The sequence below is a fragment of the Camelimonas fluminis genome (assembly GCF_014656355.1).
GTDB classification, from domain to species: Bacteria; Pseudomonadota; Alphaproteobacteria; order Rhizobiales; family Beijerinckiaceae; genus Camelimonas; species Camelimonas fluminis.
Window position 1 is genome coordinate 1 of the sequence record NZ_BNCG01000003.1, and the last position, 57,671, is coordinate 57,671.

Consider the following 57,671-nt stretch of genomic DNA (forward strand, 5'->3'; position numbering starts at 1 on the left):
GAAATCTCGCGAAGGGGGAACCTCTTATGATTCTAGACGTTCGAAAACCGCTCTAGCGTTACGTAATCGGAATATATCCGGTTCTGTTTTACGTCATGCTCGCCATCCCTGACGACGTAATACTCAGCGTAGAAGGCGCCCTGGTTCTGGGGCGAGCGCGGATCCGGCCCATAGCCGTACAGGGTGGCCCTGGCGTAGGTCATCACCGTTTGGGCGGCGTCCAGATCCGCCTCGACAAGCAACTTCTTCTGGCTCAGCACATTGCCCGCGAACATCTCGGTCCAGAGACTCCAGCCCGACAGATAGATCGTCGAGACGAGCGTATCGCCGACCTGCGGCGTCCAGCCCCCGGCCTTTCCGACGGGAATCTGGAGATGCAAGTCATTCTGGATGGTGTTGGCGTTCACCACCGGGCCTGCATCCTCAACCACCGGTCGCGGCAGGTCGCGCGGCTCGATCGTCTTGTCCGGCTTGAATTCACCAGGCTCGCCCACGCACTGCAACGCCGCCGTGTGCAGTGACGTCACGCACCCTGCCTGCTGGGAGTTGACGACATAATACACGGTGTTCTGGCGCTCCTTGCCACCCTCATCTGTCGAATCCGACCGGAACAGGGCCTTGGCGAGCAACGCCTGCAAATCGACTGGCTCAACCTCATCCTGCGGGAACAGCAATGTCTGATACTGTACGTTGCGGCCATTCATAAAAACGAACAGATCGTAAGCCTGACCTTTCTCAAACACGTCTGCGGCAATGGAAAGGGGCACGAAACTTGCCTGAATGGAATCAAGATCATACTTGCCATCCTTGTCGGCAAGATCAATCCGTGGCTCCTTGTAGCGGAAGTCGGGACTCGTGGCGTCGTAAACCGCCACCAGATCCATCGCGACTGGCGATGTGGCCTGAGCGAAGCACCGTATGCCAAGACAAAGCGCCTTCTTCTTGGGCGCCAACGTCAGCCTCGCGACGCCATGGCTGTCCGTAACGCCACGAATGACGGGGCTGCCTGGCGCAACGTCCGAGGTCACCGGGACAGCTGTATGCTGCCGCGCCTCATCGACAAATGCATTGACCCGCTGGAAGGTATCGGGGTCCATGTCGCTTGACCAGAACACCACATAGTCAGGCACAGGGGCGCCCGCGGCGTCTGTCACAGCCGCCTTCATCACCACCTTGCTGACCACGGGCTCGTCCGCTTTCGCGTCGTCCGTCAGATTGACCGGGATGGCGGCCGCGTCGAGCGAACAGCTCACGTTGGCGGCGCTTCTCTGGAGGTCCCATTGCGCCCTGTCATCGCCGGTATAGCCGTTCAGGACGATGTCGAAACCGCATTCGCCGCCACGCCCGGTAGTCGGCGCAAAGGCATAGAAATCGCCCTGATACTGCGCCGGCTCCGAGCCACTGACTTTCTGCAACGCAAGCGCCCAGTCGCCGCCCTTTTTCGGCAGGGTGTCGCTGTCGGGAGCGACGCCGCCGGACATGTTGATCTGGACGTCAATGGCGTTTGGCGGAAGGTTTTCATCGTCCACGGACGCCGTATAGGTCACGACGCAATGCACGATCTGGTTGCGAAAGATTTTCGCGCCAGAAGCAGGCAACAACGTCATGGTCCCATTGTAAACCGGGCTGGTTGGCATGATGCACTCCATAAGCAGGCGTTAGCTCAATGAGAGTACACGCGACATCAATGAACACACACAAAAGGAAAGTACATACGATTTATCGATAGATCGCATGCTCTCAAACTAAAATGTATTTAATATCCTGCAATGACATCATGGGTTGATCCGCAACGATACGCAGGACGCCCGCCAATGGCCGCATATTTTTCCCATTCCGACAACTTCGTGAACAGCGTCTCGAGCAATGTCGACCCCCGCACCGGCATGTTCACCTGCACGGCCACGCTCGGACACAGCTCCGAGAATATCTTTCGCGGCCCGAAGCTTCCGCTGATGATCGGTTATGCACCGTTCCAGTCCGAGAATTTCGGACTTGGAACAGGCTGGACCTTTAACTTCAGCTCCTATGATTCAGCATCGGGCGTGCTCAACTGCATGAATGGCGAAAACTACACCGTTCAGCAAAACGGGCAACAATACAGCCTTAACCAGGCCAAGCTGACGTCACTGAAACTGTCGTCAGACGCCAGCTGGTACAGGGTTGATCACGGCGATGGAACCATCGAGATCCTGAAAGGCCCGGGCGACGCCCATACTGTCAAGGTTCCCGTCACGATTTACGCCCCAGGCGGCGCTGCCTTCAACCTCGACTGGCAGGAGGACCGCAACAATCCGGACAGGTTGCTGATCAGCGCCATCCGGGACAACAACAACGTGAAAGTCCTGTCCGCGACCTACTCCCCGACCGGCTTCACCCTGACCCTGTGGCCTGGCTCGGCCAGCCAGGTGGTCTATGCCGGCGCCATCGCCATGGACCAGTTGCGCTCGCTCACCGCGACCGGCAAGGACGCTGGCGGAAAGCCGCAAAGCTGGGCGTGGACCTTCGGCTATGACACGTCGCCGTCGCAGGGACCGGTGCTCAATCAGGTCGCCTATCCTCTCGGAATGGTGGAACAGGTGGTCTACAGGATCTCCGGCCACGATTTTCCAAATGGCGGGCCGGGCACGCCACTGCCCTACGTGAGCAGCTTCACCCGCACCGCCCATGGGGGAGGGCCAGTGGAGACATTTGACTACGCATTCAGCACAAAGAATTTTCTTGGCGGTGGAGACGGACATTTCGGCTCAGCTTCACCGCTGTATAATCCCGCCATGGACAATTTGTACGCACATACTGGCGAAAGCCCGCCATATGCGTACACCTCCACCGTCACGCACAAGAATGGCGCCGCCACCCCTGTCGTCACCACACGCACTTATGATGTCTTTCACCGGCTGGTTTCCGAGATCGAGGCTTATGAAAAGAATACATCGCGCCAGCGCGTGACGGACTATTACGGCAATTCACTGAATGATTTCACGAGCCAGCCGAACAACTACCAGCTTCCGCGAAGCGTGACGACGACCTATGCGGCTCCGCGCGGGCCGGACGGGACCGGCGGCAAGCGGGCGGAGACCACCACCTTCGCCTATGACGCCCAGGACGGCGTCCGCACCATGATGCAGACCCCCGACGGCGTCATCACGGACTACGTCTATTACGACGCCCGCAACAACCAGACCACAACCACCGACGGCTTCACCTACGCCTGCCCCGACAGCCTCTCGGGACGCAAACGCCACGTCAAAACCATCACCATCACCTATCCCGCGACAAGGGACAGCGCCGGAAACCCCCTCGACGCGCGCACCGAACTGCACGAATTCGCATGGGACAAGATCCCCATTCCCGGCGGGGGACAGACCAGCGGACCCGCCCCCTACGCCGTCGTTCCCACAAACGTCCGCTCGTCAACACTCGACCACGGCAAGACCATCGCAGACGGCGTCAAGACAAAGCTCCGCCTCCTCACCATCGCCTATGTCACAACCGGCGCCGACCTCGGACGCATCAGCAACGTCACCGAGCAACTGCCCGACGAACACGGGGCATTCCGCGACGTCGCGGCGCTCGCCATGACCTACGACACAACCGCCGACACTTTCACCGAGACCATGGCCTTCACCGGCCACGCCGGCACAACCGCAACCGCGACCGCCAGCCGCTCGTTCTGCGTCCGCACCGGACAGGTCACCCGAAGCGTCAGCGAACTCGGCGTCGCCACAACACGCGTCTACGACTGGCTCGGCCGCATCCAGACCCTCACCGCTGCCGAAGGTTCGCCCTACGCCCACATCACCAGTTGCGCCTACACCCTCGCAAAACGCGGCGCCGACGCCGTCGCAACCCTCTCCGCAACCCTCGACGACAACGCCGGACGCAAGGCCCGCCTCGCCCTCGACGGAGCCGGACGCCTCATCGCCATCGACAGGGGCAACGGAGCCCCGGGCGGAGCCGACCAGTGGCTCAACGTCGCAAACGCCTCCTATGACGCACTCGGAAGGCCCGACACCGCCACCATCCTCGATTACGTCGCCGGAACCACCGCCCCGACAAGCGCCAGCAGCGGATCCTTCGGCTATGACAGCTGGACGCTCAACAACCTGCGACAGGTCACCGCGGGGCCATGGAGCCGCGACGACTTCGACCCCGTAGCCCTTAAGGGCGTCGCCTCCTGGACACGCAACGTCGACCCCGGCAACGCCGGCAGGGCCGTCACCGCATACGACACCCTCCAGACGCCCTTCTCGGTCACCCGCATCACCGCAAGCGGCCGCACCGACGGCGCATCCGCCATGAGCCATGACGGACGCAAGCGCCTGCGCCTCCACGCCGACGAGGCCGGCAACATCACCCGCGCCAGCCATGACGACTGGAACCGCCCCACAACCCTCAACCTCGCCGACAGCACCCGCGTCGACGTCGCCTACGACACCGCCTTCACCAAAGCCCTGCCAACCGCCATCAGCATCAACAGCGCCACCGTCGCCACGCGCACCCATGACGGCCTCGGCCGCGTCACCAGCCAGACATGGGGAAACCAGGCCGCCACATGGTCCTATGACGGGGCCGCAACACGCCCCGCATCCCACGCCATCGCCGGCGGCAACACCGTCGACTGCACCTATGTCAGCGAACTGGGAGAGGCCGTCAGATCCCGGACCGTCAGGAAAGGAAGCCTTTCCCACGCCTTCACCTATTACGACAACGACGACCCGGCGAAAAACCCGGCGGGACGTCTCAGGACAGCAACCCAGACCGACAAAAACGACCCCGGAAACTGCTCGACCATCACCCGCACCTATGACGCATGGGGCCTGCTCAGCTCCGAGCAGATCACCATGGCCGGCAAGGATCTCGGCACCGCCTCATGGACATACACCGCCATCGGCAGGCCCCGCACCTACACCGACCCGACAGGGCGCACATACACCTTCGCCTATGACGCCAATGGCCGCCTCAAGACCGCCAGCAATGGCTCCCTCCGCAGCGGCGGCTCCACCATCGCCTACGTCCATGACGACGCCAGCGGACGCATCACCGGGTGGAGCGTCTCGAAAGGCGGAGCCGCCCTCGCCACCGCCACCATCGCCTATGACGACTTCGGCCGCGAGACATACCGCACCATCGCCATCGCCGGCGGCGATGCGCTCACCATCACCGGCGGCGACTCCATCGCAAACGCCAGCCAGAAATACGGCCCCAACAGCCTCGTCGCCAAAACCAGCGTCCTGCTCAACAAAAGCGTCGTCCAGCAGAACACCTACGCCTACGACAAGCGCCTGCGCCTCAGCCGCGTCGTCTGCGCCGGCGCACATCCGCCCGCCACACGCGACGGAACCCCCATCGCCGCCATCGCTTACGCCTACGACGCCTGCAACAACATCACCGCCATCACCCGCAGCCCGGCACTCGGAGACGCCGAAATCACCAGCTGCGGCTACGACGCCGCCAACCCCTTCGTGCTCAATACGCTCGACGGCCAGACCGTGACATCCGACGCCGCCGGAGCCATCACCGCAATGGGCCGGCGCGTCTTCACCCATGACGGCTTCGGACGCCTCGCCAGCGTCGCCGAAAACGGCGTCGCCATCGCCACCTACCGTTACGACGCCCTCAACCGGCTCATCTGCCAGATCCCCGCAGAAGGCGACCCGAGGTACTTCTTCTACGCGGGCGACGCCCTCGCAGCCATCGTCGACGCCGCCGATGGCGACATCGCTGGCGGCGAGGCAACCTCATGGCTCCACGCCGCAGGCGGAGCAGCCATCGAGGAGGGGCCACTGGGAACCACCATCATCGCCGCCGACGCCGCAGGAACCGTCACCGGATGGGCCCCACCAGCCACAAGGACCTTCACAACAATCCCCTACGAACCCTACGGAGCCGCTCCCCCAAACCTCCCCGCCAGCGCTCCCCTGCTCGGCTACAACGGCCAATACCGCGACGCCGCAACCGGACTCCAGCACCTCGGCAACGGATACAGGCCATATGACCCCGCCATCGGCAGGTTCATCGCGCCAGACAGCGAAAGCCCCTTCGGAAAAGGCGGACACAACCCCTTCGCATACTGCGACAACGATCCGGTAAACTTCAATGATCCAACGGGGCAGGCGAAATGGTGGAAAGTGCTGCTGTGGAGCGTGGTGACCGTCGCCGCCGCTGTCGCCACTGTCGCCGCCGTCGCGGCGATCGCCACCACCGGAATTGGCCTGGGCCTTGTCGCGGGCGTTGTGGCCGCGACTTCATTCACCATCTGGGGCGCGACCGGGATCGCCGACCAGTTCCTCGACGACGGCGCCGCCAGCTACGATACGCCCTCTTCCGGCAGCGCGGCGAACGGCGACGCCAAAGCCGCCAACACCGTGCATGAGATCCATAAATGGAGTTTCCTGGTGGGGCTTGGCGGCCTGTTTGGAAGCAGGGGCGGCAGCGCCGCCGACACCGGAAGCGCCGCCAGCACGGCCGGGAGCGCGGCGACAGCTCCACACGCATTGATGGCCGCCGCACCGACGACCCCGGCGTCACCGCAAGACCAGACGCTGGCGTCGCCGCGCCCCGCCAGCCGCGCCCCCCCGACAACGCTCGCCGACGCCCACCAACCAGGGCCTGTCAGGGCATGACAACCACACGCCCGTTCATGGGCCCGGCCTGCTCCCGACCGACCTCACCTCACCTCACCTGGCGATCACAATGACGCATTCACCAGCGACATCTTTCCCGACGGCAGCCCGGCCCGGCAACGCCACTGGCGACGCCCGGCGCATGTGGCCCACGTCTGGCCGCCAGGGCATGACGGAAACGTCTTCCAGGCTCTCCATGGCGCGAAAACCACGCGAACGCACAAAATTCAATAAAACCGGAAATAATATGCACGAAACATGAAATAAGACGCCTTAAATCCAAATAAATATTTCAATTTATTCTTCTACAAGGAATTGATCATGAGCGGCAGCGACGACACCCAGTCACATGGCGACTACGCCCTGAATCTGAAGGGTGGAGCCATGGACGTGCCCATCCTCAATGACAGCGGCGCCCCGAACGGCGTCATGCTCACCGCCACACTGACGCGCGCCAGTCAACCCTGCCCCGGCGCCCTGGTCGTATTTGAAATTTTCATGCCAGACCACAAGTCAGGCGTTCCTGACGATCAGCAAGCGCGCCTCTATCCCTCCGACTCCGGCACGGACTCCCAGACATACTCGGCATTAACCGACCGGGGCGGCAAAGCCACCGTCACGGTGTATGACGGCAGCGCTGGGGAAGTTGAGGTCATTGCATCCTACACCACCCCCACCGACGACAGCCTTGGCCCGACCAACACCATCGGCTTTATCGCACCCAAAGCCGACAAGCTCGCCGTAAAGCTTGATCCCGAAACGACAACGATGGCCAGCGTCATTACGGTCGCCGCGACTGCGACCACCAAGACTGACGTTCCCGTGCCTGGAACGCTCATCGACATGACCCTGCCCCTCAAGGGCCAGGCGGCGTTCTGCGACAGCATGGGAACGATGCTGACAGACGAATTCGGTAAGCCGCTGTATAAATGCAGCGTTACAGCCAATAGAGATGGCGTCGCCACAGCGCATTTCACCTCAGCGCTGTGGAGCAGCGGAAATATCACTGCTGGGATCGAGGATCCGGACCAATCCATTGACAAACAGGAGCGACAATACACCTTTGGATACAGCAATGACGTCGAAGCCATTTTCGACGACACCGTGGTTGTCGACAGCACTGGCGCCACGCGACTGACCGAGAACAGCGGCAGCAGCAGCGGCTCCCAGGTCGCCCCCGTGGCGCCGGCTGACGGCCACAGCCGGCTGCGCATCAGCGGCTGGGTCCAGTTCAGGACCGGGCCAAGGCCGCTCGGGGGAAACCCTTCCGTTATTCTCAAGGCCAGTGGGGAGCGGGCTTCATTCAGCAACCATGATCTGGACACGCCGGATCAGATTACCCTGGCCTGTCAGGATCACGTCAGGGACGGACAATCATATCCCGGCTATTTCACAGCCGAACTGACCAGCGATCTTCCGGAAACCGGCCATGTCAAGGTAACGGTGGACCGCGATGTCGATGCTGACGGGAACCCACTCACCGACCCGCCGCCGGCCGAACCGGCGACCATTGCCTATGAATTCAGGGACGCATGGTCAAGCGTCATCAACATCGCGATTACGTCCGCCAACACGGAAACCAGCTACGCTATCTACGCCAACGGCCTGCATCAGGCCGAGATCATCCTGTCGTTCGACCTCGTCTCCGCGGCTGGAGACGACCTCATCCCCCAGGCGGCCTGTCCGACCGTGGCTGAGCTGGCCGCGCGGGTGCTGTTTCTCGACTATGCCAGCGGCGACGCCATTGCCCGACTGACGCCCGGCGCGCCGTGGCCAGAGAATACGGCCTGGGGGTTTGACGACGTCGCCAATCCATACAGCAAGAAAAGCCTTGGCGACGCCACGCCGATGGCGGTTCTTGACGCCGCCGCCTCGACGATCAGCAATGGCAGGGCCCGGCTTTATTTCTATATCCGGCACGGCGTCGCCACCAATCTTGATCGCATGACGCTGGGCGTCGAGATCAGTCCGACAGGTTGCTATCTGGACGACACGGTAACCTTGCAGAACGCTCCCGCCATAAGCTACTCACAAGCGGGCAGGACGCTGAAGGCGCCGCTCCTCATCATCACTCCGGTAGCGCCGCCAAAACTGGGCCTCGGCAGCCTCTCCTGCACCGGCGCGCCGACAAGCAGCGACAGGCAAAACGAAGACGGACCGGCCAATGATGCAGCGAGATCTGAATACAAGGAAAACTACTATCGGCAAATAGATTATGTAATTTCCCCATCGGCAGAATTTACGGATACGCACTATATTACAGAAGTCACCTTCGCGCTTCAAAACGCCAATGCGCTGGGAAATGACAACTGCTATTCATCCATCACAAACGGGCTTTATGATTACCGCCTGTATCTGTGGCCGTCGGACGCACTGAAATTCACTGGCAAAACCAGGCCCGGACGGGACGGCTCCTACGGCATGAAGAGCAACATCGACTACGGCGCAACGTTCGACCCTGCGGATGTTGATATAGAGAACGCCATCACCGTCACCCGTTATATCGGGTTCGGCGCCACGCTCCACGGTCGCTACGTCCGGACCGACATCAATCTGGTGATGACGGATGAGTATGGCAATGCGTATCCAATCTGCCTGCCCGCCGACACGACGCCGCCGCAGTACAACCTGACGACCATGAGCGACTGGAACCCCGCCCGTCCAGGAACAGGCGGAACCAACGCATCCGATACGACCGACAGTGCGCAGAGTTATCCGGTTGGCGGGGCCGAGATTTCATACAACATCAGCAGCCGGCGCCCCGCGCCGAGCAGCGCTTTGGCGTCGGCGACCGTCGCGGATCTGACCTTCCAGAACGTCATGGCCGACACGGCGACAACGTCCATGACCATAAATCTGGTCGGCGTCTACAACATCAGCGGCTCCGCGACGACGATCTCTCCGGTATTCAGCATGTCATTCGACAATGACACCGCCTGCAAGCGCGCCATCGTTTATGACAGCGCCTTTTCCGGCGCCCTCATCTGCGCGCCGGCCTCCTGGAACAGCAGCAGCACCACCCGAAACGTGACGCTTCGCCCGGTCTGGTCGAAGGAAGCCGTGCTTGTCGGCGTCAATCCCGGCCAGTCCAGCGATTCCAGCATGCCCGCGACCGACAATGGCGCCGTCACATACGCCGCGCTGCCCGACAGCCCGGGAAACGCCGTTCTCCTGAAGGCCTGGGCCAAAGGCGATGCGTCGCTGCTCTGGAAAATGGGGACCTGAGGCCTGGGGCGACGTCGGCGCATCCGCGACCTGCAAAGCGCGAGCGCCGCCGGGGCGAAGCCCACTTCGCGTGCGGACCATACGTCAACTCAAGCAGATGGACAGAATCCGGTTCAGCATGAACGGAATTTACTCCAATACATATGACGAGGAAATCATGCCAGTTATTACATCAAATGCTAATGACGAAAATGAATTTCTACTGAATTTACCTCAAGGATCGACACTTGAATACATCAGTGGAAGTTTCTACGACGGCAGCGGGGATAGCCCGGATGTGCCGATTTCTGCGCAAGACGGCAGCGGAACCTTCACAATCGTTGTCGACGTCGACCGGAGTGGGTCCTCCGACGCGGCCAATTCCTTCGTCGACACGTGCGGGGGAGAAGACCATGTCTTCTCCCCCTTCGCCGATAAAAACACACCGCGCCCCGACAAACTCAATTTCTACTTCGGGCTGACCGTGACATTTGGTGGAGACGTCGCCAAAACCGGAGTTGTCACATCAAAGATCAATATTTATGTTGGCGAGGGAAAGCAGGGAGGCGGCCACAACAACTGGTGGATGGGCTACACGAACCTCAATCAGGATGGCCTGTCCTACAATCAGGCCAATCTGCCAGTTCCCAACAGCGTAACCTGCACGAATGTGTCAGAAACCTTGTATCTGGCCGAACAACTGGCGGGCTCTGGCGACGTTAACCAGTACAAGATCCGTCTCAACGGATATAGAACGTCCTGAACCTGGCAAACGCGACCAGGATGGATGGCGAAGCGCACGGCGTCAGATTCTGGCGGCGCAGCGCATGTCCGCGAGGACCAGCGTCAGATTGATATGAGAACTGCAGATCGCGGACGCCTCGGCATCTCCGCGATCCGCCATGAGAATGCAGCGGCGACCTGAAGCATCCGGCGCATTTTACTCACGCGAAATGGGCTCAACTTTTCTCGAAGTTGCTAACCTGAGCGAAACCGGTCGTGAGCGCTCAGAACCTGGCGATACGGCGAGGCCTCCGGCCACTGGTAAATCTCGTCCCGCAGGAAGCGCAACTCCTCCTCGCTGGCCTCTTCCGGCACTTCGGTCCACCACGCCTTGGGACGGCCGTCGGAGCCATCGGACCAGCGGTAGCCGCGCGCTTTCAGCTGGTCCTTCATGTCGAAGGGGCTGCGCTCCGCCCAGATGCGCACGGTGATGCGCTGGCTGGCGGCGAGCAGCGCGGCGAAAGGCGTCTGCACGGCTGGCGTTGCTGTCCCGTCGGGAGCATTTTCCTCCCCATCCTCACGGGAGCGGACGGGCCTGGCCAGCACTTCCAGCAGGGCGTGACAGTCATCGACGGCCCGATGGCCCTCATGAAACAGGCCCGCCTGGCCGACCAGATAACCCAGCTTGTTGCCTTCGAAGCCATAAGCCCGCCAGGGGATCTCCTTCACCGAACAGGCCCATGCCCTGGCCGCGAACACGGGCGACAAGCCTTCGCAGAACGGCCGGTCGAATGCAGCGTTATGGGCGATGACCAGATCCGCAGGCTCCAGCAGCGCCGCCAGCGCGGCTTCGTCGATGCGCTGGCCGGCGACCATGGCGTCGGTGATGCCGGTGAGGCGGGTGATCTCCGACGGGATCGGTCGCGACGGCTCCTGAAGCGCGCCATAGACGCCGACCACGTCGCCAATGGCGCCGTCGTTGCCATAGGTGAAGGCCACGGCGCCGATCTCGATCACCTCATCTGCTTCATGACGCAGACCGGTCGTCTCGGTGTCGACGATCACCGCGAGGCGCGGCAGGGGGCTGAGAGCCCGGTCGATCACCGGGCGCGGCTGCAGGCGGCGCAGAATGCGATAGTCGCCGGTCTGCTCCAGCGCCTGCGCCATGGCTTCGGAGGACACGCCGCCGGCAGGCGCGGCGGCTGCGTCTGCCGGCGCGGCGATCGGGGGCGCAACGGCGCGACGGCGGGATTTGGGCGCGGCGCGCGGCGTTTCCCGAAAGCCGGGATCATCATCGAACAGGTCGAACTGGCGCGCGGCGTTGCTCATTCGATTCTCCACCTGGGTGTTTTGCCAGGTATTTCTGCAAAGCAGACGCCCCCTCACGCAAGGGAAAACGCATCCGGCGGATTGATGGCGCAAGACCCGGATTCAAGGGCCTGGGTTCAGGGCCCGAATTCAGGGCCCCGGGTTCAGGGGCTCCGGTTCAATGCCGCCGGATAGCCCGCGCTCCCCCCTCGCGAACAGTAGCGTCCGGTTCCCCTCAACATGCTTCCAACCCTTCTCAGTCAGGCAACAACAGGGAGGCGTGGGCGGCAAACACCCGCTGCTCACCCAGAATACGCACGGCGAGCCCGTTCGGGAACAGCGGCGCAAAGGCAACGTCGCGCACATTGAGGCCGCCGGCATAGGCGCCGAAGGCCGGCAGGATGCAGCGGCGCCCGCCAAGCGCGAAGCAGCGCCGGCGCAGCGACCGGCCGCGCACCCGCAGGCGGGCAACCGGATGCAGGTGGCCGCACAGTTCAACGCCGTCCGCCTCGGCCAGCGCAACTTCCGGCGCATGGCGGAAGGTGACGCCGCCATGGCGAAACACATCGGCCGAGGCGCCGCCCAGCTCCGGTGGAATATCCGGATCGTGATTGCCGGTCACCCATAGCCAGTCGCGGCCCTGTCGCAGACCGGCGAGCAGCGCCCGGTCCTGCGGATCAAGCCGTGAGGGGCCGCCGACATCGTGAAAACTGTCGCCGAGCGCGATCACCGTCCGGGGTTGTAGCCGGTCGATCACCGCGGCCAGCCGGCGCAGGGTGGCGCGCGTATCCCAGGGCGGCAGCAGCACGCCGCGCGCCGCAAAGGCCGAGCCCTTCTCCAGATGCAGATCGGCGACGACCAGCAGCCGCGCCTGCGGCTCAAACAGCACGCCGGAGGGATCGGCGAGGAACAGCGTCGCGCCGAGGCGCACGAAGGCGGCGCCAACATCGCCCGCCGGGGCGGCGATGACCGGCGCATCTGCGGTGGGGGGCTCCTTTTCAGACACGAGTTTCTCAGGCAAGAGCTTCGTCAACCAGCGCGCCTTCCGCTTCGGCCAGCAGGGCGTCAGCGTCGCCCGGCGTCGATTCGCGGCCAATTTCCAGCACAAGCGCGATGGACAGGGGCGAAATCCGCTCGAGCGGCTGCCAGACCACGCGTCCGCGAATACGCGCCAGCATATCGGCGAGGCGCTTCAGATCAAGCAGGCCGGAAGCGGCGTCGCGCCGCGCCGCGCGCAGCAGCACATGGTCGGGCTCGTGGCGGCGCAGCACGTCGTAGATGAGGTCGGTGGAGATGGTGACCTGGCGGCCGGTTTTGGCGGCCATGCCGGGATGTCGACGTTCGATGAGTCCGGCGATGATGGCGCAGTGGCGGAAGGTGCGCTTCATCAGCGCCGATTCATCCAGCCATTCCTCAAGGTCATCGCCCAGCATGTCCTCGCTGAACAGGTCGTCCAGCGCCAGGCGCGGCGCGCCGGACGCGCCGGTGGCGAAGGCCGCGCCCAGATCCCCCGCCGCCCAGACGGCGACGCCATAATCGTTGGCGACGAAGCCGAGCGGGCGCAGGCGGGCGCGCTCCAGCCGTCGGGTGAGCAGCATGCCGAGGGTCTGGTGGGCGAGCCGCCCCTCAAACGGCCAGACCGCCAGATAGTGACGTCCGGCGTGAGGAAAGGTTTCCGCCAGCAGTTCGTCCGGCTGCGGCAGGCGCGAGTGCTGCCGCTGCCAGGTCAGCCAGGTTCGCACTTCCGCCGGCAGAGCCCCCCAGCTGTCAGGATCAGCCAGCAATTGCCGCACCCGGGCGGCGAGAAAAGTGGACAGCGGGAACTTGCCCCCGGCCCAGGCGGGGATTTTCGGGTCACGCCCGGTCGCCCGCGTCACCAGCGCCTCATTGGCGGCAAGGCCTTCAAAACGTAAAATTTCGCCGGCAAATATAAAAGTGTCGCCCGGGATCAACTGCTCGACGAAATCCTCCTCCACCTCGCCCAGCATGCGGCCGCCCATCGCCGGGCGCGGCGACAGGCCGGGCTTGCCGTCCGGGCGGCGGGCCCGCGTCGGGCGCGACAGCCGCACCTTGATCTTCGCCGCCTCGACGATGGTCCCCACGTTCAGCCGGTAGCGCTGGGCGGCGGCGGCGGTGGCGATGCGCCACTGGCCAAGGCTGTCGCGGCGGATGCGGGCGAACTGCTCATAGCTGCGCAAGGCGTAGCCGCCGGTGGCGGCGAAGGCCAGAACGTCGTCGAAATCGGCCCGCGACAGCCCGGCGTAAGGCGCGGCGGAGCTGACTTCGGCGAACAGGCCGTCTTCGGTGAACGGCCCGGCCACGGCCATGCCGAGCACATGCTGGGCCAGCACGTCGAGCGCGCCAGTGCGCGGGTCCGGCGTATCCTGCGCCGCCTCCTCCACCAGTTCCAGCGCCGCCTCGCATTCCAGCGCCTCGAACCGGTTGGAGGGAACCAGCCAGGCCCGCGACGGCTCGTCCAGCCGGTGGTTGGCGCGGCCAATCCGCTGCATCAGCCGGCTGGCGCCCTTCGGCGCGCCGAGGTTGACGACCAGATCGACATCGCCCCAGTCGACGCCCAGATCGAGCGTCGCGGTGCACACCACCGCGCGCAGGCGGCCGTCGACCATCGCCGCCTCCACCCGGCGACGCTGGGTGGCGTCGAGCGAACCGTGATGCAGGGCAATGGGCAGCGTATCCTCGTTCAGCCGCCACAGCTCCTGAAAGGTGAACTCGGCCTGCAGGCGCGTATTGACGAACACCAGCGTCAGGCGATGGCCGCGGATCGCCTCGTAGACCTCCGGCATCGCCCAGGCGGTGGTGTGGCCAGCGATCGGCAGTTCACGTTTCCCGCCCAGAATGGCGATCTGCGGGCGGGCGCCGCCCTCCATGCGCACGATATCGACCGGGGGCGCCGCCGGGCCGACGCCGGACAGGTAGGTGGCCAGCGCCTGCGGTTCGCGCACCGTCGCCGAAAGGCCGGTGATGGAGAGGCCGGGCGCCAGCCGGCGCAGGCGCGCCAGGTCCAGCGCCAGCAAATCTCCGCGTTTCGAGGTCACCAGCGCATGCAGTTCATCCAGCACGACGCGGCGCAGGGAGCCAAACAGCTTTTCCGAATCCGGATGGGCCAGCATCAGCGCCAGTTGCTCGGGCGTGGTCATCAGGATGTGCGGCGGCCGGCGCATCTGGCGGGCGCGTTTGTGCGGCGGCGTATCGCCAGTGCGGGTCTCGACGCGGACGTCGAGGTTCATCCCCGCCACCGGCGTTTCCAGATTGCGGGCGACGTCGACCGCCAGCGCCTTCAGCGGCGAAATGTACAGGGTGTGCAGGGCGTCGGCGCCCTGATCGGGACGCCCGGCCAGTTCAACCAGCGAAGGCAGAAAGCCGGCGAGGGTTTTGCCGGCTCCGGTGGGCGCGACCAGCAGGGTGGAGCGGCCAGCCAGCGCCAGATCAAGCAACAGCAACTGGTGGGGCCGGGGCCGCCAGCCCCGGGCCGCGAACCAACCGGCGAAGGCGTCCGGCAACAGGTCGGGACGCGATGCCGGCGTTGTGGCGTCGACGTCGAGCGCGAACAGCCGGCCCTCGCCGTCCGCGGCCAGGCGGTGCGCGCCATCACGCCTGTTCGCCGGTCGCTTTGGCATGTGCGCTCCCTGCTCGCGCATTTCCGGTGGAATCCGGTTCACGGGAAATGCTCCATCGCCTTGATCAGACGCATTTTTGCGCGTTGGTCGCGCGCTTCTCCGCATGTAATGCGTATTCCACCTGCCTCGAAAATGTGCGCGCGGGACGGCCTGCCGCGCACCACCGCCTCACAGGTGAAACGCAGCGGGAGCGGCGACGGTTCACCGCCGCCAGTCAGCTTACGCCGGGCCGCCGCTCCGGCGCAGGCGAATTTTTCTGAAAAATTTTCACGTCCGGCGTGAACCGTCGCGGGCCTCGCAGCGACCCATGAGCATCAGGGCGCCAGAAACAGCAACCAGCGGCGCCGCAGCAGATGGAGGATGTCATGAACGTCGCCGCCACCACCCGCAAGGCCGTCATCGCCGTTGTCGCCGCCGCCATTGGCGGCTTCGCCCTCGCCGCCGCCACGCCAGCCAGCGCCGGCCCGGGCCACGGACATGGACATGGACATGGTCACGGTTATGGACACCATCATCGCCACGGGCATGTCTATCGCCCCGGCTATGTCTACGGCGGCGCCGGCCTGATCGGCGGCCTCGCCCTGGGCGCCATTGCCGCCAGCGCCATGACGGCGGCGCCCGCCTGCTACGTCTCGCGGGAGCCGGTGGTTGATCCGTGGGGCAATGTCATCCGCTACCGCGCCGTGCGGATATGTGAATAAGCGGCGGCTGAACCAGCCGTCGGTGGCGGGAGGCCATTGGCTTCCCGCCTTTTTGCGTCAGCCGCCCTGTCCAGCGGCGAGTGCAGCCGGCGCCACGCCGTCATGCGTGGCGACTCCAACGCCCGCCAGGTCGTCCTGCGGCTTGCCCGCCCCAAGATGCGAGCGGCGCATGCCGTAGCGAACGTAAACCGCGCCCGCCGCAACCAGCCACAGACCAAACAGGCCGAGGGTCAATGGCGCGAGGCCCGACAGCAGGTAGAGGCACAATCCGATGCTGGCCAGCGGCGTGAACGGATAGAGCGGCAGGCGGAAGCTGCGCGGCAGATCCGGCTGGCGCACCCGCAGGGCAATGACGCTGAGCGCGGCCATGACAAAGGCGCCGAGGGTGCCCACCGACACCATTTCCGCCAGAATGCCAAGCGGGAAGAAGCCGGACAGCACGGCGCTCAACGCCGCCACCGTCACCGTGTTCAGGGCCGGAACGCCCGTGCGGGCGTCGACCCGGCAGAACAGCGGCGGCAGCAAGCCGTCGCGGCTCACCGCGTACAGCACCCGCGTCTGGCTGAACAGCAGCACCAGGGCGATGCTGAAAATGGAGACGATGGCGCCGGCGGTCAGCACGATCGACGGCCACCGCGCCTGGGTCACGTTCTGCAGGATCACGGCGAGCCCCGCCGCCTGGCCGGCGAATTCAGACGCCGGTTGCGCGCCGACCGCGACAATGGCCACCGCCACATACAGGCCGGTGACGACGAAAAAAGCGATCATGGTCGCCAGCGGCAAGGTGCGTCGGGGGTTGATCGCCTCCTCGCCGGCCGTGGCGATGCTGTCGATGCCGACATAGGCGAAGAAAATCACCGAGGCCGCCGCGCCGACGCCGGCGACGCCATGCGGCATGAACGGCTGCAGATTTTCGACGTTGAACGCGGTGGCGCCCACCGTGATGAACATCACCAGCACGCCGACCTTGACCAGCACCATGATGGCGTTGACCGTCGCCGACTCCCGCGCGCCCCGCAACAGCAGCAGGCAGGCCATTCCGATCAGGGTGACCGCTGGCAAATTGACCAGACCGCCCTGGGCCGGCGGCGCCGAGAGGATATGCGGCAGGCTCCAGCCGAACAGATATTCGCCCATCTGGTTCAGATACTGCCCCCAGGTCACGGCGATGGCCGATGTGGCGACGCCATATTCAAGCAGCAGGCAACTGGCCACCAGAAACGCCGCGGCCTCGCCGAGCGCCGCATAAGCGGCGGAATAGGCCGAGCCGGCGGTCGGCAGCGCCGACACCAGTTCGGCGTAACACAACGCGCTGAGCGCCGCCGCGAGACCGGCGAGAATGAACGCCAGCACCACCGCAGGCCCGGCCAGCGGCGTCGCCACCCCAAAGATAAAGAAAATTCCGGTGCCAATCGTGCTGCTGACCCCGATCAGCGCCAGACGCGTCACGCCTAGCGACCGTTTCAGCCCCGCCCCCTCTCCGGACTCAGCCACCGCCCGGAGTGCGTCAATACTTTTGCGGCGCAGCATCTGCTGGGCGTATTCCGACAATGCCATGCATACCCTCCTGTTGAAGGCGTGTTGCTCCCCCTCCCCCATGGGATCGCCTCCGGAAGCCGGCCTCAGGCCCGGCTCCGAAAGTCACCCGATCCGTCACGCCCGCAGGGCGTCGGCGAATATCCAGGCCGCCTCAGGCGGCCCACATTCCGGAAACCTCCACGGCGGCGCTGGAGGCGTTCACAACCAAACTCCGGGCAATGGTCCGATCCCGCTGTCCCGCCGCCAGCGCAGGCTCCGGTCAACAGGGATCGGAAAGCCGTTCCATCTCCCTGAATTGACGCGCAGGCGACGCGGCGGCCGTCCCGCTGAAAAACGCTCTGACGCCCTCAACTTCCGCTCGCCGGGCGGTCGGAATGGCCAAGCGGCCGGTCCGGATCAATCAGATCCCGCACCCGCTGTTTCAGGGTCTTCGCGTCCGGGAACCCGCCGTCCACCGTACGGTCCCAGATCAGACTGTCGTTGACCTGGATGCGAAACACGCCGCCGGTCCTGGGCAGCAGCGCCACTTCGCCCAGATCCTGACCAAAGGTGGACAGCAGCTCCTGGGCCATCCAGGCCGAGCGCAGCAGCCACTGGCACTGCGTGCAAAATTCAATCGAGACGCGGGGGCCGGCCATCGGAACATCCTCCTGTTGCAATGGCCGGGACCCTTGCACGACCGTATGATCCGGGCCAGATCCGCCGCGTCCGTTGTCTCACGCCCCCTGCCGCCCGCGCGCAACGTCGAGGTCGCCCAGCGGCGTCGCCACGCTCGCCGCCTGTGGGCCGGCGGCCGCAACGGGACCGGGGCGCCCGGCGACGGACGACGGCGCGTCCCAGACGCCCGGCTCGATGACATCCGCCAGTTCCGGCAACAGCTGCGGATCGAAATCCGGCTCGCGGCCGGCGTCGCGCTGGGCGAGGTAGTCGCGCGCCAGCCGGACCACCACGCCGGACAGCAGCACGATGGCGACGAGGTTGATGGCGGCCATGAAGCCCATCGACACATCGGCCAGATCGAACACCGTCGTCACCTGCACAACGGCGCCCCACAGGGTCATGCCCAGCAGGCCAAGACGCAGCAGCAGCCGGCCGACGCGCCCGTCGCAGCGCAGATAAACGAGCGCGCCTTCGGCGCAGGCGTAGTTGCCGGCGATGGACGTGAAGGCAAAACAGGTGATGGCGATGCTGACGAACGGCGCCCCCCAGACGCCCAGATGCACGCCCATGGCCTGCTGGGTCAGCTGGACGCCGGTGACGCCAGAGCCGGGCTGCAGCTTTCCGGAAAGCAAAATCAGCAGGGCCGTGGCGGTGCAAATCACCAGCGTGTCGATGAACACGCCGAACGCCTGAACGAAACCCTGACTGCACGGATGGTGTGGACTGGGCGTCGCCACGGCGGCGATATTGGGCGCGGAGCCCATGCCGGCCTCATTGGAGAACAGCCCGCGACGGACGCCGTTCATCATCGCCGCCGTCATGCCGCCGGCGACGCCGCCGGCCGCCTGATCCAGACCGAAGGCGCTGGAAATGATCAGCTTCAGCAGGTCCAGGGTCTGGTCCGCGTTGAGCGCCAGCACGACCAGCGCCACGGCGATATAGGCGCCAGCCATCAACGGCACCACGACGCCGGAAAAGCGCGCCACCCCGGCGACGCCGCCGGCAATGACCAGAGCCGCCGCGAGCGTTGTGGCGACGCCCGACCAGAGCGGCGCGACGCCGAACGCCTCCTGCGCGGCGCCCGCAATGGAATTGGCCTGCACCGCGTTGAAAACCAGGCCAAAAACGATGATCAGACAGATGGCGAACGCCGTGGCGGCGCGCGGCGCCTTCAGACCACGCGCGATGTAGAAGGCCGGCCCGCCGCGATAGGCTCCGGCGCCGTCGCGAACCTTGAACAGTTGCGCCAGGGAGCTTTCGGCGAAGGCCGTCGCCATGCCGAGCCCGGCCACCAGCCACATCCAGAACGTGGCGCCTGGACCGCCGAGATAGAGCGCCACCGCCACGCCGGCTACATTGCCGGTGCCAACCCGCGCGGCCAGCGAGGCGCACAACGCCTGAAAAGGCGAAATGCCGGCCGGATCGCTGACCGCCGGGCGCGCCAGGGCGCGAAACATCTCGGGAAAGCGGCGGAGCTGCACCAGCCGCAGGCGCAACGTAAACAATCCTCCCGCGCCGAGGAGCATATATGTCAGCACGTCGCCCCAAAGAATATTATTAACAAAACTGATGTCGCTCTTCAGCATGAAGCTCCAGACATGAATAAAACTGTCAATTATTGATATATGAAACAAACATTATTTGGAATGTTTCCAATTCATATTGCGAAATCTGGGCGCCGTAAAGACATATCGCAGCTTTCCCGCAAAATGCCGGCGTCGCTGGCCTGCCCCGCGCTGATGGCGCTTGGCGAGCGGGCCATCCATGCCAATAATGCCGCCACAAAACAGGAGGACGCCCGATGGCGCACACCACACCGCGCACCTGGCTGATTACAGGCTGCTCCACAGGCTTTGGCAAAATTCTCGCCCAGGCGGCGCTCGACCGCGGCGACAATGTGGTCGCCACGGCGCGCAGGCCGGAGACGCTGGCGGACCTGAAACCAGCGGCGGACGGCAAGCTGGAGATCGCCAGACTTGACGTCACCCAACCGGGAGAAGCGGCGGCCGCTGCGGCGCTGGCGGAACAGCGCTTCGGGCGCCTCGACATCCTGGTGAACAACGCCGGCTATGGTTTTGTCGGCGCGGTGGAGGAAGGCGAGCCGGAAGAATACCGGCCGATGTTTGAAACCAACGTTTTCGGCCTTATCGAGACCACCCGGGCCGCCCTGCCGGCGCTGCGCCGCTCGCGCGGCGGCCGCATCATCAACCTGTCCTCCATCGCCGGCATCGCCGGCCGGGCCGGGTTTGGCTACTACAACGCCAGCAAATTCGCGGTGGAGGGACTTTCCGAAGCCCTGGCGCAGGAGGTGGCGCCGTTCGGGATCAGGGTGATCATCGTCGAGCCAGGTCCGTTCCGCACGGAGTTTCTGGGCCGCTCGATCAACGCCGCCAGCAACGAAATGCCGGCCTACGCCGAAACCTCCGGCGTCACCCGCCGCTATGCTGCGGAGAACGACGGCTTGCAGGGCGGCGACCCACACAAGGCCATCGCCGTCATCCTCAAGGCGACCGACTCCGATACCCCGCCCCTGCACCTGGTGCTGGGCGACGAGGCCTATCCCCGCGTCCGCGCCAAACTCAAGGCCTTCGAGGCAGATCTGGCGGCCTGGGAGCCGCTGGGCGGCGCAGCCACGCGCTTCGACTGAGCCGCGCGTCAAGGCCGGACGGGCAGAGACAGCCGGCGCCGTGAGGGCCGGCCGGTTGGCCGCCCTGGCGGCGGCCTTCCGGACGCCCGGTCAGCAATGCTTAACCTGAACCGTTATTTACCATGCCGCGTTAACCTGCTGGCGAGAACGCCGCGCGATGCTTCCGCAGGAAAGACAGGGGGCCTTTCCGCTGTAACCTGAAGCCGGGACATGCTCCCGGCGCGCGGGTGGCGGCGGTTCCATACGCAAGGGTGGAGCCACTTTTGCCGGAATGCAGGAATGACGGGCATGATCAGGCAGGAACTGCGGGATTTCGTTGACGACGTGCTGGACGCCGGCCGGGTGAGCGAACAGGACGTCCTGCGACTTGCCGGGGAAATCCTGGCTGGCGATGTGGCGCGCCGCGCCGAGGTCGACGCCCTGGCGGCGCTCGACCGGCTGATCGGCGACCGGCACCCGGCCTGGGACGACACATTCGTCGATCTGGCCGTGGCCCATGTCGTGGCGGGGGCTGCGGCATCCGGCCAGGTGGAGCGCGACGTGGTCAACTGGCTGATCACCACCCTCGACGCCGCCGGCGCCATGACCGACAACGGCCTGCGCATCGCCATCGAGGTGACCCGCGCCGCCAATCACGTCGACCAGACGTTGATGACTTTCGTGCTGCAAACCATGCAGGCGCGACGGCCGTCCGTGGGTTTCGATGCAGGCGTCGTCGCCTCCGCTCCCCCGGCGCATGCGTCCGGCCGCGAGACAGGCCGGGAGATGGGCGGCGCGGCGCTGGGGCGGCGCGCGCCAGACAGCGGCCAGGCTCTCGAGGCTGCCGCCTGAGCGCAGGCAGCCGCGCAGCGGCTGGCTCACGCCCGTCCCTGCCATGACATTTGGGAATCCGGAAGCCTTTGGGGATCCTGAAAACCGGGGCGAAACGGCGGCCGCTTCGCCCCGGTTTCGATATTACTTCTTCAACGGTCCAACCATGTCCCCGGCGCGGACCCAGCGGTTGAACTCCTCATCGGTCACATAACCCAGTTGCAGGGCGGCGGCGCGCAGGGAGAGGCCTTCGCGATGCGCGGCAAGCGCAATTTCCGCTGATTTTTCATAGCCAATATGCGGGTTGAGCGCCGTCACCAGCATCAGCGAATTGTCGAGGTTCTCGTTGATGCGGTCGATATTGGGCTCGATGCCGACGGCGCAGTGATCTGTGAAGGCGTTGCAGGCGTCGGCGAGCAGCAGCGCCGACTCCAGCAGGTTGTGCAGCATCACCGGCTTGTAGACGTTGAGCTGGAAATTGCCCTGGGAGCCGGCGAAGGCGACGGCGTGATCGTTGCCGAACACCTGCACGCACACCATGGTGAGCGCCTCGCACTGGGTCGGATTGATCTTGCCCGGCATGATCGACGAACCAGGCTCGTTCTCCGGAATGCGCAGTTCGGCGAAGCCGGCGCGCGGGCCGCAGGCGTAGAAGCGCACGTCGTTGGCGATCTTCAACAACGCCCCCGCGAGGGCGCGCACGGCGCCGCTGGCCACCACCATCTCGTCATGCGCCGACAAAGCGGCGAATTTGTTGACCGCGGAGACAAAGGGGAAGCCGGTTTCGCGGGCAATGTTGGTCGCGGTCAGATCGCCGAAGCGCGGATCGGCGTTGAGGCCGGTGCCGACCGCCGTGCCGCCAATCGCCAGATTGAACAGGCCCTCCATGCCGGCGCGCACGGCGGCGAGGCCGTGGTCGAGCTGGGCGACCCAGCCGGAGATCAACTGCCCCAGGGTCAACGGCGTGGCGTCCTGAAGATGGGTGCGGCCGATCATGACAATGTCGGCGTATTGCGCCTGCTTGTCGGCCAGCACATCGCGCAGACGCCGGGCCGCCGGCAGCAGGGCGTGGGCGATCCCCTCGACCGCCGCCACATACATCACCGTGGGGAACGTGTCGTTGGACGACTGGGAATGATTGACGTCATCGTTGGGATTGACCGGCTTCTTTGAGCCAACGACGCCGCCGGCCAGCTGGATGGCGCGGTTGGCGATCACCTCATTGGCGTTCATGTTGGTCTGGGTGCCGGAGCCGGTCTGCCAGACGACGAGCGGAAATTCATCGTCCAGCTTGCCGTCGATGACCTCCTGGGCGGCCTGGACGATCAGCTTCACCTTGTCGGCGGGCAGTTCGCCCAGTTCGCCGTTGGCCTCGGCGGCGGCCTTCTTGAGAATGCCCAGCGCCCGGATTACCGGCCGGCCCCAGCGGAACCGGTCGACGCCGATGGGGAAATTGCCGATGGAGCGCTGGGTCTGCGCCCCCCAGAGCCGGTCAGCCGGCACATCGACCGGACCCATGGCGTCTTTTTCCCTCCGGGTGTTCATGTGTTCACCGCTCATGACACTCTCCATTCACTTCAGCGCCATGTATCCACGACGCGCACCCTGCCGGAGCAATACAAATTCTGGCGCATATAGTTCACGATGACGCCAGAACACAACCTGTAAATCCATCAAACAACATAATAATTTGCCTATAATTTTCATTTTATTTTTAATAATTCAAATCAATACCGGAACGTCCATGACGCCCTGACGCCATTCGTTCTTCCAGACGCCAGAGCCGCTCATACATCCAGCGACATGCCGCATCCTGCCGGCCGTTCGCGTCCATTTCCTGACGCCAGCGCGTCGCCTGCGCCGGAAAATGCTCTATGATGTCCGCAACGAAAACATATCCCGGAGCAAACGCCTTGCAATCCAGCGCAACCAATCGCGAAGTCCGCCTGGCCTCCCGCCCGGTCGGCATGCCGACCCCGGATGATTTCACTCTGGCTGAAACGCCGCTGCGCCAGCCGGCGGACGGCGAACTGCTGGTGCGCAATTTGTGGATGTCGGTCGACCCTTACATGCGCGGCCAGATGGTCGACCAGAAGAGCTATGTGACGCCGTTCCAGGTGGGCGAGGCGCTGTATGGGCGGGCCGTCGGCGTGGTGGTGGAATCGCGTCACAGCGATTTCGCGCCCGGCGATCATGTGTTCCACATGCTGGGATGGCGCGAATACGCCACGGGCTCCTGGGAAGGCTTCGAGAAGGTCGACGTCGACCAGGCGCCGGCGCAGGCCTATCTCGGCGTGCTCGGCGCGCCGGGGCTCACCGCCTACACCGGGCTGTTTCGCATCGCCGAACTGAAGGATGGCGACAGCGTCTTCGTGTCCGCCGCCGCCGGAGCGGTCGGCTCGGTGGCCTGCCAGCTGGCCAGGGCGCATGGCTGTCGCGTGGTCGCCTCGGCCGGGACCGATGAAAAATGCGCATGGCTGCGCGATGTGGCTGGCGTTGACGCGACGATCAACTACCGCACCTGTGGCGATCTCAATGCGGCGCTGGCCGCTGCGGCGCCGGAGGGCGTCGACGTCTATTTCGACAATGTCGGTGGCGGTCATCTCGAAGCCGCCCTCAACCAGATGAAGGTTTTTGGCCGCATCGCCCTGTGCGGCATGATTGGCGGTTACAATGATCTGGCGCCGGCGCCCGGCCCCAACAATCTGATGCTCGCGATCAGCCGCAGCCTGAAGCTGCAGGGCTTCGTGGTGCGTCATCACATGGACCTGCGCCCCCGCTTCCGCGAGGAAACCAGCGCGTTGATCCGCGCCGGGAAAATGCACGTGCAGGAAACTGTCGAACACGGCATCGAAAACGCCGCCGCCGCCTTCATGAAACTGTTTACCGGCGACAACACCGGCAAGATGCTGGTGAAGCTCGCCTGACAGCGGCGACAGGCGCGCGCAGGGGCCGTGCCGGACACGCGCCAGGACAGACGCGAGCGGACCGTGGCGCCGCGACCGCGTCCTGGCGAAACCTCAACACAAGGTCGCAGGCCATCCACCGCCAGCGCCGCGTCTTTCCCCGTTCTTTATAATCATTACAAAAGATAAGATTTTACAACAGGTTGACGCCCCTCGCCTGAGGGGCCACAACGCGATCATGTGAAAGATCGCCAGCGCGCTCCGCCAGAGCATTTTCGGTGAACGCCGGTTCACGCAAAATGCTCCTCTTCTTCAATGTGGCGCATTTTCTTCACGAAAAGTGGGGCCCACTTTTCTCGAAAATGCGCCAGCGCCGCCTGAACCAGCCGAAGCCTGATTTGCCCATTCCACCCGACATCGTTTGCCTGGATGATTATGAGCGCCACGCCCGCGCGCTGTTGCCGGCGGACATTCAGGCCTACATCGGCGGCGGCGCGGCGGATATGACGACCCTGCGCGATAACCGGGACGCCTTCGCCCGACTGCGCCTGCTGCCGCGCGTCCTGGGGAATCTGCGCGACGCCAGCGCCGCGGCCAGCCTGTTCGGCCTGACGCTGGAGACGCCAGTGATCGCCGCGCCGATGGCCTGGCAGAAGCTGGTTCATCCGGAAGGCGAATTCGCCATGGCCACCGGCGCCGCCGCGGCGGGCGCTGGCTGCATCGCCAGTTGCCAGGCCAGCGTCGACATGACGGAGCTGGCCCGCAACTCCCCGGCTCCCCTGTGGTTTCAGCTTTACCTCCAGCCCCGGCGCGACGACACGCTTGCCCTTGTCCAGCGGGCTGGGGACGCAGGCTACCGCGCCCTTGTCGTGACGGTGGACGCCCCGGTGAACGGCGTGCGCAACGCCGAACAGCGCGCCGGCTTCCACCTGCCGGCGCATGTCCGGTCGGTCAACCTCGCCGGCTTCGCCCAGGCCGCGGCGACGCGGGCCGGGCCGGCGCGCAGCCCGGTGTTTCGGGGCCTGGTCGACGCCGCCCCCAGCTGGGACGACATCGTCTGGCTGCGGGAGCAGACGCGGCTGCCGCTGCTGCTCAAGGGCGTCACGCATCCCGACGACGCCGGGCGGGCGCTCGACCTCGGCGTCGACGGCCTCATCGTGTCCAACCATGGCGGGCGCGTGCTCGATGGCGTCCCGGCGGCCATCGACCTGCTGCCGGCCGTGGCGCGCCGCGTCGATGGCCGGATTCCGGTGCTGATGGATGGCGGCGTGCGGCGTGGAACCGACGTGCTGAAGGCCCTGGCGCTCGGGGCCCGCGCCGTGCTGGTCGGCCGGCCGCTGTACTGGGCGCTGGCCACGGCCGGCGCCGCCGGCGTCGCCCATGCGCTGGCGATCCTGGCGACCGAGCTGGAGGCGGCGATGGCGCTGACCGGCCGGCCGGCGCTCGCAGCGATCGACGCATCCGTTCTGGCGCGCCCGCATGGGCAAGGCGCCGCGACTTTTCTTCCGGAGACGGGCTCGCCCGGCGCCGGGAGCAGACTGGACCTTGAACCCAGGGAGCACTGACGTGAACACGTCCCGTAACATCTCGCGCAAGGCCTTTTGCGGCCTGCTGTTCGGCCTCGCCGCTTTTGCCGCCGCCCCGCTCGCCGCCGCGCCGGTGACGGTAAAGCATGCCTCCGGCGAAACCACGCTGAAGGATACGCCGAAGAAGATCGTCGTGTTCGATCTGGCCTCGCTCGACAATCTCGACGCCCTCGGCGTCCCGGTGGCCGGCGTTCCGTCCGGCGTCAAGCCGGCCTGGCTACAGAAATACAACGACGACAAGGTGACGAAGGTCGGCACGCTGTTCGAGCCCAACCTCGAAGCGCTGGGCGCGCTGCAACCGGACCTGATCATCGTGGGCGGCCGTTCGCAGGCCAAATACGCCGAATTGTCGAAGCTGGCCCCGACCATCGACATGACCATCGACGCAAAGGCGCCGTTCGCCAGCGCCCGCGCGCATATCGAACTGCTTGGCAAGACCTTCGGCAAGGAAGACCCGGCGAAGAAGCTCGTCGCCGATCTCGACGCCGGCGTGGCGCAACTGAAGGAAAAGGCGCAGGCGGCTGGCAAGGGCCTGCTGATCCTCACCGTGGCCAACCGCATGAGCGCCTATGGCCCGGGCTCGCGTTTCGGCGTCATTCACGAGGCCTTCGGCGTCACCCCCGCCGTGCCGGACCTGAAGATCGGCACGCACGGCCAGCCGGTGACCTTCGAGTTCATCCAGAAAACCAACCCTGACTGGCTGTTCGTCATCGACCGCGACGCCGCTCTCGGCAAGACGGGGGCCGCCCGCAAGATGCTGGAGAACGACCTGGTCGGCCAGACCACCGCCTGGAAGAAGAACCAGGTGGTCTACCTCGATCCGGCCAACTGGTATCTGGTCGGCGGCGGCGCGACGGCGCTGAAGCAGGACATCGACCAGCTGAACAAGGCGTTCGGCGGCAAATAAGCGGCCTCAGGCCAGCGGCGGCGAGGACCGGCGGCGTGAAGGCGTTTCAGGCGCCGAAAAGGTTCTGACGCGGGGCGGCCGCCGGAGCAAAACGCCCCAAACCAGTATGGTCGGGCTTGTCCCGGCCATCCACGCAGCCCACCCATCCGGAAGGACCCGGGCCAGGTCTCACGTCAGAAGACGTGGATGGGCATGACGCCGGTGAAGGCGGCGCGGAGGCGGGAATGAACCAGACCAACAACATGTCATCCGCGCCGGGCAGGCGACCCGTCCCGATGTCTCACCCTTCATTCCGCGTGGCGCCAGGCCACAAACCGCGTTGCCCGCAGTCATGACCAGGACCGCGGCGGCCCTGGCCGTTTTCATTCTTCTGGCTGTTGCGAGCCTGTTCGCCGGCGTCAGCGACCTGACGCCCGGCGCCGTGCTGGCGGGCGATCCGGCGGCGATCAACCTGCTGCTGACCAGCCGGGCGCCGCGCACCATCGCCGTGGTGCTGGCCGGCGGTTCGGTGGCCATCGCCGGGCTGATCATGCAGATGCTGGCGCGCAACCGTTTCGCCGAACCCTCCACCTCCGGCACGGTGGACGCCGCCAGTCTCGGCATGCTGTGCGCCACGCTGCTGCTGCCGGACATGCCGGTGATCGTGAAGATGATGGTGGCGGCGGCGTTCGCCCTGGCCGGCGCCGGGCTGTTCATGGGCGTGCTGGCGCGGATTCCCCTGTCGTCGCCGCTGGTGACGCCGCTGGTCGGCCTGATGCTTGGCAATGTCATTGGCGCTGCGACCAGCTTCATCGCCTACCGTTACGACCTGCTGCAATCGCTCGCCGCCTGGTCGAACGGCGATTTCTCCACCATCCTGCGCGGCCGCTACGAACTGCTGTGGGTCGCCTTCGCCCTGGCGGCGCTGGCGTGGTTCACCGCCGACCGGCTGACCGTGGCCGGGCTTGGACGCGACTTCAGCGTCAATCTGGGGCTGAACTACCGCCGCGTGCTGCTGTTTGGCCTCAGCATTGTCGCCATGGTCACCGCCATGGTGGTGACCACCGTCGGCATGATCCCGTTCCTTGGCCTGGTGGCGCCCAATCTCGCCAGCCTGGCCCTCGGCGACAACATGCGGCGCGCCATTCCGCTCACCGCCCTGCTCGGCGCCGGGCTGGCGCTGGCCTGCGACCTGCTCGGGCGGCTGGTCAACTATCCGTTCGAGATCCCGATCGGCACGATGATGGGCGTCATCGGCAGCATGCTGTTCCTGTATCTCCTGCTGGGGAAGCGCTTCCGTGCCGGCTGATCTCACCGCCTCCCCAGGCTCCGGTCGCAGCGGCGGCCTGATTCTGCTGACCCTGCTGGCGATTGCATTGTTCGCCTGCGCGGCCTTCATGACCGTGGGCGTCACGGGCGGCTGGGCCTTCGTGCTGCAACTGCGGGCGGTCAAGCTGGCGGCGCTGTTGCTGGTCGGCTGCGCCATCGCCCTGGCCACCGTGTTGTTCCAGACCGTGTCCGCCAACCGCATCCTGACGCCGTCGATCATGGGCTTCGACGCGCTCTATATCCTCATCCAGACGGCGGCGGTGTTCGCCATCGGCGCCAGCGGCCTCAATCTCGTCGACAAGCGTCTGCTGTTTCTTGGCCAGGCGGCGCTGATGACCGCCTTCGCCGCCCTGCTCTATCGCTGGCTGTTCACCGGGGCCGTGCGCAGCCTGCACCTGCTGCTGCTCGCCGGCGTGGTGCTGGGCATGCTGTTCCGCAGCGTCGCCAACGTCCTGCAACGGATGATCGACCCGAACGAGTTCGTGGTGCTGCAGGATCGCTTCTTCGCCAGCTTCAACACGGTCGACACGACGCTGCTTGGGGTGGCGACGGTGATCATCGCCATCGCCGCCATCGCCATCTGGCGCATGCGGGCGACGCTGGACGTGCTGGGGCTCGGCCGCGACGCCGCCATTGCGCTTGGCGTGGCCTACAAACGCACGACCATGACCGCGCTGTTGCTGGTGGCCGTGCTGACCAGCACGTCGACGGCGCTGGTCGGGCCGGTCGCCTTCTTCGGCCTGCTGGTGGCCAACATGGCCTACGCCCTGATCCCGTCGCACCGGCACGCGCTGACGCTGCCGGCGGCGGCGCTGATCGCCGTCATCTGCCTGGTGGGCGGCCAGACGGTGCTGGAGCGGGTTTTCGCCTTCAACACCGCCCTGGCGATCATCGTCGAGTTTCTGGGCGGCATCGTATTCCTGTTCATGCTGGTGCGGGGAGCCGTCAGGTGATCGAGATCCGCGACGTCCGGAAATCCTACGGAGACACCGCCGTGGTGCAGGGGGTCAACCTGACCCTGCCGCGCGGCGGCGTCACCGCCATCATCGGCCCCAACGGCGCCGGCAAATCCACCCTGCTGACCATGATCGGCCGGCTGCTGCCGATGAGCGGCGGCCAGATTCTCGTCGACGGCATCGACGTGGCCCACGCCGCCAGCCATGCGCTGGCCCGACGCCTGTCCATCCTGCGCCAGGACAATCACATCGCCGCCAGGCTGACGGTGCGCGACCTGGTGGCCTTTGGCCGTTATCCCCATTCGCACGGACGGCTGACCCGGGAGGATGGCGTTCACGTCGCCCGCGCGCTGGATTTCCTCGGCCTGACCCATCTGGCCGACCGCTTTCTCGACGAGTTATCCGGCGGCCAGCGCCAGCGCGCCCATGTGGCGATGGTGGTCTGCCAGGACACCGACTACATCCTGCTCGACGAGCCGCTGAACAATCTCGACATGAAACACGCCGTCGGCATGATGCAGTTGATGCGGCGCATGGCCGACGATCTCGGCAAGACCATCGTCGTGGTGCTGCACGACATCAATTTCGCCTCGTGCTACGCCGACCATATCGTCGCCATGCGCGATGGCCGGGTGATCCGCGAAGGCGCGCCGGCGGCGATCATGACCGCCGACGCCATGCGGGCGATCTATGACATCGACATGCACATCGAAAAGATCGGCGGCGACCGTATCGGCGTGTTCTACCGGCAGCCCGCGAGGGACTGAGCGGCGCTACGCCCCCACCCGCGCCAGCGCCGCGCGGCCCAAAGCGTCGAGGCGCGGATCGGCGTGGCCGGCCAACGCCTCGCCAAACATCCGCCAGAAGCCCGGAAAGCCAGCCGCCATCGCCCGGTCAAACCAGGGCAGCGCCGCCGCCGTATCGCCGGCGTCGGCCAGCAGCCGCCCGAGATTGAAGGCGCCCCAGCAATCGCCGCCTTTCGCCGCCGCCTGGTAGAGCGCGCGGGCGGCGGCCGGGTCCGGCGGGGCGAAGCGGCCGTCTTCCTGAAACAGCCCCAGCATGTTCAGCGCCTTGGCGTTGCCGCGTCGCGCCGATTCCGCATAGAGGTCGAACGCCGCCGCGTCGTCGCGGGCGACGCCGGCGCCGCGCATGTACAGGTCGCCAAGATTGAACATCGCCCAGGCGTCGCCCATGGCCGCGGCGCGGCGGTACCACTCCGCCGCCTGCGCCGGGCTGGCGGCGACGCCCCAGCCGTGTTCGAGACAGCGGCCGACCATGTTGAGGGCGCGGGCGTCGCCGCCGCGCGCTGCGGCGCGGAACCATTCCAGCGCCGCCGCGAACTCGCCGCGATCCAGCGCCGTCTGGCCCAGCGCCAGTTGCACGTCAACGGTCTTCTCCACCCGTCCGGCGCGCCGTCGCGCATCGTCTGGCGGCGCGCCTTTCTGGATCGGCGCACTGTCTTCACGCAAAGCGGGGGCCGCCTGATGTGAAGACAGTGCTTTCGGGTCGTCGGTCACAGGTCGGCCCAGCGCCGCAGCAGATTGTGGTAATGGTTGACGAGGCCAAGCACGACCTGGCTGTCGTCGCCCAGCTGCTGGCGCGCGCCCATCACCGCCAGGTCCAGATCATAGAGCATGGCCCGCTCCGTATCGTCGCGCACCATGGACTGGGCCCAGAAGAACGAGGCCCAGCGGCTGCCGCGCGTCACCGGCATCACCCGATGCAGGCTGGAGGCGGGATAAACCACCATGTGCCCGGCCGGCAGCTTCACCGAATGGGTTCCGAACGTGTCCTCGACCACCAGTTCGCCGCCGTCATAGTCGTCAGGATCGGACAGGAAGATGGTGGTGGAGACATCGGCGCGCAGGCGCGACCCATCCGGCAGCATGCGGATGGAATTGTCGACATGGGCGCCAAAGGTCATGCCGACGTCGTAGCGGTTGAACATCGGCGGCAGCACCCGCAGCGGCAAAGCGGCGGCGGTATAGACGGCGTTGCGGGCCAGCGCCCGCAGCACCAGATCGCCAAGCTGGCGCGCCTCCGGGCTGTCGACCGGGATCTGCAGATTGTTCTTGGCGCGGGCCGCCTGGTCGCCCGCCGTGACGCGGCCATCCACCCATTGGGACTGCTCCAGCGTCTGGCGACAGCGCTGCACCTCTTCCGGAGTCAGCACATCGGGAACCTGAACCAGCATGTCGAACCCTCCCGGCGCGCTGATCCTGCGCCCCGTTGCAAAGGAAACGCCCGGGCCTTGCGGCCCGGGCGCGGGCGTATCGGGCCGGCGCGCTGGCGCGTTTTCCGGCGGAGCGGATGCCGCTTCGCATGGGGAAAACGCGTCCATCCAGACCTTTGGAGCAAAATCCGCTTCAGTATGAACGGATTTTGCTCTGGTCCCGCCATGATCAGAACGAGTTGAACGTCGCGGCCACGTTGAGCAGCACCGTGCGGCCGGAAGCCGGAACAGCGCGGGAGGCGTTGAAGGCCGAAACGTAATTGCGATGGTCGGTCAGGTTATAAAGGTTCACCGAGACGCGGAAGTTCTCGTACTTCCAGGCCACCATGGCGTCGAGCGAGAAGGTCTCCGGCATGCGGCCGACGTTGAGCGTGTCCGCCCAGTAGGCCGAGGCGTACTGCATGCCGCCGCCCAGGGTGATGACGCCCGGAAGCTTCGTCACGTCCGTGGTCAGGTCATAGCTGGTCCACAGGGTGAAGTTGTTGTGGGGAACGGACGGAGCAAGATTGCCCACGGTGCCGGTCTTCGTGCGGGTCACCTTGCCGTCGAGATAGGCGTAGGACGCGGTCAGGCTCCAGTTGTCGGTCAGCTTGCCGCTGGCGCCCAGCTCGAAGCCGCGGATGCGACGGCCCTCGCCGTTGTCGCTGAACCCGGTGATAACCTCGCCGGTCGTCGGGTCGACGGAGTAGGAGTTCTTCTTGTCGATGTTGAAGGCGGCGGCGGTCAGGCCCAGCTTGCCGTCGAGCAGGTCGACCTTGGCGCCGACCTCAAAGGTGTCCGAACGCTCCGGCTGCAGGTTATTGGCTCCCGGGACCTCCGTCGCCACGCCGCCGACGGCCACGGCGATGTCGGCGCCCACCGGACGGTAGGAGCGCGAGAACGAAGCGTAGAACGTGGTGTTCTTGAAGGGTTCCCAGATGGCCGCGATCGACGGGCTGGTCTTGTAGGAATCCTGGGCGCCGCCGAAGGTGAAGGGCACGTTGCGGAATTCGGAGCGGAAGTAGTCCCAGCGCACGGCGCCCTGCAGCGAGAACTGCTCGGTCAGCCAGATGCGATCGCTGGCGAACAGCCCGATGTCGCTCGAATTGGCGAAGCGACGGGTCGCGCCATACGTGGCGTAGGCCGCCGGATAGGCGAAGCGCGGGCTGATGATGGTCTGGTCGTTGATGCGACCGGTCCACACGCCGTTGTTGCGTTCGTCGTCCTGATAATTGGCGTCGACGCCGACGATCAGCTTGTGGCGGAAGCCAAGCAGATTGACGTCTGCCTTCGCGGTCAGCACGTCCTGAATGGCCCAGCCGTTCTGAAGGTAAGTCATGCCGCCGCCGGCGCCATACGGCAGAAGATAGTTCTTGCCGGAGAAAATGGCCTTGGCGCAGGCGCCGGAACATGCCGCGGGGTTGGTGCCGGAGAAGTCGCGGTCAAAGAACGTGGCGCGCGCATCATTGCTGATGGTCAGCCAGTCATTGACCTTGTGCGAGAAGCTCGCGGTGACGGCATGGATGTTGCCCTGGTCACGATCCGTGCTGCGCACATAGGACTGGCCGCGGCCGATGCCCGGAATGTTGTATTCGGTGATGGGACGGAACAGGCCGTCCGCGCCCTGCAACATGCCAACGCCATAATCCGGCACATTGTCATTGTGCTGGTAGCGGTAGTTCAGGCGGAACTGGGTGTCGGTGCCGAGCCCGGTGGCGAAATCAAGCGCGAAGCCGGTGCGGCGCTGCTTGACCTGATCGCGGTCAGCCACGTCCTGATGGTGATAGACGCCGTTCAGCCGGATGGCGGTGGTGTCGTTGATCTTGTAGTTGCCGTCGACCTGGGTGCGCGACACCAGGCCGGAGCCGACGCCCTGCTCGACCGTGAAGAAGTTGCTGAGCTTCGCCTTCTTGCTGGTCTGGTTGATGACGCCGCCCTGGCTGCCGATGCCGAAAGCCTCGCCGGACGGCCCCTTGATGACCTGCACGCTTTCGGTGTCGAAGGCGTCGCGGACATAGGCGCCGAAGTCGCGCAGACCATCCACATAGATGTCGCCCTTGGCGGAAAGGCCGCGAATGCGGAACTGGTCGCCGCTCTGGCCGCCGTTGCCCTCGCCGCTCGACAGGGTGATGCCCGGGACGTTCTTCAGCGCCTGCTCCAGGGTGGTGACCTGCTGCTGCTGCATCAGCTGCTGCGTCACCACGTTCACCGTCTTGGGCGTCTCACGCACGGTCGCCGGCAGGCGGGCGATGCCGGTGGTGGCCTCGTTGGTGTTGCCGCTGCCCTGGCCAGCGCCAGTCACGGTGATGGTGTCGAGCGCGATATTGCCAGCGGCGTCGCCAGCCGGGGCGTTGCTGGCGGCGGATTGCGCGGCGGCGCCGGTCGACAGGCCGGAAACCGAGGCGACAAAACCCGTCGTCAGCGCCAGGCCAGACATCAATGGCCGCAGTGATGTGGAGGCGCGCTCCGGCGTCATGTCCATGCTCCCAGAATTAAATAAGGTGCAAATGCGAATACTTGTGAGGAACGGCGGGGCGTTCGCTTCGCATGGCTCTTAGTCAAAGGTCGCAAAGGCTGGCAAACGCTATCTTTAAGAACAATTCCAGACAGAGCCTGCCGATCTGCCGCATATGGGAGGCCTTGCCGGAAACGGCGCGCGGATCCGCCGTGCGAACCCAGTGCATAATCACTCCAGACTACCCGGTAAGCTTCGCCCCTTCAGGGCGTTATCCTGACCAGGGGCGAGGCGTTCGACCGGACATGCGGGCATGCGCCGGCAAATTTGTGCCAAAATCGCAACAATGGTCGGATTTTGAAGATTTTGCGACGCTCCTGCGTTCCTTCCCGCCGGCCGGAGCCACCTGGTCGCCGCCTCCAGGTTCCCTTGGGGAAGGAAACGCATTTCCTGGCCCGCCCCATGTTCATGGCTGTCGCCGGCGCAACTCGCATGGCTATTGTCGCTGGACGTCCGCGGGACGGCCGGGCCGTCCCTGCGGAACCCGGTTGAGGCAGATCCAGAGGCAGGCCAGGATCGCATGGCATGACAGCAGCAGCAGCGGACATGGATTCTTCCGTCGGCCCATCCGGCGCCATCATGGTGCTTCTTGTGGAAGACGACGCCCCGACGCGCGAGCGGCTGCGCGACGTGCTGGCTGGCGAACCCGGCTTCACCGTCCGCGAAGCGGGGACCCTGGCGGAGGCCCGCGCGGTGCTTGGCCAGACCGCGCCCGACGTCCTGCTCACCGACCTGCAACTGCCGGACGGTCATGGCGTCGACCTGATCCGCGAAACGCGCGCGCGCCTTCCTGGAACGGAAATCATGGTGATTTCGATACTGGGCGATGAGGAAAGCGTCATCGCCGCCATCAGCGTCGGCGCCACGGGCTATCTGTTGAAAGACGCGTTTCCAACCGACATCGCGGCCACCGTTCGCGACCTGGTGGCGGGGCATTCGCCGATATCCGCCTCCATCGCCCGCTTCATCGTCCGCCGGGCGCAGCGGGAGCCGGACGCGGCCGTGCGACCGCAACTGAACACGGCGCGGCTGACCCCGCGCGAGATTGACATCCTGTGGGGCATCGCCAAAGGCTTCAGCTATGCTGATATCGCCGCGCATCTGGGCCTGTCGCGCCAGACCGTGCCGGGGCATATCAAGAGCATTTACCGCAAGCTTGAGGTCAACACCCGGGGCGAAGCCGTGTTCGAAGCCGTGCAACAGGGACTGATCAAACTTTGAGCGCAGGGGCGCAGCCCACCGGCGCTGGCGCGACGTCGCTTTCCGCCCGTTGGCCGCGCAGCCGTTTCGCGCTCCTGCATCTGTCGCTCCAGGCGACGTTTGTCGTTCTGTGCCTGTTCGCCATCAATGTCTCGCTCCCGACCCCGGACCGCAGCCATGCCGTGCAGGAGGCGACGGTGGCCGGCCCCAACGGCGCCGCGCCGGTCAGGCTGCCCACGACATTCCCCGGTCCCACGCCGCGTCTCATCAATCTGGCGCTCAGCTTCACCGCCCCGGAAAAGCTGACGGAAGAGTGGTCCGTCATGACGCCGCGCTTCACCAATGCGGCGCAAATCCTCGTCAATGGCGTGGTGGTGCTCGACACCCGGCGCAAGGCGAGCAACAACCGGCCCGATCGCAACGCCGCCGACATCGCCGTCATTCCCGCGCAACTGTTGCGCCCGGGCGTCAACGAACTCGGCGTGCGCCTGCATGTCTGGGGACCGCTGAGCGGCTTTCTCGACACGTTGTACGTGGGTCCCGACAGCGCCCTGCGCGACGCCTACGACTGGCGCGTCCTGTTGTTCAGCACCCTGCCCGTGGTTTTCTCGTCCTGGCAGGTCATCCTCGCCATGGTGCTCGGCATCATGTGGTTCAAACGCCGGCAGGAGACCGCTTATGGCGTGCTGGCGGCGGCCATGGCGCTGGGTGCGCTGCACACCTTCCTCATTCCGCCGGAACAACCGTCGTGGCTTGCCGGGGTCCGCGCCGCCGCCATCGGCTCCGCGCCGCTGGAAAGCAGCCTGGTGCTGGTCTTCTGCATGCTGTTCCTGGGGCGGCGGCTGACGCCGCTGTTCACGGTTCTGGCGCTGGCGCCGGGCGCCATCATCGTCATCACCGGGCTGGCGGGCGGACCGGAGATGGTGCGCCTGGCGTTCGTCTGGCTTGGCCTGCCCGCCATCGCCCTCAGCCTGGGCGGCGTCGTGTGGCTGACCCATGCGGCGGCGCTGTCACGACGCGACCTGATCAGCGTATTGCTCGCCAGCGCCGCCACGGTGCTGATGACCTGCCTGATCCGCGACGTGCTGACCATCGTCGGCGCCTTGCCGGACCAGCGTATTTTTGTCACCCGCATGGCCTACGCCGCGATGATGACGATGATCGGCGCATGCCTGACGTGGCGATTCGCCAGCGCCCTGAATGAGGTCGACAGTTTCGCCGGGCGGCTGGTGACCCAGGTGCGGGAAGCCGAAGACAAGCTGCGCGCCAGTTTCGCGCGGGAAGAACAGCGCAAGCACGCCGCCGCCCTCGCCAGCGAGCGGACGCGGCTCACCCGCGATCTGCATGACGGGCTGGGCGGACAACTGGTCAGCATCGTCGCGCTCGCCGAGCGCAACGGCGCCCACGGCGCACAGATTGGCGAGGCCGCCCGCAGCGCCCTGCGCGATCTTCGCCTGGTGATAGACGCCATGGACGACATCGATGGCGACCTGATGCTGGCGCTCGGCGCATGGCGCGAACGCACGGCGGCCCGCCTGCGGCCACATGACATCCGCCTTGACTGGCGACCGCTGTCGCCTGGCGGGCTGCCGGTGCATCAGGAGTTGCGGCCCTGGCATGTCATCCAGTTGCTCCGGCTGCTCGATGAGGCGGTGACCAACACGGTGAAGCACGCCAACGCCAGCAGCATCACGGTGAGCTTCGGATCATTCCGCGACCAGGGCGGCGCGGCGCGCGGCCGCATCATCATCGCCGATGATGGTCATGGCTTTTCTGGCCAGGCAACGCCGCAGGGGCGCGGGCTCGACAACATGCGGCGACGGGCGGCGCGCTGTGGCGTCGCCTACAGTCTCGACAGCGAACCCGACGGGGTCCGCATTACCCTGGATCTGCCGGAGCGTTTTCCGGAAACGGACAACGCCGCCTGAGACCGGACAGGCGTCAACGCCTGCCCGGATGCTTCAGACCGGCTTTCAGAACTGGCCGACGCGATCAACGGGGCCGCCGCGATTGGTCGGCGTTCCCATCGGCGCGCGGCGGGCGGGGCCAACCGGCCGGGGCGCGACAACGCGGGCGGGCGGAGCGACGACAACCGGACGTGGGGCCACGACTACCGGACGCGGCGCGACCACCACCGGCGCCGGGCGCGCGACGCAGCCCCTGGGCACGCCCACGGTCTTGCAATAGACAACGGCGGCGGCCGGCGTGGCGGCAAAAACGCTGGCGCCCAGCAGCGCCGCGCCCACCACCTGCAGATAATGCTTCGAGTTCATGCTTCCATCTCCGGAATTCGTGCGGCCCCGGATCGCCGCGCCAGAGCGCGGGCGGCCGTGAGACCCGGCAACCTGCCCGTGCATCGACACGGCGCTTCTCCTGACAGGAGCATCTGGCGGCGGGCCGGGGTATCCCATGAAGATGGGCGCCATCCCGGCCCGGTCCCATGAACATGGCATAGGCCGGTCCGCTGCGTTCCCGCAGTTTCCCCGCGTTGGGAGGCCCGGCGTGGGCGCGGTCAGGCCATCGCGCCGCTCGACCGTTCCGCGCCACGAACATCCGGCGACGCGGCCACGCGCGCCGGCAACCCGCCGCCCGGCGGCGCATGGCGCCAGCGTCCGCAATGGCGCGCCAGAGATCGGGAACGCTCAAAATGAAAAAGGCTCTTTTCCTCGCCGTCGTGCTCGCCGCCGCCAGCAATGGCGCCGTCATGGCGGAAGACGCCCGCACCGCCTGCCGCGCCGATGCGCAGAAGCTGTGCGCCTCAGCCATTGGCAACCGCGACCAGGTCGCCTCCTGCCTGAAGACCAACAAGGACAAGCTCAGCGATGGCTGCAAGCAGGCGCTCGCCGCGCGCTGACCGGAGCCAGACAAGCCGGCAAGGCTCCGCCGGAGCGCTGCGCCAGAAACCTCGCGGGCCAAATCCCGTTCGGCGGGAGCACTCCGCCGCCTGGCCCGACGCGGTTGTTGATGAGAAGCAGCGTCCATTTACCTCGCGGACGCCCTGCGGACGCCTGGCCGCGGTACGCGCGCCGCCGCGGTCAGAACTGGCCAGGTCAATGGGCTGGCGCGAGACAAAGCCCCCCGCCGTTTTCCGCTTTGGAACCCTGCCTGGCGGCGCCGGACATCGACATGGACCCTGTTGTGGCGTCAGACGGCGCGCATTGGCGGCCTCAAAACGCCCGACCACCCCGTCTCTCTCCGCCATTGGCGACGCGCTTCTGCCCGCGCCACGCCAAGAGGGTTGACAATGTCACACGCAGGTCGCGCGCGCCTGTGCAATTTTCCGCAAGAAAAATTGCCTGACAGGCCAGAACATGTTCTGAATACCCCGAAATGAGGCGGAGGCTGGACAGCACATTGTCCAGATTGCGGTCCTTGTATACGCCGAAGGGAGGCGTTCGTTGACGATCACCTGGAAAGTACGCCCAACCGCGTTTCTGGCGGTTGCGGCTATCGCCGGACTGCTGGCGGGCTGCAACGAACCCAAGACCCAGGCGCCGCCGCCCCCTGTGGTGTTCACGGCAAAACCGGTCAGCCAGACCGTCACGCAGTATATTCCGGCGACTGGCCAGGCGTTCGCCATCCAGCAGGTAAATCTCGTCGCCCGCGTCCAGGGCTATCTGACCAGCATCAATTATGTCGACGGCGCGATCGTAAAGAAGGGCCAGTTGCTGTTCGTGATCGAACAGCCGCCCTACCAGATCAGCGTGGAGCTGGCGCAAGCGGCGCTGGCCCAGCAGCAGGCGCAACTGAAGAACGCCCAGGTCGAACTGGATCGCCAGCAGCAGCTTTACGCCAAACAGGCCGCCTCCCAGGCGGCGCGCGACGACGCCGAAACCAAGCGCGACGCCGCCAAGGCCGCCGTTGACCAGGCTGTCGCCCAGCTGAAGCAGGCGCAGCTGAACCTGTCATACACCGAGGTGCGGGCCCCCTTCGACGGCATCGTCACCAATCACCAGGTCGACGTTGGCGCCATGGTCGGCGTCGGCGGCCCCACCACGCTGGCGACCATCGTCCAGAGCGCGCCGCTTTACGTGCAGTTCTCGCTCGACGAACATCTGGTGCAACACATTCGCGACATCATGCGCGAGCGACGCATGTCCCGCAGCGCCACCGACGGCGTTCCCGTGGAGCTGGGTCTGGCTGTCGGCAAGGATTTCCCTTACCCGGCGAAGATCGACTACGTCTCCCCGTCCATTGACCCGAACACCGGCACGCTGCTGGTGCGCGCGCTCGCGCCAAATAGCGAGGGCGCCATCCTGCCCGGCAACTTCCTGCGCGTCCGCATTCCCCTGCCTGATCCGCAAAATGGCCTTCTGGTGCCGGACAGCGCCCTCGGCTCCAGCCAGGGCGGTCGCTATGTGCTGCTGGTCAACGCCCAGGGTCTGGTGGAGGAACGGCATGTGGAGGTCGGCCAGGTCACCGACAGCGGCATGCGCGTCATAGTCTCTGGCCTGACCGGCGACGAACAGGTCATCGTCGGCCAGGCGCAGGGCGCCGTGCCGGGCGTCCGGGTGCAGGCGCAGCCGGCGCCGGCCGCCAAGGCCCAGATCCCGGCCCCGGCTCCCGCCTCCAAACCGGCGGAGGCAGGCGCGACGCCGCAGGGCAAACCGGCTGACGGGAAAGCGGCGCGCTGATGACGAAATTTTTCATCGAGCGGCCGATCCTGGCCAATGTGATCGCCATCCTGATCGTGCTGCTCGGGGCTGTGGCGGTCTTCAACCTGCCTGTGGCGCAGTACCCCAATGTGGTGCCGCCAACGGTGCAGGTGACGGCGCGCTATCCTGGCGCAAGCTCGTCGGTGATCGCCCAGGAAGTGGCGCTGCCCATCGAGCAGCAGGTCAACGGCGTCGAGGGCATGATTTACATGTCCTCCACCAGCACCAGCGACGGCAACTATACGCTGACCGTCAGCTTCGCCATTGGTTCGGACCCGGACAAGAGCCAGATCCTGGTGCAGAACCGGGTTTCCACCGCTTTGGCGCAATTGCCCCCCGTGGTGCAGAACCAGGGCGTTCAGACCAACAAGAAGTCGACCTCGATCCTCGAGATCATCGCGCTGACCTCAAACGACAAGCGCCAGGACAGTCTGTTCCTGGCGAACTACGCCACCATCAATCTGGTGGATGAACTGTCGCGTCTGCCAGGGGTTGGCTCGGTCAGCGTGTTCGGCGCCGGCCAGTACGCCATGCGCATCTGGCTTGACCCGCAGAAAATGCAGGCGCGGGGCCTCGCCCCCGCTGATATTTCCAACGCCATCAACGCCCAGAACCTTCCGGTGGCTTCCGGCCAGCTCGGCGCGCCGCCGACCGTTGGCGCCAACGCCTTCCAGTACACCCTGCTGACCCAGGGACGGCTCGCGGAGGTCAGCGAGTTCGAGAAGATCATCATCAAGGCCGACAACGCCGATGGCGGCCAGGTGACGCGGCTGCGCGACGTGGCCCGGGTGGAGCTTGGCGCCCAGACCTACAGCCAGGACTTCCGGCTGAACGGCCAGCCGTCAGCCGGCGTCGCGATCTTCCAGTTGCCGGAAGCCAACGCCCTTGACGTGGCCAGAAGCGTGGAAGCGCGGATGAAGACGCTGGCCGGGGACTTCCCGCCCGGCATGAACTGGACCACGCCGTTCAACACCACGCTGTTCGTGCAGGCGTCGGTCAGCGACGTCTATCACACGCTCATCGAAGCGGCGGTGCTGGTGCTGCTGGTGATCCTGATCTTCCTGCAGGACTGGCGCGCCACGCTGGTGCCCGCCACCACCGTGCCGGTCACCATCATTGGCGCCTTCGCGGCCATGGCGGCGCTTGGCTTCACCATCAACATGTCGACGCTGCTGGCGGTCGTGCTGGCCATCGGCATCGTGGTTGACGACGCCATCGTCGTCGTCGAGGGCGTGACCAAGCACATGGAAAGGGGCCTGTCGCCCCATGACGCCACCATCCAGGCCATGAAGGAGCTGACCGGGCCCATTCTCGGCATCACCCTGGTGCTGATGGCCGTGTTCCTGCCGGCGGCGTTCCTGCCTGGCCTCAGCGGCCAGATGTACCGCCAGTTCGCCCTCGTCATCGCCGCGACGGCGCTCATCAGCGCCATCAACGCCATGACGCTGAAGCCGGCGCAGAGCGCCCTGTGGCTGCGCCCGCCCAAGCACGTCAATGATCGCAACGTGATCTTCCGCGTGTTCGAGCACGGCTATATGGCCTGCGAAAACGCCTATGTGCGCATGATGGCGCGGCTGGTGAAGCACTACCGCATCGTCTTCACGCTGACGGTGATCCTCGTCGGTCTCTCCGGCTATGCGCTGAGCCGCGTCCCGACCTCGTTCCTGCCGGTCGAAGATCAGGGCTATTTCATCGCCTCGGTGCAACTGCCCGACGGCGCCGCCCTTGAGCGCACCCGCAAGTCATTGTCGGAACTGTCGGAGCGCCTGCGGAAGGTTCCGGGCGTCGAGAACGTTGTCGCCATCGCCGGCATTTCCGTCATGAACGACAGCGCCAGCCTGGCCAACGCCGGCGTGCTCTACGTCATGCTGACGGACTGGAGCAAACGTGGTCCGGGGCAGGGCCTCATTGGCATGTACAAAAGCCTGTCGGAGGCCGCGAAGGCGCTACCGGACGGCGTGGCCACGGTGCTGCCGCCGCCGCCGATCCAGGGCATTGGCAACGCCTCCGGCTTCACCATGAAGGTGGAGTTGCGCAACGGCGAGTTCGACTACCAGAAGCTGCAGCGCATCGCCGACGCGATCGCCGCGCGGGCCAGGGAGTCGGGCGACTTCATGTCCGCCGTCAACACCTTCAGCGCCCAGGCGCCGCAGGTTCTGGCCAATCTCGACCGGACGCGCACCGAGACCCTCGGCGTGCCCTTCAACGCGGCGGCGAACACGCTGGGGTCCTACATTGGTTCATCCTATGTCGGGCAGTTCCTGAAGTTCGGCCGGGTGTTCCAGATCTACACCCAGGCCGACGCGCCGTGGCGCATGAACGCGGACGCCATCGGCGCCCTGAAGGTGCGCAGCAACAGCGGCCAGATGGTGCCGCTGGGCGCCATCGCCAACATCGACACCAGCATCGGCCCGTCGCTGATCAGCCTGTACAACATGTATCCGGCGGCGACGGTGATCGGCTCGCCGGTGATGGGCGTCAGCTCCGGCCAGGCGATGACGCAGCTTGAAGACATCGCCGCGCAGGTGTTGCCGCCAGGGACCGGCTTCGACTGGAGCGCCCTCTCCTTCCAGGAGGCGGCGGTCGGCGGCCAGATCTACATTGTCTATGCGCTGAGCCTGCTGCTGGTCTATCTGGTGCTGGCCGGCCAGTACGAGAGCTGGCTGGCGCCGCTGGCCATCATGCTGTCGGTGCCGCTGGCCCTGCTGGGCACGGCGAGCGGTCTGCTGGCCATCGGCATTCCCAGCAACCTCTACACCCAGATCGGCATGATCCTGCTGATTGCGCTGTCAGCCAAGAACGCCATCCTCATCGTCGGCTTCGCGCGCGACCTGCACCTGCAGGAAGGGCGCGACGTGATCGAGGCGGCGGTTGAAGCCGCGCGTCTGCGTCTGCGTCCGATCATCATGACCTCGCTGGCGTTCGGCCTCGGTCTGGTGCCGCTGGTGCTGGCGGACAGCGCCGGCGCCAACGCGCAGAAGTCCATCGGCTTCGCCACGCTCACCGGCATGATGGGATCGACGCTGCTGACCATCGCCGTCGTGCCGTCGGTGTTCGTGGTGCTGCAGAAACTGGAGAACCGCCGCAAGCAGAAGAAGCAGACCGCCACCGCCGCTCCTGGCCCGGGGCCGGCGGAGGCGTAAGACGTACGGCGATCCGCCCGGCTTGCGAAAGCGCCGGGCCTCGCCGCACGCCGCGTCAGCTGCCAGGAGCGCTTTCGGTGAAATCCGCCACACCGGAAGCGCCCTGTTTCTTTGACCGGACGCATTTTCGTCCTGACAAGCGGGACCTGTTTCCCCCGGACATGCGCTACCCGCCGTCCCTGCATCAGTCTGTCTGGGTCAGCAGGCTGGCGATCCACACGACCATCAGCGAAATGGCCGCTGTCACAGCGATCACACCGGACGTCATGGCAGCCTCCCTGAAGCGTTGCTCATGAGGCTGAGGTTAACGGCCGGGCCGCGCCGGCGGCGTGCGGTCTCACACGGCCGGCAGACCTCCGGCGACATCCGGCCGGAGCGGGGCCATGCCCTGATGATAGTCCACGCCAACCGCTTCGAGCGCCTCGTGCAGCGTCGGGAAAATCCGGTTTTCTCCCAACGCCGCGGCGACGCCATGTCGTTCGAGATCTGCGCGCAGGCCGTTGCTGACGCGACCCATGACGACCTGGACGCCCCGCTGCTGCAATTTCTCGATCAGGGCGCGGAAGACGCGCGCGGCTGAAAAATCGATATTGGTGGTTGCGGAGGCGTCGATGACCAGATCGCGCACCGGCGACGGCGCGGCGGCGACCAGGGCCTGCGCCGTATCGGCGAAGCCGTCGGCGTTGGCGTAGAACAGGTCAGCGCCGAAGCGGTAGACAATCAGCCCTGGCGCCGTCTGCAATCCCGCCCGCGCCGGAGCCGGCTCCCAGCGACCGGAGGCGCCCGGCGCCAGAACCGACACGTGCGGGCGGTAGGAATGCCGGACATGGCGGATGAGCGACAGGGCGATGGCCAGCAGGATGCCCTGCTCGACGCCAATGCAGGGCACGGCCGCGGCTGTCAGGACCGCAAGGCCGCATTCGCCGGGGCTTTCCGCGTAGATCGCCCGCAGCCCCCTGATGTCGATCATGTTCACCGCGATGGTGAAGACGATGCCCGCGAGCACGGCGTGCGGCAGATATTGCAGCGGTCCGGTCAGGACCAGCAGAATGATCGCCACGATCACCGCGAAGGTGATCTGCGCTACCTGGCTGCGCGCGCCGCTGCTGTCCGCCATGGCTGTCTGCGTGGGGCTGCCGTTGACGACGAAGGCGCCGGTGATGGCGGCCCCGGCGTTGGCGGCGGCCAGTCCGAGAATATCGGCGTTGGCGTCCGGCCGCTCGCCATATTTGATGGCGTAGACGCGACTGGTCGCTGCGCTCTGGGCGAGGATCATCACCACGCACGATCCGGCGACGGGCAATAGCGCAAGGGTTTCGGACCAGGTCACGTCCGGCCAGACCAGCGACGGCAGCCCACCCGGCGTCGGCCCGATGACGGCGACGCCATGCCCGGCGAAATCAAACCAGGCGCTGGCGGCGATCAGGCCGGCGACGACGACCAGCGGAACCGGAAAACGCGGCGCCAGCCGGCGCCCGGCCAGAATGGCGACGACCACACCCGTGGCCAGCGCCAGCTCCAGCATCCTGACCTGCCCAAGCCGCGCCACGATCTCCTGGATCTGGCCAAGGGTGCGGCGGGTGCTGACGGTCAGCCCCAGCATGTCCGGCGCCATGGCGACGCTGACCTGAACGCCAACGCCGGCCAGAAAGCCGACCAGGGTCGTGCGCGACAGGAAATCAGCCAGAAAGCCGAGACGGAACAGGCGCGCCAGCAGCAGCAGGCAAGCCGTTTGCAACGTCAGCATGCCGACCAGCGCCATGTATTTCGGGCTGCCCAATGCGGCCATCGGCGCGAGCGCCGTGGAGAAAATCGCCGCTGTCGCCGAATCCGCCGCTACGACCAGATGCCGCGAGGCGCCAAAAATGCTGAACAGCACCAATGGCAGCAGCACCGTGTACAGGCCGGTGACAACCGGCGTGCCGGCGATGCGGGTGTAACCCAGCACCTGCGGGGCGTTCATCGACGCGAGACTGACGCCGGCCATGACGTCGCGCAGGGCCCCGCGCACGGTCAGGGGTAAAACCCCCAGCAACAGTTTGTCCTGAAACCAACGCATTCGCACGCCGCCCGCCGCCGTCGCCAATCCGTCTCACAGCCGCCCCCGGTTGCAACGCCGCCCGGGTCTGTCCGCCTGCACGCCTGTCCGTTTCAGGGTGGCTGACCGTCCCTTTCCGGCGTCACGGGCGCCGTATCCGCCAGCGTTCGCAGCGCCGCCACGGCTTCGCTGGCGATGACCTGCTCCTCATCGGTGGCGAGGACAAACACGTCGCGCTGGCTGCCGGCGCCAGTGATGTCGAAGGCATTGGCGGCGTTTTTCGCAGCGTCCAGCCGCACCCCGAGCCACGCCAGCCGCTCGCAGATCATGGCGCGCATCTCCGGCTGATGCTCGCCAATGCCGGCTGTGAACACCAGGGCGTCAACGCCGCCGGCGGTGGTCGCCAGCCGCGCCGCCTCCCCGGCGACGCGCAGGGCGAACAGCTCCAGCGCCTCGCGCGCCTCCGGCCGGTCGCTGGCCAGCAGATCGCGCGTGTCGGCGCTGATCCCCGAGACGCCAAGCAGGCCGGAGCGGCGATAAAGCAGATCCTCCACCTGCTGCAGCGACTGCTGTTTCTGGCCAAACAGATACAGCAGCGCCCCCGGATCGAGCGCGCCGCACCGCGTCGCCATGGGGACGCCGTCAAGGGTGGAAAAACTCATGCTGCTGTCACGGCTGAGGCCGTTTTCCATGATGCACAGGCTGGCGCCGGAGCCCAGATGCGCCGCGACCACCCGGCCGGCGGCGACGTCAGGCCGGCGCCGCGCCAGTTCGCCGGCGATGAAAGCGTAGGACAGGCCGTGAAAGCCGTAGCGCATCACGCCGGCGTCGTGCAGGGCGCGCGGCAGCGCGAAGCGGCGGGTCAGGTCCGCATTGGAGGCGTGAAAGGCGGTGTCGAACGACGCTGTCTGTTTCAGGCCCGGCCGCAACCGGGCGATCGCCCGGACCAGTTTCAGGGCCTGGGGCTGATGCAGGGGCGCCAGCGGCGTCAGGCTGTCCATGCGCGCCAGCGCGGCGTCATCGATCACCACCGGCGTCGCGAACAGGTTGCCGCCATGCACGACCCGGTGGCCCACCGCCGCCAGTTCATCCAGATCGAAATGCCAGGACAACCGGCCGAACGCTTCCGAGAGAACCTCATCCAGCTCCCCATCCGCCGGCGCCGCCAGTTCGATGTCGAAATGGTCCGGCCCTTCCGTGAGGCCGAAGCGCAACGGGGCGCGATGAAAATCGATCATCCCCTTGCCAATGCGGCGCGGGGGCGCGCCATCGCCGCCGGCGTCCAGCGCGAACAGGCCAATCTTCACCGTGGACGAACCGGCGTTGAAGGTGACCAGCAGTTTTCCGTTCATCGCCGCGCCCTTCGACATTCGCGTTGCTGGACATCGCATTGCTGGACATCGCGCTCCCCGGGCGCCCCCGCCGCCGGCAACGAACCAGGGCGCGGCGACAGACGGGCTGCGGTCCGGGCCGGGCGCGCGCCATCCGCCACCCGGGCCCTGCCGCCGCTTTCTCCGGATTGTTACTTTACCGCCCGGCAGGGTCAATCATCGTGGGGCGGTATCCGCGCCCTGCCCTGGCTTCACCGGGGGCCGCCGGCGGAGAACCAATGGAACCATCGTTGACGAACAACTGTTCCATATTGAAAACGCCCCGCGCCGGTGTAGCCTGCCCGTGGCGTGAGTTCAGCGCATCGCATATCGGAGTTCCGTAACAATGGCTTCTTCTGGCAGGCGTTGGGCAGCGCTGGCGCTCGCAATTGTCGTCGCGGCTGGCGGTTATTACGCCTGGCGCAAGTTCGGGCCGCAGGATCTGCCGCAAGGGATCGCCAGCGGCAACGGCCGCATCGAGGCGGTCGAGATCGACATTTCGACAAAATCCCCCGGGCGCATCAAGGAAATCCTCGTCGATGAAGGCGACTTCGTCGAACCGGGACAGGTGTTGGCGCGGATGGACACCGAGCAGCTCGAAAGCCGGCGCAAACAGGCCGAGGCGGAGAAGCGTCGCGCCGAGATCAGCATCGAAACCGCCGGAAATCTGGTGAAGCAGCGCGAGGCCGAGCGCGAGGCCGCCGCCGCCGTGGTGGCGCAACGCGAGGCGCAGCTTGACGTGGCCACGCGCAAATATGAACGCTCACAACACCTCATCCGCACCAACGCCACCAGCCAGCAGACGCTGGATGATGACCGCGCCGCCGAGCAGGGCGCGCGCGCCGCGCTCGGCGCGGCGAAGGCGCAACTGGCGGCGACCGAAGCCGGCATCAGCGCCGCCAGGGCCCAGGTCGTGGACGCGAAAGCCGCGGTTGACGCCGCTCAGGCGGCCATCACCACCATCGTCACGGACATTAACGACAGCACCCTCAGGGCGCCGCGCGCCGGGCGGATCCAGTATCGCGTCGCCCAGCCCGGCGAGGTGCTGTCCGCCGGTGGTCGCGTCCTCAACCTGGTCGACGTCGGCGATGTATTCATGACCTTCTTCCTGCCAACCGCGCAGGCGGGCCGCGTGGCGCTGGGCAGCGACGTGCGCCTGGTGCTCGACGCGGCGCCGCAATATGTGATTCCGGCGAAGATCAGCTTCGTCTCCGACGTGGCCCAGTTCACGCCCAAGTCGGTGGAGACGGAGGAAGAGCGGCAGAAACTGATGTTCCGCGTGAAGGCGAAAATCCCGGGAGAATTGCTGAAGAAACACGTGCGCCAGGTCAAAACCGGCCTCCCCGGCATGGCCTATGTCAAGGTTGACCCTGCCGCCGAATGGCCCGCCCACCTCGCCAGAACGGTCCAGTAATCATGACGGACCCGGCGGCCACGCGCCCGCACCAGACCGGACCGGAACCGGCGACAGAAGCGCCGGCGGTCCGGCTGCGCAACGTCAGCCTGTCCTATGGCGCGACGCGGGCCCTGAAGGACATTACCCTGGAGATTCCAGGCGGCTGCATGGTCGGCGTCATCGGACCGGACGGCGTCGGCAAGTCGACGCTGATGTCGCTGATCGCCGGCGCCCGCGTCATGCAGGAGGGGCAGATCGAGAGCCTGGGCGCGGATATCGCCAGCGCCCGGCAGCGGCAGCAGGTGCTGCCGCGCATCGCCTACATGCCCCAGGGACTGGGCAAGAACCTCTATCCGACGTTGTCAGTGTTCGAGAACGTCGACTTTTTCGGCCGCCTGTTCGGCCACAACCGGGCTGAGCGCGAGCGCCGCATCGCCGAATTGCTGGCCCATACCGGCATGTCCCGCTTCGCCGATCGCCCGGCGGGCAAGCTGTCCGGCGGCATGAAGCAGAAAGCCAGCCTGTGCTGCTCGCTGATCCACGATCCCGATCTGCTGATCCTCGACGAACCGACCACCGGCGTTGACCCGCTGTCGCGCCGCCAGTTCTGGGAGCTGATTGACATCATTCGCGCCGGACGGCGGGGCATGAGCGTCATTGTCTCCACCGCCTATATGGAGGAGGCGGCGCGTTTCGACTGGCTGATCGCCATGAACGCCGGCGAAATCCTCGCCACCGGATCGCCGCAAGAACTGCTGGAGCGGACCGGCGCGCCCAACCTCGACGCGGCCTTCGTCGCCCTGTTGCCGGAAGAGGCGCGGCGCGATCACCACCAGGTGGTCATTCCGCCCCGCCCCGCCGGCGACACGGCGGACATCGCCATTGAGGCCGAGCACGTCACCGTGAAGTTCGGCGATTTCACCGCCGTCAATGACGTGAGTTTCCGCATCCCTCGCGGCGAGATCTTTGGTTTTCTAGGCTCCAACGGTTGCGGCAAGACCACGACCATGAAAGTGCTGGCCGGCCTGTTGCCGGCAAGCGAAGGCGTGGCGCGCCTGTTCGGCGGCGAGGTCGACCCCAGGGACATGGCGGTGCGCCAGCGCGTTGGCTACATGAGCCAGGCGTTCTCGCTCTACACGGAGCTGACCGTCAGCCAGAACCTGAAGCTGCATGCGGAGCTGTTCGGCATGGCGGCCGGGACCATCGGCCCGCGCATGCGCGAACTGGCCAGCCGGTTCGATCTCGAAGACGTCATGGACGCCCTGCCGGACGATTTGCCGCTCGGCGTGCGCCAGCGACTGTCGCTGGCCGTCGCCATCATCCACGGCCCGGACATCCTGATCCTCGACGAGCCGACATCGGGCGTCGATCCGGTGGCGCGCGACAATTTCTGGCGGATCCTTTCCGACCTGTCGCGGCAGGACAATGTCACGATCTTTGTCTCGACCCACTTCATGAATGAAGCCGGCTGGTGCGACCGCATTTCGCTGATGCACGCCGGGCGCGTGCTGATTTCCGATACGCCGGAAGCAATCACCCAAGCCTACCACGCCGACACGCTGGAAAACGCCTTCATCGCCTGCCTTGAGGAGGCGGTGAAGCAGACCGACCCGGCCGCCGGGCAGGCGCCGGCGGCGGAGCCCGGCGGAGCCGGCGCGGCGACGCCTGAACGCGAAAGCCATATCCGGCGCGGCTTCGACGCCCGGCGAATGCTGGCCTACTCCCGGCGCGAGGCGCTCGAACTGCGCCGGGACCCGATCCGGGCCACCCTGGCGATCATCGGCACGGTGCTGCTGATGTTCGTCATCGGCTACGGCGTCAACATGGACGTGGAGAACCTGAGCTTCGCGGTGCTCGACCGGGACAACACCACCACGAGCCGCGACTACGCCCTGCAGATTTCCGGCTCGCGCTATTTCACCAAGAAGCCGCCCATCGCCAGCTATGAGGAGCTGGACAGGCGGATGCGCAGCGGCGACATCAGCCTCGCCATCGAAATTCCCCCCGGCTTCGCGAGGGACGCGGCGCGCGGGCGCCCGGTCGAGGTCGCCGCCTGGATCGACGGCGCCATGCCGCAACGGGCCGAAACCATCCGCGGCTACGTGCAGGGGATGCACGCCGCCTGGCTGCAACAGAAGACGCGGGAGCTGCTGGGCAACGCCTCCGGCGCGGGCGCGTTCCAGATTGCCATCCGCTACCGCTACAACCCGGACCTGCAAAGCCTTGTGGCCATGGTCCCGGCGGTCATCCCCCTGTTGTTGCTGATGATCCCCTCGATGCTGTCGGCGCTGTCGGTGGTGCGGGAGAAGGAACTCGGCTCGATCATCAATTTCTATGTGACGCCGGTGACAAAGCTGGAATTCCTGCTCGGCAAGCAGGCGCCGTATGTGGGGCTGGCGTTCATCAATTTCCTGATGATGACGGCGTTTGCCGTGTTCATTTTCAAGGTGCCGCTGACAGGCAGCTTTCTGACCCTGGCGGCGGCGGCGCTCATCTACGGCTTCATCACCACCAGCATGGGCCTGGTCATCTCCACCTTCATTCGCAGCCAGATCGCGGCGATTTTCGCCACCGCGCTGATCACGCTGATCCCAGCCGTGCAGTATTCGGGGATCATTGATCCGGTGTCGTCGCTGCAGGGCGTCGGCGCCTTCATTGGCCAGATCTATCCAGCGACCTATTTCGTGACGATCTCGCGCGGCGTATTCTCGAAGGGCCTTGATTTCAGCGACCTGGCCAGCTCCTTCATTCCCCTGCTGATCGCGGCGCCGGCGCTCACCGGCCTTGGCGTCGCGCTCCTGAAGAAACAGGCGAGCTGACATGCGCATCGCCAACGTGGCCCGGCTGGGCGTAAAGGAATTGCGCGGCCTCGGACGGGATCCGATGATGCTGCTGCTGATCGTCTACGCCTTCACCCTGGCGATCTACACGGCCGCGAGAGCCATGCCGGAGACGCTCAACCAGGCGGCCATCGCCATCGTCGATGAAGACAATTCGCCGGTTTCCGCCCGCATCGCCACGGCGTTCTATCCGCCCTATTTCGTGTCGCCGCGCCACATCTCCGCCCATGAGATGGACCGGCGCATGGATTCAGGTCTCGACACCTTCGCGATCGACATTCCCCCCAACTTCCAGCGCGACCTGCTGGCGGGGCGCTCCCCGGCGATCCAGCTCAACGTCGACGCCACGCGCATGAGCCAGGCCTTCACCGGCGGCGGCTACATCCAGTCCATCCTGACCAGCGAGGTCGCCGAGTACCTGAACCGGCGGCGCAGCATCACCGCCCTGCCGGTCGAGCTGACCCTGCGCGCCCGCTTCAACCAGGAGCTGAACAAGAGCTGGTTCGGCGCCATCAACAACATCATCTCGTCGATCACCATGCTGTCGATCATCCTCACCGGCGCGGCGCTGATCCGGGAACGCGAGCATGGCACCATCGAGCACCTGCTGGTGATGCCGGTGACGCCGACCGAGATCATGGTGAGCAAGATCTGGTCCATGGGTCTGGTCGTCCTGCTGGCGTCCGCCATGTCGCTGACCTTCGTCGTCCAGGGGGCCCTGGGCATTCCCATCGAAGGCTCGACCCTGCTGTTCCTGGCCGGCGCGGCGCTGATGCTGTTCGCCACCACCAGCCTGGGCATTTTTCTGGCGACCGTGGCGGGCTCGATGCCGCAGTTCGGGCTGCTGTTGATGCTGGTGCTGATTCCGCTGCAACTGCTTTCCGGCGGCGTCACCCCGCGCGAAAGCATGCCGGAGATCATCCAGACCATCATGCTCGCGGCGCCGAACACGCATTTCATCATCCTGTCGCAGGCCATCCTGTTTCGTGGGGCGGGCTTCGACGTGGTGTGGCCGCAGTTCCTGGCCCTCGCCGGCATCGGCCTGGCGCTGTTCCTGTTCTCGTTGCAGCGCTTCCGGCGGTTCCTGCGATAGCACCCGGAACACTGGCCCGAACATCGTTTTGCAGGGCGCCTGGATCGCGCCCGCCCCTGAACTGACTGGAGGCAGCCATGAGCGACATCCAAAGCCATCACGGGGAGCCCGCGCTTGACGCAACGGAGTTGTCGCTGATCGACCGCTACTGGCGCGCCGCGAACTACCTGTCGGTGGGCCAGATCTATCTGATGGACAATCCGCTGCTGCGCCAGCCGCTGGAGCCGGAGCACATCAAGCCGCGGCTGCTCGGCCACTGGGGCACCACGCCCGGGCTGAATTTCATCTACGCCCACCTCAACCGCGTCATCCGCAAGCGCGACGCCAACGTCATCTACATTTGCGGCCCCGGCCACGGTGGGCCGGGCATGGTCGCCAACACCTGGCTGGAAGGCGTCTATTCCGAGGTGTACCCGCATGTCAGCGCCGACGCGGCGGGCATGCGCCGGCTGTTCAGGCAGTTCTCGTTCCCCGGCGGCGTTCCCAGCCACGTCGCGCCGGAGACGCCGGGCTCGATCCATGAGGGCGGCGAACTCGGCTATTCCCTCGCGCACGCCTATGGCGCCGCTTTCGACAATCCCGACCTGGTCGTCGCCTGCGTGGTTGGCGACGGCGAGGCCGAAACCGGGCCGCTGGCCACCGCCTGGCACTCCAACAAGTTCCTCAACCCGGTCCGCGACGGCGTGGTGCTGCCGATCCTGCACCTGAATGGCTACAAGATCGCCAATCCGACCGTGCTGGCGCGCCTCTCCGACGACGATTTGCGGGCCCTGTTCACCGGCTATGGCTATGAGCCGGTCTTCATCGAGGGCCACGAGCCTGTGGCCATGCACCAGTTGATGGCCGCGACGCTTGACCGGATTTTCGACCGCTTCGCCGACATCCGCCGCGCCGCGTCGCTGAAATCGCCGGAGCGGCCACGCTGGCCGATGATCATCCTGCGCAGCCCCAAGGGCTGGACCGGGCCCAAAATCGTCGACGGCAAGATGGTGGAGAACACCTGGCGGGCGCATCAGGTGCCGGTCGACGCCTGCCGGACCAACGCCGGCCACCGCCAGATTCTGGAGGACTGGCTGAAGAGCTACGATCCCCACGACCTGTTCGATGACAACGGCGCGCTCAAGCCAGAATTGCAGGCGCTGGCGCCGGAGGGCGTGCGCCGCATGGGCGCCAATCCGCACGCCAACGGCGGTCTGCTGACCCGGCCGCTGGTCACGCCTGATTTCCGGCAGTACGCGGCCCCCGTGACGGAGCCGGGCGACAGGGAAGGTCAGGCGACGTTGATCCTCGGCCAGTATCTGCGCGACGTCATGCGGCTCAACGCCAGTTCCGCGAACTTCCGCGTCTTCGGCCCCGACGAAACCGCCTCCAACCGCCTGTCAGCGGTGTTCGAGGCCACCGACCGGGTCTGGATGGCTGAGACCCTCGACGGCGACGACCACCTCTCCGCCGACGGTCGGGTAATGGAAATTCTCAGCGAGCACATGTGCCAGGGCTGGCTTGAGGGCTATCTGCTCACCGGACGCCATGGCTTCTTCTCCTGTTACGAAGCCTTCATCCACATCATCGACTCCATGTTCAGCCAGCACGCCAAATGGCTGCAGGTGTCGCGCGAGCTGGAATGGCGCAAGCCGGTGCCGTCGCTGAACTATCTGCTGACCTCCCACGTCTGGCGTCAGGATCACAACGGCTTCTCCCACCAGGATCCGGGCTTCGTCGATCTCGTCGCCAACAAGAATCCGGAGATTGTGCGGGTGTATTTCCCGCCGGACGCCAACACCCTGCTGTGGGTGGGCGATCACTGCCTGAAAACCTGGGACCGGGTGAACGTCATTGTCGCCGGCAAGCAGCCGGAGCCGCAGTGGCTGACCATGGATGAGGCCGTCCGCCATTGCGAGGCCGGCGCCGGCGTCTGGCATTGGGCCGGCACCGAGGATGGCCTGGAGCCGGACGTGGTGATGGCCTGCGCCGGCGACGTGCCGACCAAGGAGACGCTGGCGGCCATCGACCTGCTGCGCCAGAACCTGCCGCACCTGCGCATCCGCATGGTGAATGTGGTGGACCTGATGACGCTGCAGGACCCGCAACACCATCCGCACGGCATGACCGACGCGGAATTCGACCGGCTGTTCACGTCCAGCCGGCCCGTGATTTTCGCCTATCACGGCTATCCGTACCTGATCCACCGCCTTGTCTACAAACGCCGCAACCACCCCAATTTCCACGTGCGCGGCTACATCGAACAGGGCACGACGACAACGCCGTTCGACATGACCGTGCTGAACGAACTCGATCGCTACCATCTGGCCATCGAGGCGATCCGCCGGCTGCCGATCCTGCAGGAAAAGGGCGCGGCGGTGATCGCCGGCTTCGAGGAGAAGCTGCGCAAGCACCACGACTGGATCCGTGAGCATGGCGAGGACATGCCCGAGGTGCGGGAGTGGCGCTGGACCTGGGGCAGAGGCGAAAACGAACCCGGCTGAACCGGGCCAGCGCGGAGGCCGCCATGCCCGGTCTTGTCAGCTTCGACAGCCTGATCGTACGGCTGGGCCTCGCTTTGGCCATTGGCCTGCTCGTCGGCCTTGAACGCGGCTGGCGGGAGCGCGCCGAGCCGGCCGGCAGCCGCACGGCGGGCATCCGCACCTATGGCGCGGTCGGGCTGCTCGGCGGCGTCACGGCGGCCCTGTCGCAGGCGCTGGCCGCCCCGGCGGTGCTGGTGGCGGGGCTGCTTGGCTTCAGCGTGGTGTTCGCCTGGTTCAAACAGCGGGAAGAGGCCCAGGACGGCGGCTTCAGCGTCACCGGCGTCGTGGCGGCCATGCTTGTGTTCTCCCTGGGAGCCCTCGCCGTGCTGGGAGAAATCCAGGCCGCAGCGGCGGGAGCGGCGCTGCTCGCCGGCCTGCTGGCCAGCCGCGAGACCCTGCATGGCCTGCTGCAACGCCTGAGCTGGACGGAGGTGCGATCGGCGCTGACGCTGGCGGTGATGACCGCCGTGGTGCTGCCGCTGTTGCCTAACCGGGCCATCGACCCCTGGGGCGGCTTCAATCCGTGGGAAGTCTGGCTGTTCACCGTGCTGATGGCGACCATCTCGTTCATGGGCTACGCGGCGGTGCGGCTGCTGGGCCCGGCGCGCGGCATGGTCGTGAGCGGGATCGCCGGCGCGCTGATTTCCTCCACGGCGGTGACCGTGGCGCTGGCGCGGAAGGCCGCGGGCGGCGAGCGGGCGGCCCCGCTTGTCGGCGCGGCCTGCCTCGCCGCCATGACCTCCCTGTTGCGGGTGGCGGCGGTGACGCTGATCCTGCGTCCCCAGATTCTGATGACGATGGCGCCGGAAACCCTGGCGGCGGCGCTGACCTTCGCCGCCTGCGGCGGCCTGCTGCTGCTGCGCGGCCAGGCCAGCGGCGCCGCCTCCACGCCCGGCAATCCTTTCGAACTGGGCTCCCTGCTGCTGTTCGCCCTCATGTTCGCGCTGATCTCGACCATCAGCGCCGCCGTTGTCGGGCGTTTTGGCGGCGGCAGCCTGGTCGCAGCCTCCGCCCTGTCAGGGATGTTCGATGTGGATGTGGCGGTGCTGAGCGCCTTGCGGCTCACCGATCAGGGCGTCGACGCCAACGTGATCGGCCATGGCGTGCTCGCCGCGCTCTGCGCCAATGCGGCCGGCCGGCTGGCGCTGGCGGTCGCCGCGGGTCCAGCCGCCTTCTGGTTGCCGCTGCTGGGCGCCACCATCGCGGCGGGAGCCGGCGGCGGACTGGTGTTTCTCATGACGATCTGACGCGCCTGGGCGCAGCGCCGGACGAATCGGAATGGCGCCAGCAGCCCTCCCTTTTCTCGCACGACGCGGCGCGCCGCTGGCGTGCATCCGCGCACCTCGCTCAACCGCCAGGCTGGCTATGTTCTCCATGAAGCAGGACGCTTCTGGGGGACAAGAACATGAGCGCCATCAAATCCGCGAGCTCGATCATCTTCGCCACGCCTATCGGATGGGCCATGATGGCGGTGGGCCTGATCGTGACGGTGCAGCTGGCTGGCGCCTGATCTGGACGCCTGCCCTGCACGCCAGACCGGCGGCCGGCGACATGCAGGCCACGTCGGGGCTTCGCCGAACGAATCACAACCAGACATGAAAAAGGCGGCGCATCAAGGATGCGCCGCCTGATGGCGATCAGGGCCAGACCCTGACGCGGAAGCGCCAGCCTGGCCGGCTCTCCAGCCCGGTTACTCGGCGGCCTGACGCGCCGGGTTGCTCTGGATGACGTCAAAACCCTCGAACTCCGGATGACCGGTGGTCATCGGGCCGTTGCCCGGCTGCGCGGCGCGCTGGTGCGATTTCTTGAACTGCTCGGACTGCGTCCAGGCGTCAAAATGCGCCTTCGACGCCCACAGCGTGTAGGATGAATAGAGGATGTGATCCTCTTTCTCCGGTCCGCGCAGCATGTGGAACTCGATGAAGCCATCCAGCTCATGCAGATAGGATTCGCGGTTGAGCCACACCTGCTCAAAATCTCCGGCCCTGTCCTTGAGGACCTTGAAACGGTTCATGCCAATGTACATCAGGCTCTCCTGCTCAGCCGACGGTCCTGATTCGCTTCACCGGTCTGATCCAGACCAGCCCGAAGCCGGACACGCGCGACCCCAACACATATTCTGACGCCGATCCTAGCAGAAAACGGCGCATGTCGCGTGCGAAAACCGGGCGCAGCCGCCCCGTTCCGCGCCTCAATGGGAGGCAAATTTGATCGTCAGCCCGGCCTTGGCCTGCATGCCGGCGCTGGACGTATAGTTCAGATACTGGGTGTAACGCTTGTCAAACAGGTTCTGCACAGACACGTCCGCCCGCACCCAGTCATTGAAGCTGTAAGAGGCGAACAGATCGACGAGACCGTAGCCAGGCGTCGCCAGATCCACCTGGTTCGGCGGCAGGTTGCGGCGGCTCTTGCCGAAGACGCCGGTGACGCGGCCGCCAACCGTCAGGCGGTTGTCGAGGAAGCGGAAACCGAGCGTGCCGGAGATCCGGTTCGGCGGCACGGATGCAAGGCCATAGCCGGTTTCCTGGTCCTTGCCGCGCACATAGGTTCCCGCAATGGTGGTGAAGCCCCAGCCCCAGTCATAGGCCGCTTCAAGCTCGGCGCCGGTGAGGCGGACCTTGGCGAAGTTCTGATACTGCTGGTCCGGCATCAGCGCGCACATGCGCCGCGCCTGGGCCGGGGGAAGCCGCGTGCACACGGAGTTGGGCATGCCGGGAATGAAGGCGACAAGGGTCGAGGTGTCGGCGTTGGTGAAGCCGATATAGTCGTCGATCTCGTTGCGGAACACCGTCGCCTTGGCGCGGAAAGTGTCGCCCGCCTTCAGCACGTCGTTGTACTTCAGGTTGACGCCGGCTTCGAGATTGTGCGCCACCTCGGGCCTGAGGTTCGGGTTGGGCAGCATCCGGAACGCCGGGAATGGATGATATCCCTCGATCAGCGTTTCGGTGATGGTGGGCGCGCGATAGGCCTCGGCGTAGGTGGCGTACAGTTCAAGGCCGGTGACGGGCGTCACGCCAATGGTGAACTTGGGCGATGCCCGGCCGCCGTCGCTGCCGGTTGTCGGGCTGGACAGTTCGTAGTGGTCGTAGCGCACGCCGCCGACCACGCGCAGCCAGCTGCTGTAGCGGACTTCGTCCTGAACGTAGACGCCGAAGAGGGTGCGGTCGC

39 protein-coding genes (1 of these 39 running past the window's edge) are annotated in these 57,671 nt (G+C 66.0%); 22 read left to right on the forward strand and 17 right to left on the reverse strand.

The window, feature by feature from the left end:
* Positions 1 to 32: 32 nt before the first annotated feature.
* Positions 33 to 1,637 (reverse strand): hypothetical protein, encoded by a 1,605-nt coding sequence (locus IE243_RS05355; protein ID WP_191318334.1) that lies wholly within the window; start codon positions 1,635 to 1,637, stop codon positions 33 to 35.
* Positions 1,638 to 1,814: 177 nt separating this feature from the next.
* On the opposite strand from IE243_RS05355, the gene IE243_RS05360 reads away from it, so the two are divergent.
* From IE243_RS05360 to IE243_RS05370, 3 genes are all read left to right on the forward strand, one after another.
* Positions 1,815 to 6,626, forward strand: coding sequence for an RHS repeat-associated core domain-containing protein (locus IE243_RS05360; protein WP_191318335.1), 4,812 nt, complete (start codon positions 1,815 to 1,817; stop codon positions 6,624 to 6,626).
* 321 nt (positions 6,627 to 6,947) lie between these two features.
* Positions 6,948 to 9,851, forward strand: coding sequence for a hypothetical protein (locus IE243_RS05365; protein ID WP_191318336.1), 2,904 nt, complete (start codon positions 6,948 to 6,950; stop codon positions 9,849 to 9,851).
* Between the two features lie 118 nt (positions 9,852 to 9,969).
* A complete protein-coding gene (locus tag IE243_RS05370) occupies positions 9,970 to 10,593 on the forward strand; it encodes a hypothetical protein (protein WP_191318337.1) in 624 nt (207 codons plus the stop codon).
* Between the two features lie 215 nt (positions 10,594 to 10,808).
* On the opposite strand, the gene IE243_RS05375 is transcribed toward IE243_RS05370, so the two are convergent.
* The 3 genes from IE243_RS05375 to IE243_RS05385 form a co-directional block, all read right to left on the reverse strand.
* Entirely contained in the window at positions 10,809 to 11,720 is a 912-nt protein-coding gene (locus tag IE243_RS05375; RefSeq protein ID WP_373301598.1) for a 3'-5' exonuclease, read from the reverse strand.
* A 397-nt stretch (positions 11,721 to 12,117) separates the two neighbouring features.
* Positions 12,118 to 12,867: a ligase-associated DNA damage response endonuclease PdeM gene (gene pdeM, locus IE243_RS05380; protein WP_373301571.1), complete on the reverse strand. Its 750-nt coding sequence runs from the start codon at positions 12,865 to 12,867 to the stop codon at positions 12,118 to 12,120.
* Between the two features lie 7 nt (positions 12,868 to 12,874).
* Complete coding sequence (locus IE243_RS05385) at positions 12,875 to 15,499, reverse strand: ligase-associated DNA damage response DEXH box helicase (RefSeq protein ID WP_191318622.1); 2,625 nt, start codon at positions 15,497 to 15,499, stop codon at positions 12,875 to 12,877.
* A 365-nt stretch (positions 15,500 to 15,864) separates the two neighbouring features.
* On the opposite strand from IE243_RS05385, the gene IE243_RS05390 reads away from it, so the two are divergent.
* Positions 15,865 to 16,200, forward strand: coding sequence for a hypothetical protein (locus IE243_RS05390; RefSeq protein ID WP_191318339.1), 336 nt, complete (start codon positions 15,865 to 15,867; stop codon positions 16,198 to 16,200).
* 57 nt (positions 16,201 to 16,257) lie between these two features.
* Here IE243_RS05390 and IE243_RS05395 read toward each other — a convergent pair whose 3' ends face one another.
* The 3 genes from IE243_RS05395 to IE243_RS05405 form a co-directional block, all read right to left on the reverse strand.
* Entirely contained in the window at positions 16,258 to 17,757 is a 1,500-nt protein-coding gene (locus IE243_RS05395) for an APC family permease (RefSeq protein WP_244642806.1), read from the reverse strand.
* 329 nt (positions 17,758 to 18,086) lie between these two features.
* Positions 18,087 to 18,377 carry an Rdx family protein gene (locus tag IE243_RS05400; protein ID WP_191318340.1) on the reverse strand — a complete coding sequence of 97 codons (291 nt, stop codon included), beginning with the start codon at positions 18,375 to 18,377 and terminating at the stop codon, positions 18,087 to 18,089.
* A gap of 78 nt (positions 18,378 to 18,455) precedes the next feature.
* On the reverse strand, positions 18,456 to 19,982 hold the full coding sequence (locus IE243_RS05405; RefSeq protein WP_191318624.1) for an alanine/glycine:cation symporter family protein: 1,527 nt from the start codon (positions 19,980 to 19,982) through the stop codon (positions 18,456 to 18,458).
* Positions 19,983 to 20,200: 218 nt separating this feature from the next.
* On the opposite strand from IE243_RS05405, the gene IE243_RS05410 reads away from it, so the two are divergent.
* Positions 20,201 to 21,046, forward strand: coding sequence for an oxidoreductase (locus IE243_RS05410; protein ID WP_191318341.1), 846 nt, complete (start codon positions 20,201 to 20,203; stop codon positions 21,044 to 21,046).
* 288 nt (positions 21,047 to 21,334) lie between these two features.
* On the forward strand, positions 21,335 to 21,877 hold the full coding sequence (locus tag IE243_RS05415; RefSeq protein ID WP_191318342.1) for a hypothetical protein: 543 nt from the start codon (positions 21,335 to 21,337) through the stop codon (positions 21,875 to 21,877).
* Between the two features lie 123 nt (positions 21,878 to 22,000).
* Here IE243_RS05415 and fumC read toward each other — a convergent pair whose 3' ends face one another.
* Positions 22,001 to 23,416 (reverse strand): class II fumarate hydratase, encoded by a 1,416-nt coding sequence (gene fumC, locus IE243_RS05420; RefSeq protein ID WP_210319802.1) that lies wholly within the window; start codon positions 23,414 to 23,416, stop codon positions 22,001 to 22,003.
* 154 nt (positions 23,417 to 23,570) lie between these two features.
* Positions 23,571 to 23,789 carry a hypothetical protein gene (locus IE243_RS05425; protein ID WP_191318676.1) on the reverse strand — a complete coding sequence of 73 codons (219 nt, stop codon included), beginning with the start codon at positions 23,787 to 23,789 and terminating at the stop codon, positions 23,571 to 23,573.
* On the opposite strand from IE243_RS05425, the gene IE243_RS05430 reads away from it, so the two are divergent.
* The 6 genes from IE243_RS05430 to IE243_RS05455 all read left to right on the forward strand — a co-directional run bounded on the left by IE243_RS05430 (position 23,770) and on the right by IE243_RS05455 (position 30,286).
* The gene (locus IE243_RS05430) at positions 23,770 to 24,783 is read left to right on the forward strand and encodes an NADP-dependent oxidoreductase (RefSeq protein WP_244642808.1); all 1,014 of its coding nucleotides are present in this window, start codon (positions 23,770 to 23,772) and stop codon (positions 24,781 to 24,783) included. The two genes, IE243_RS05425 and IE243_RS05430, sit on opposite strands and share 20 nt — an antisense overlap.
* 377 nt (positions 24,784 to 25,160) lie before the next feature.
* The gene (locus tag IE243_RS05435) at positions 25,161 to 26,327 is read left to right on the forward strand and encodes an alpha-hydroxy acid oxidase (RefSeq protein ID WP_244642810.1); all 1,167 of its coding nucleotides are present in this window, start codon (positions 25,161 to 25,163) and stop codon (positions 26,325 to 26,327) included.
* Between the two features lies 1 nt (position 26,328).
* Entirely contained in the window at positions 26,329 to 27,255 is a 927-nt protein-coding gene (locus tag IE243_RS05440; RefSeq protein WP_373301573.1) for a siderophore ABC transporter substrate-binding protein, read from the forward strand.
* 331 nt (positions 27,256 to 27,586) lie between these two features.
* Positions 27,587 to 28,543, forward strand: a complete 957-nt coding sequence (locus IE243_RS05445) for an ABC transporter permease (RefSeq protein WP_191318345.1) — start codon at positions 27,587 to 27,589, stop codon at positions 28,541 to 28,543.
* Positions 28,533 to 29,516: an iron chelate uptake ABC transporter family permease subunit gene (locus tag IE243_RS05450; protein WP_373301574.1), complete on the forward strand. Its 984-nt coding sequence runs from the start codon at positions 28,533 to 28,535 to the stop codon at positions 29,514 to 29,516. Before IE243_RS05445 ends, IE243_RS05450 begins: the two co-directional genes overlap by 11 nt.
* Entirely contained in the window at positions 29,513 to 30,286 is a 774-nt protein-coding gene (locus tag IE243_RS05455; protein WP_191318346.1) for an iron ABC transporter ATP-binding protein, read from the forward strand. Before IE243_RS05450 ends, IE243_RS05455 begins: the two co-directional genes overlap by 4 nt.
* Before the next feature lie 6 nt (positions 30,287 to 30,292).
* On the opposite strand, the gene IE243_RS05460 is transcribed toward IE243_RS05455, so the two are convergent.
* The 3 genes from IE243_RS05460 to IE243_RS05470 all read right to left on the reverse strand — a co-directional run bounded on the left by IE243_RS05460 (position 30,293) and on the right by IE243_RS05470 (position 34,207).
* Complete coding sequence (locus IE243_RS05460) at positions 30,293 to 30,988, reverse strand: tetratricopeptide repeat protein (protein WP_210319803.1); 696 nt, start codon at positions 30,986 to 30,988, stop codon at positions 30,293 to 30,295.
* Between the two features lie 44 nt (positions 30,989 to 31,032).
* On the reverse strand, positions 31,033 to 31,713 hold the full coding sequence (locus IE243_RS05465; protein ID WP_191318347.1) for a Fe2+-dependent dioxygenase: 681 nt from the start codon (positions 31,711 to 31,713) through the stop codon (positions 31,033 to 31,035).
* 208 nt (positions 31,714 to 31,921) lie between these two features.
* Entirely contained in the window at positions 31,922 to 34,207 is a 2,286-nt protein-coding gene (locus tag IE243_RS05470; RefSeq protein ID WP_191318348.1) for a TonB-dependent receptor, read from the reverse strand.
* Positions 34,208 to 34,771: 564 nt separating this feature from the next.
* Here IE243_RS05470 and IE243_RS05475 point away from each other — a divergent pair.
* Positions 34,772 to 35,467, forward strand: coding sequence for a response regulator (locus IE243_RS05475; protein WP_244642812.1), 696 nt, complete (start codon positions 34,772 to 34,774; stop codon positions 35,465 to 35,467).
* On the forward strand, positions 35,464 to 37,374 hold the full coding sequence (locus IE243_RS05480) for a sensor histidine kinase (protein WP_191318349.1): 1,911 nt from the start codon (positions 35,464 to 35,466) through the stop codon (positions 37,372 to 37,374). Before IE243_RS05475 ends, IE243_RS05480 begins: the two co-directional genes overlap by 4 nt.
* A 45-nt stretch (positions 37,375 to 37,419) precedes the next feature.
* On the opposite strand, the gene IE243_RS05485 is transcribed toward IE243_RS05480, so the two are convergent.
* On the reverse strand, positions 37,420 to 37,719 hold the full coding sequence (locus IE243_RS05485) for a hypothetical protein (RefSeq protein WP_191318350.1): 300 nt from the start codon (positions 37,717 to 37,719) through the stop codon (positions 37,420 to 37,422).
* 374 nt (positions 37,720 to 38,093) lie between these two features.
* On the opposite strand from IE243_RS05485, the gene IE243_RS05490 reads away from it, so the two are divergent.
* The 3 genes from IE243_RS05490 to IE243_RS05500 all read left to right on the forward strand — a co-directional run bounded on the left by IE243_RS05490 (position 38,094) and on the right by IE243_RS05500 (position 43,244).
* Positions 38,094 to 38,300, forward strand: a complete 207-nt coding sequence (locus IE243_RS05490; protein ID WP_191318351.1) for a hypothetical protein — start codon at positions 38,094 to 38,096, stop codon at positions 38,298 to 38,300.
* Between the two features lie 544 nt (positions 38,301 to 38,844).
* A complete protein-coding gene (locus IE243_RS05495; RefSeq protein WP_191318352.1) occupies positions 38,845 to 40,080 on the forward strand; it encodes an efflux RND transporter periplasmic adaptor subunit in 1,236 nt (411 codons plus the stop codon).
* Positions 40,077 to 43,244 (forward strand): efflux RND transporter permease subunit, encoded by a 3,168-nt coding sequence (locus tag IE243_RS05500; RefSeq protein ID WP_191318630.1) that lies wholly within the window; start codon positions 40,077 to 40,079, stop codon positions 43,242 to 43,244. The genes IE243_RS05495 and IE243_RS05500 overlap by 4 nt, the downstream gene beginning before the upstream one ends.
* Before the next feature lie 337 nt (positions 43,245 to 43,581).
* Here the strand turns inward: IE243_RS05500 and IE243_RS05505 are convergent, their stop codons facing one another.
* On the reverse strand, positions 43,582 to 45,303 hold the full coding sequence (locus tag IE243_RS05505) for a SulP family inorganic anion transporter (protein ID WP_191318353.1): 1,722 nt from the start codon (positions 45,301 to 45,303) through the stop codon (positions 43,582 to 43,584).
* A 92-nt stretch (positions 45,304 to 45,395) separates the two neighbouring features.
* Positions 45,396 to 46,634 carry an acetate/propionate family kinase gene (locus tag IE243_RS05510; protein WP_191318631.1) on the reverse strand — a complete coding sequence of 413 codons (1,239 nt, stop codon included), beginning with the start codon at positions 46,632 to 46,634 and terminating at the stop codon, positions 45,396 to 45,398.
* A 364-nt stretch (positions 46,635 to 46,998) separates the two neighbouring features.
* Between IE243_RS05510 and IE243_RS05515 the strand changes: the two genes are divergently transcribed.
* The 5 genes from IE243_RS05515 (at position 46,999) to IE243_RS05535 (ending at position 55,750) form a co-directional block, all read left to right on the forward strand.
* Complete coding sequence (locus IE243_RS05515) at positions 46,999 to 48,066, forward strand: HlyD family secretion protein (protein WP_191318354.1); 1,068 nt, start codon at positions 46,999 to 47,001, stop codon at positions 48,064 to 48,066.
* A gap of 2 nt (positions 48,067 to 48,068) precedes the next feature.
* Positions 48,069 to 50,867 (forward strand): ribosome-associated ATPase/putative transporter RbbA, encoded by a 2,799-nt coding sequence (gene rbbA / locus IE243_RS05520; protein ID WP_191318355.1) that lies wholly within the window; start codon positions 48,069 to 48,071, stop codon positions 50,865 to 50,867.
* A 1-nt stretch (position 50,868) separates the two neighbouring features.
* Entirely contained in the window at positions 50,869 to 51,981 is a 1,113-nt protein-coding gene (locus IE243_RS05525; RefSeq protein WP_191318356.1) for an ABC transporter permease, read from the forward strand.
* 77 nt (positions 51,982 to 52,058) lie between these two features.
* Complete coding sequence (locus IE243_RS05530) at positions 52,059 to 54,464, forward strand: phosphoketolase family protein (protein ID WP_191318357.1); 2,406 nt, start codon at positions 52,059 to 52,061, stop codon at positions 54,462 to 54,464.
* Positions 54,465 to 54,487: 23 nt separating this feature from the next.
* Positions 54,488 to 55,750 carry an MgtC/SapB family protein gene (locus tag IE243_RS05535; protein ID WP_191318358.1) on the forward strand — a complete coding sequence of 421 codons (1,263 nt, stop codon included), beginning with the start codon at positions 54,488 to 54,490 and terminating at the stop codon, positions 55,748 to 55,750.
* A gap of 443 nt (positions 55,751 to 56,193) precedes the next feature.
* Here IE243_RS05535 and hmuQ read toward each other — a convergent pair whose 3' ends face one another.
* Both hmuQ and IE243_RS05545 read right to left on the reverse strand, forming a co-directional pair.
* Entirely contained in the window at positions 56,194 to 56,529 is a 336-nt protein-coding gene (gene hmuQ, locus IE243_RS05540) for a heme-degrading protein HmuQ (protein WP_191318359.1), read from the reverse strand.
* Between the two features lie 165 nt (positions 56,530 to 56,694).
* Positions 56,695 to 57,671 carry the 3' portion of a TonB-dependent hemoglobin/transferrin/lactoferrin family receptor gene (locus tag IE243_RS05545; RefSeq protein ID WP_191318360.1) on the reverse strand. 1,141 nt of this gene lie beyond the right edge of the window, so only the last 977 of its 2,118 coding nucleotides appear in the window; its start codon lies beyond the right edge, outside the window — the gene reads right to left on this strand; its stop codon occupies positions 56,695 to 56,697.

Excerpts from the sequence above, each read along its gene's own strand:
- IE243_RS05510 (WP_191318631.1), bottom strand. The coding sequence starts at position 46,634 with ATGAACGGAAAACTGCTGGTCACCTTCAACGCCGGTTCGTCCACGGTG.
- hmuQ (WP_191318359.1), bottom strand. The coding sequence starts at position 56,529 with ATGTACATTGGCATGAACCGTTTCAAGGTCCTCAAGGACAGGGCCGGA.
- IE243_RS05445 (WP_191318345.1), top strand. The coding sequence starts at position 27,587 with ATGACCAGGACCGCGGCGGCCCTGGCCGTTTTCATTCTTCTGGCTGTT.
- IE243_RS05400 (WP_191318340.1), bottom strand. The coding sequence starts at position 18,377 with ATGGCCGGCCCCCGCGTCTCGATTGAATTTTGCACGCAGTGCCAGTGG.
- IE243_RS05530 (WP_191318357.1), top strand. The coding sequence starts at position 52,059 with ATGAGCGACATCCAAAGCCATCACGGGGAGCCCGCGCTTGACGCAACG.
- IE243_RS05475 (WP_244642812.1), top strand. The coding sequence starts at position 34,772 with ATGACAGCAGCAGCAGCGGACATGGATTCTTCCGTCGGCCCATCCGGC.
- IE243_RS05490 (WP_191318351.1), top strand. The coding sequence starts at position 38,094 with ATGAAAAAGGCTCTTTTCCTCGCCGTCGTGCTCGCCGCCGCCAGCAAT.
- IE243_RS05470 (WP_191318348.1), bottom strand. The coding sequence starts at position 34,207 with ATGACGCCGGAGCGCGCCTCCACATCACTGCGGCCATTGATGTCTGGC.
- IE243_RS05395 (WP_244642806.1), bottom strand. The coding sequence starts at position 17,757 with ATGGCATTGTCGGAATACGCCCAGCAGATGCTGCGCCGCAAAAGTATT.
- IE243_RS05385 (WP_191318622.1), bottom strand. The coding sequence starts at position 15,499 with ATGCCAAAGCGACCGGCGAACAGGCGTGATGGCGCGCACCGCCTGGCC.
- IE243_RS05505 (WP_191318353.1), bottom strand. The coding sequence starts at position 45,303 with ATGCGTTGGTTTCAGGACAAACTGTTGCTGGGGGTTTTACCCCTGACC.
- IE243_RS05360 (WP_191318335.1), top strand. The coding sequence starts at position 1,815 with ATGGCCGCATATTTTTCCCATTCCGACAACTTCGTGAACAGCGTCTCG.
- IE243_RS05410 (WP_191318341.1), top strand. The coding sequence starts at position 20,201 with ATGGCGCACACCACACCGCGCACCTGGCTGATTACAGGCTGCTCCACA.
- IE243_RS05525 (WP_191318356.1), top strand. The coding sequence starts at position 50,869 with ATGCGCATCGCCAACGTGGCCCGGCTGGGCGTAAAGGAATTGCGCGGC.
- IE243_RS05535 (WP_191318358.1), top strand. The coding sequence starts at position 54,488 with ATGCCCGGTCTTGTCAGCTTCGACAGCCTGATCGTACGGCTGGGCCTC.
- IE243_RS05465 (WP_191318347.1), bottom strand. The coding sequence starts at position 31,713 with ATGCTGGTTCAGGTTCCCGATGTGCTGACTCCGGAAGAGGTGCAGCGC.
- IE243_RS05415 (WP_191318342.1), top strand. The coding sequence starts at position 21,335 with ATGATCAGGCAGGAACTGCGGGATTTCGTTGACGACGTGCTGGACGCC.
- IE243_RS05375 (WP_373301598.1), bottom strand. The coding sequence starts at position 11,720 with ATGGCGCAGGCGCTGGAGCAGACCGGCGACTATCGCATTCTGCGCCGC.
- IE243_RS05485 (WP_191318350.1), bottom strand. The coding sequence starts at position 37,719 with ATGAACTCGAAGCATTATCTGCAGGTGGTGGGCGCGGCGCTGCTGGGC.
- IE243_RS05355 (WP_191318334.1), bottom strand. The coding sequence starts at position 1,637 with ATGCCAACCAGCCCGGTTTACAATGGGACCATGACGTTGTTGCCTGCT.
- IE243_RS05515 (WP_191318354.1), top strand. The coding sequence starts at position 46,999 with ATGGCTTCTTCTGGCAGGCGTTGGGCAGCGCTGGCGCTCGCAATTGTC.
- IE243_RS05365 (WP_191318336.1), top strand. The coding sequence starts at position 6,948 with ATGAGCGGCAGCGACGACACCCAGTCACATGGCGACTACGCCCTGAAT.
- IE243_RS05390 (WP_191318339.1), top strand. The coding sequence starts at position 15,865 with ATGAACGTCGCCGCCACCACCCGCAAGGCCGTCATCGCCGTTGTCGCC.
- IE243_RS05370 (WP_191318337.1), top strand. The coding sequence starts at position 9,970 with ATGAACGGAATTTACTCCAATACATATGACGAGGAAATCATGCCAGTT.
- fumC (WP_210319802.1), bottom strand. The coding sequence starts at position 23,416 with ATGAGCGGTGAACACATGAACACCCGGAGGGAAAAAGACGCCATGGGT.
- rbbA (WP_191318355.1), top strand. The coding sequence starts at position 48,069 with ATGACGGACCCGGCGGCCACGCGCCCGCACCAGACCGGACCGGAACCG.